Below are 57,671 nucleotides of genomic sequence, written 5' to 3'. Positions count from 1 at the left end.
ATTCTCGGCATGCGCGTATTGCTGTTCGAACAAAGCCAGCCCGGTGAATTCAACCCGTTGATGGCCTGGCCGGATAATGCCCTGGCCACCACCAGCACCCACGACCTGCCGCCGCTCAAAGGCTGGTGGCAGACCAACGAGATGGGCTGGAGCCGCCGCCTGGAGCTGATCGACGAGCCTACCGAGCAGGAATGGCGTAACACCCGGGTCAAGGAAAAAACCGGGCTGGAGCGCATCTTGCGGGAAGACCCGCAGAACTTCAGCGATGAACGCACGGACAGCGACGAAGCCGATCGCATTATCGACGCCAGCGTGCGCTTCATTGGCCATACCCGTGCCCCGCTGGTGCTGCTGCCAATCGAAGACGCCCTGGGCCTGGTGGAACAGCCGAACCTGCCTGGCACTATTGACGAACACCCTAACTGGCGCCGCCGCCTGACCGGCACTGGGGCCCCATTGCTTGACCAGCCCGACCCTGCGCGGCGGCTGGAACTCCTGGCGGTAGCGCGCCGACAAGCTTATGAGCGTGATCGATGAAACCATTTACTTCCAGCATCCGGCTGCAGTTTCACAAAGACTTCACCCTAGATGACGCTGTTGCCTTGGTCCCCTACTTCGAGCGCCTGGGCATCAGCCATGTCTACGCGTCCCCGGTGCTTACCGCCCGTGCAGGCTCAATGCATGGTTACGATGTGGTCGACCCTACTCGGATCAACCCTGAGCTTGGCGGCGAGCCTGCACTGCGGCGCCTGATCGCCGCGCTACGCGAACGCGACATGGGCTTCATTCTGGACATCGTGTCCAACCACATGGCAGTGGGTGGCGCCAGTAACCCGTGGTGGCTGGACCTGCTGGAGTGGGGCCGTCGTAGCCCCTACGCGAATTTCTTCGATATCCAATGGCACTCGCCAGACCCACTGATGGAAGGCCAATTGCTAATCCCGTTCCTGGGCAGCGATTACGGTAGCGCCTTGAAGAACGGCGACCTGCCCCTGCGCTTCGACAGCGAAACCGGCAGCTTCTATGTAGAGCACTACGAGCACCGTTTCCCGGTAAGCCCGCCGGATTACGCTAGCATCCTAAGTATTGCCGTAGACAACCGTCTTGAAGCACTCGGCGAACGCTTCGGCGACCTGGCCCATGAAGCGGACCCCTATGCCGCGGCACCTGCGCTGCGCCAGGAACTGGCTAACCTGGCCGCCGAGGGCGGTGCGTTCCGCGCCTTGGAAACGGTACTTAAGATGTACGACTCGGCCACTCCGGAAGGTTTCGAGCGCTTACACCGGTTGCTGGAACGCCAGCACTACCGCTTGGCCAGTTGGCGCACCGCAGCCGATGACATCAACTGGCGCCGCTTCTTCGATATCAACGAGCTGGGCGGCCTTCGGGTTGAGCGTGGCGATGTGTTCGAAGCCACCCATGCCAAGATCTTCCAACTGGTCGAAGAGGGCCTGGTGGATGGCCTGCGGATCGACCACGTTGACGGTCTGGCTAACCCTCGCGCTTATTGCCGCAGGCTGCGCCGCCGTGTGGAGCGGTTGCTGCCCAACCGCCCGGCTGGAACGGCGGTGGAACATTTCCCGATTTATGTAGAGAAAATCCTTGGCAACGGTGAACAGCTGCACAAGGATTGGCAGGTAGACGGCACTACCGGTTACGAATTCATGAACCAAGTGTCACTGCTGCAGCATGACCCTCGGGGTTATCAGCAATTAAGCGACCTTTGGGTGAAAATGAGCGGCCGCACCGCGGACTTCATGGAAGAGGTACGCGCCGGCCGGCAGTTCGTGCTTCACGGCACTTTGGCGGGTGATTTCGAGTCCGTGGCCCAGGCGCTACTGCAGGTGGCCCGTGCCGACGTGATGAGCCGCGACTTCACCTTGGGTAGCATCCGCCGAGCCTTGGAAGCACTGGTTGTTCATTACACTGTGTACCGCACCTACATCACCCCGTGTGGGCGGCGTGAACAGGATGAGCCCTTCTTCCAACAGGCGGTGGAAGGTGCGCGCGCCAGCATGAACGAAGGCGACCTGCCAGTGTTGGACTTCTTGGTCAAATGGCTGGGCGGCGAGCCTTGGCGTAGCCTGCCCGTTGGCCGCCGTCGTCGCGCACTGCGCCACGCCTGCGTCCGCTTCCAGCAGCTGAGTTCACCTACGGCAGCCAAAGCCATGGAAGACACCGCCTTCTACCGTAGCGCGATGCTATTGTCCCGCAACGATGTGGGCTTTGACCCAGAAGTGTTCAGCGCACCTGTTGAGGCCTTCCACGACGCCAGCCAAGTGCGCGCCAAGCATTTCCCACGTAACCTGTTAACCACTGCCACCCACGACCACAAACGTGGTGAAGACACCCGTGCCAGGCTTGCGGTGATCAGTGAGCGCGGTACGTGGTACAGCGCGCTGGTCAACCATTGGCATGCCATGGCCAGTAACCTGCATGGTGAATACGCAGACGGCCCTGCGCCCTCCGGCGGCGACGAGGCCATGCTTTATCAGGCCCTGCTGGGTAGCTGGCCATTGGACCTGAAGGCTGATGATCAATCCGCGCTTGAGGCCTATGCCGACCGTATGTGGCAATGGCAGCAAAAAGCCCTGCGTGAAGCCAAACTGGTCAGCAGCTGGAGCGCCCCTAACGAGGCCTATGAGAAAGCCTGCGAGCAATTTCTGCGGGACCTGCTCACGGCTGAAAGCGCCCTTGCGTTGCGTCAGTCTGTGGTAGCAGCGGTACAGGTGCTTGCACCGGCTGGCGCACTCAACAGCCTCGTACAAAGCCTGCTTAGAACCACTGCCCCGGGCATTCCGGACCTGTACCAAGGGACCGAGTTCTGGGACTTTAGCCTGGTCGACCCGGATAATCGCCGGCCTGTGGACTACACTGCTCGCAGCAAGGCACTGGCGCAGGAAGGTGCGGTACCTGAGTTGCTTGGCCACTGGCAGGACGGCCAGGTCAAGCAGGGCCTGATCGCCGCGGTGTTGAACGCTAGAGCCAGGCAACCGGCGTTGTTCCTGGAGGGTGATTATATGCCTCTGGAAACCGGCGGCGAGCAGGCCCAACGGATCATTGCCTTTGCGCGTCATCACCAAGGCCGTTACGCGATCGTGATCGCACCACGGGTATGCAGCGAGTTGCTTACCGAAGGCGAGCTGTCGATCAGCGAAGAAAAATGGGGGGATACCTACGTTCGCCTGCCTGAAAACCTCTCGTCGCTTGAGTTCAGGGGACTTTTTGCCACTCAGGCAGTCACATTGAGCAAGGACCTACGGGTAAGCGAAGCGCTTAAGGCATTCCCGGTCAATCTCTATCTACAAAGTGACGCGTAATCAGGAGCATGGATATGAGTGTAAGCGATAAGCGCATTGAAGAGTTCGCCTATTACATCTGGGAGTCCGAAGGGCGCCCAGACGGCCAGGCGCAGCGGCACTGGGAAATGGCGACCAAGCTCGCCGAGGCTGAAGACAAGGCACCGGCCAGGCTGCCGAAGAACGCTCCCAAGAAGCCGGTAGACAGCGCCCAGGACAATGGCGCCGATGCGTCGAGCGACTCCGCCAAACCCAAGCCCAAGCCTGCTAAAGGCACCAGCAAGGCTGCCAGCGCCGCCGAGCCTGCCGCTAAAAGTACCGCTAAAACTGCTCCTGCCAAGGCAAGCACCAAAGCTGCGCCTAAAGCAGCAGCGGAGAAAAAGCCTCGGGCACCGAAAAAACCCGCGGCGCAGTAACCTGTTGCATGGCCCCACGCGCTGGGGCCATGCAACCTTGCCCCGACCCTGTCCAGCGGTCGCCCGGGCTGAACCATCACGCGGCTGTGCCGCCTCAGATATCACTCCCTTTTTATTAGCGTTTTACACGTGAAGGATGCCCCATGAGCCGGCAAAGTACACCCGAACCCGCAGACAAGCCCACTGCCAGTGGCTTTACTTCAACCATTGATGCATCGCGCATCCGTGAAGGCTTGCCCTTCCCGCTTGGCGCTACCTGGGATGGTTTGGGTGTGAATTTCGCACTGTTCTCAGCCAACGCCACTAAGGTGGAGCTGTGCCTGTTTGAGTTCGACGAAGAAAACGACGTACACCAGGAAGTGGCCCGTATCGAATTGCCCGAATACACCGACGAGGTGTATCACGGCTACCTGCCGGACGCGCACCCTGGGTTGATCTATGGCTATCGTGTATATGGCCCCTACGAGCCTGAGAATGGCCACCGTTTCAACCACAACAAATTACTGATCGACCCCTATGCCAAGCAATTGGTGGGCGAACTGCGGTGGTCTGAGGCGCTCTTCGGCTACACCCTTGGCCACCCTGACGGTGACCTGAGCTTCGACGAGCGCGACAGCGCGCCGTTCGTGCCCAAGTGCAAGGTTGTTGACCCCGCCTACACCTGGGGCCATGACCAACCGGTACGCGTGCCGTGGGACAAGACCGTGATCTACGAGGCCCACGTACGTGGCCTGACCATGCGTCACCCCTCGGTGGCCGAGCCGCTGCGTGGGACCTTCGCCGGCCTGGGTAACCCAGACGTGATGGACCATATGAAGAAGCTGGGCGTTACCTCGGTCGAGCTGCTGCCCATCCATGGTTTCGTCAATGACCAGCACCTGCTGGACAAAGGCCTGAACAACTATTGGGGCTACAACAGCATCGCGTTCTTCGCCCCCCACGCCCGTTACCTGGCCAGCGGCAAGATCGCAGAATTCAAGGAAATGGTCGCCCACCTGCACGATGCAGGCTTGGAAGTGATCCTTGACGTGGTGTACAACCACACCGCGGAAGGCAACGAGCGGGGCCCTACCCTGTCCATGCGCGGTATCGACAACGCCTCGTACTACCGCTTGATGCCTGACAACAAGCGCTATTACATCAACGACTCCGGCACCGGTAACACTTTGGATTTGAGCCACCCCTGCGTATTGCAAATGGTGACCGATTCCTTGCGTTACTGGGCCAGCGAAATGCATGTCGACGGTTTCCGCTTTGACCTGGCAACCATCCTCGGTCGCTACCATGATGGCTTCAGTGAGCGCCACAGCTTCCTGGTCGCCTGTCGTCAAGACCCGGTATTGCGTTCGGTCAAACTGATCGCCGAGCCGTGGGACTGCGGCCCCGGTGGTTACCAGGTAGGCGGCTTCCCACCGGGCTGGGCCGAATGGAACGACCGTTTCCGCGATACCGTACGTTCATTCTGGAAAGGTGACGACGGCAAGCTGAGTGAATTCGCCGCGCGCATCACAGGCTCCGGTGAGATGTTCAACCAGCGTGGCCGTCGCCCCTTCAGCTCGGTGAACTTCATTACCGCGCACGATGGCTTCACCTTGCGGGACCTGGTGTCCTACAACGAGAAGCACAACGAAGAGAACGACGAGAACAACCAGGACGGTACCAGCAACAACATGTCTTGGAACCATGGGGTTGAGGGTGAGACCGATGATCGCGAGATCATGGAGCTGCGCCTGCGTCAGATGCGTAACTTCTTCGCCACGTTGCTGTTCTCCCAGGGCACTCCGATGATCGTTGCCGGTGACGAATTCGCTCGTACTCAGAACGGCAACAACAATGCCTATTGCCAAGACAGCGAAATCGGCTGGGTCAACTGGGAACTGGACGAAGACGGCGAGCAGTTGATGAAGTTTGTGCGTCGCTTGAACAAGCTGCGCCAAACCTACCCAATGCTGCGTCGTAATCGCTTCTTGGTGGGTACCTATAACGAAGAACTGGGTGTCAAGGACGTGACCTGGCTCGACCCTCAGGGCAACGAGATGTCACCGGAACAGTGGGAAGACAGCAACGGCCGCGCCTTGGCTATGTTGCTCGACGGCCGCGCGCAGCCTACCGGTATCCGCAAGCGTGGTGATGACGCGACCTTGCTGATCATCGTCAATGCCCACCACGACGTGGTCAACTTCGTGCTGCCAGAGGTGCCCCAGGGCAAACACTGGACGTGCCTGGTGGACACCAACCGGCCCAAGCTGCGTAACCAAGAAGCGCTGGATTCCGGTAGCGAGTACATGGTGACCGGCCGTTCGTTCCTGTTGTTCGAGCTGCAACGCGAAGACGACGAGTAATCTCCGCCGGCCCCTAGGGGCAAGCGCGATTACTGTAGGATCCAGCAGAGCTGGCGAACAGTGCAGGCGCGGACGTGTCGGCCCTATTCGCCAGCTTCGCTGGCTCCTACAAGCCACAGGCATGTACCCCTAGACACCCGGTCATGGAACCGCTTTTACAAAGCCTAGTCTCACCTTATGAACCCAACTGTATTCAGGAGCGACCGTGCACGCCGAACCTGCCGAGGGTGATAGCCCTCCACCTGGGGGCGCACCGGACGACCGTGAGGTCCACCGTATCAGGGTGCTTACCGTCAACACCCATAAGGGTTTCACCGCTTTCAACCGACGTTTTATCCTTCCTGAATTACGCGAAGCCGTGCGCAGCACCAGCGCGGATATCGTGTTTCTGCAAGAAGTACTGGGCGGGCATGACCGCCACGCCTCGCGCTTTGCCAACTGGCCACAGGTGTCGCAGTATGAGTTTCTGGCAGATAGCATGTGGCCGGAGTTTGCCTATGGCCGAAACGCGGTCTACCCCGACGGCCACCACGGCAACGCCTTGCTGTCCAAATACCCGATCCTGCATTACCGCAACCTGGACGTATCCATCACCGGCCCAGAGCGCCGGGGTTTTCTTCACTGCGTATTGCAAGTGCCAGGGCACGAGCATGGCGTACATGCGATTTGCGTGCACTTGTCACTGATGGAACACCACCGCCAGCAACAGCTCCAGTTGCTGCGCCAATTGCTAGACTCCCTGCCCCCTGAAGCGCCAGTGATCATCGCCGGGGACTTTAACGACTGGCAGCTCAAAGGCAACGCTACCCTCGCCTGCTATGGCGACCTTCACGAGGCCTTTGAACATAATCTTGGCCAGCTACCCCGTACCTATCCCGCGCGCTTCCCTTTGCTGCAACTGGACCGCGTTTACGTACGCAACGCCAGCAGCCATCATCCGCGGATCCTCGGTAACAAGCCGTGGACGCACCTCTCGGATCACTTGCCGCTCTCTGTGGAAATCCATTTATAAGGCACATGCAAACAGGGCGCCGGTATCGCTACCGGCGCCCTGTCAGTGGCAGGCTGTTGTGAAACTCAACCTTGGGCAGCTGATTCCAGCACGCGTTGCAGGCGCGCTTCTTTCACGTTTTCAGGTTGAAGAATCAACACACCCAAAGGCGGAAGGCTCAGGCTGATTGACTGCATTTGACCATGGCTTTCGATAGCCTCGCTCAGTACCCCCCCTCCATTGCCCACATTCGAGCCGCCATAGACGTCAGCGTCGCTATTGAACTCTTCGATCCAGAAGCCTTCAGCGGGCACACCAATACGGTAGCCCTCTCGCGGCACCGGCGTAAAGTTGGCAACCACCAATACAGGTTCCCCTTCACGGCTCCAGCGCAACCAGGCGAATACGCTGTTGACCGAGTCATCACCGATCACCCAATCGAAGCCCGCGGGTACGCAGTCTTGCTCATGCAGGGCGGGCTCTTCTCGGTAAAGGCGGTTAAGGTCTTTTACCAAGTCCTGCAAGCCACGGTGTTCAGAGTACTGCGTCAGGTACCAATCCAATTGATGATCATGGTTCCACTCGCGGAACTGACCGAACTCACACCCCATGAATAAAAGCTTCTTGCCGGGGTGGGTCCACATGAAGGCCAAATAGGCCCGCAGGTTGGCGAACTTTTGCCAGCGGTCACCGGGCATCTTGTCGATCAGCGAACGTTTGCCATGTACCACTTCATCATGGGAAATTGGCAGTACAAAGCGCTCGGAGAACGCATAGACCAAGCCAAAGCTCAGTTCGCTGTGATGGTGCTGGCGATGGATCGGGTCGTTCTGGATGTAATTGAGCGTGTCATGCATCCAACCCATGTTCCACTTGTAGTTAAAGCCCAGCCCGCCCTCCTGGGTAGTCTGGCTCACCCCGGGCCAAGAGGTGGATTCTTCGGCGATGACCAGCGCACCAGGGGTCTCATCCCGAACGACATCGTTAAGGTGGCGCAAAAACTCCACTGCCTCAATGTTCTCACGCCCGCCGTAACGGTTAGGGACCCACTCGCCGGCTTTGCGCGAATAATCCCGATACAGCATGGACGCTACTGCGTCTACACGCAGGCCGTCGATGTGGTAGTGCTTAAGCCAATGCAAAGCGGAAGCGATCATAAACCCGTGCACTTCGGTGCGGCCCAGGTTGTAGATCAACGTGTTCCAGTCCTGATGGAAGCCTTCCAACGGGTTGTCGTATTCGTAAAGCGCGGTGCCATCGAAACGGGCCAGGCCATGGGTATCCGTTGGGAAGTGAGCCGGTACCCAGTCCAGCAGCACACCAATACCCGCCTGGTGGCAGGCGTCGACGAAGGCGGCGAATTCGTCCGGCTCGCCAAAGCGGGCCGAAGGCGCAAACTGAGACAGTGGCTGATAGCCCCAGGAACCCCCAAAGGGGTGCTCCATTACCGGCATCAGCTCAATATGGGTAAAGCCCATTTCCTGAATGTAAGGAATCAGGCGATCAGCCAGCTCAGCCCAGCTAAAGTGACGGCTGAAGTCGCCGGCTTCGTCGGTCTCCACCATCCAAGAGCCGGCATGCAGCTCGTAGATCGACAGCGGCTTGTCCAAGCCGGTGTTGACTTTCCGGTGCTCCATCCAAGCCTGATCGCTCCACTGGTGGGACAGGCGGTTGGCCACGCGAGAGCCAGTGGCGGGTGGCAACTCGGTCCAGCGGGCAAGGGGATCGGCTTTAAGCGGCAGCACGCCGTGCTGGCCCAGCACCTCGTACTTGTACACTTCGCCCACGTTCAGGCCTGGGATAAAGATCTCCCACACTCCACTTGGGGAGCGCATCCGCATGGGGTGCCGGCGGCCATCCCAACCATTGAAGTGACCGACCACGGACACCCGGCAGGCATTGGGCGCCCATACCGAGAAGCGCACCCCTTCCACGCCGCCTACGTTGATCACCTGCGAACCCATGGCGTCACTGAGGTTACGGTGGTTACCCTCGGCAAACAGATAAAGGTCCATTTCCCCCAACTGCTGGCCAAAGCTGTAAGGGTCATAGGTGATTTGCACACCAGTGGCCCAATGGATCTTCAAACGATACCCACGAACCTGTTCCAAATGCCCTGCAAAAAAACCGGGGACCGACGGGTGTTCGCTCAAGTGCGCGATGATCGCGTCGTCGTCCTGCTCATCGACCAAGTCAACCCGCATGGCGTGGGGCAGGTAAGCGCGTACAACCCGCCTACCCGCGCTATCGTCGTGCGCGCCTAGAACGGCAAAGGGATCATGATGTTCGGCACGTACCAGTGCCTGAATGTCCGTTTCTGACGGAAAACCCTGGGCTAAGCCCTGTGCTTGTTGCCCAATCATGTATTGTCTCCGTTGGTAGCCAATAGCCCAAATAGGCCATGCAAGGGCACGGCCAACCAGGTTGGACGGTTTTCGGCTTCGTAAGCGATCTCGTAGGCAGCCTTTTCCAGGCTGAACAACTCCAGCGCGGCCTGCTCCCCTTCTGGGTTTTTCCAGGCATGCGGGAGGGAGGCGCTGGCGCTGCCATAGGCCTGGATAAAGGCTTGCCGGGCTTCGGTAAGGTAACGGTCGGCCACGCGCTGGCGGGCCTGCCCGGTTGCATCGGAAGAGTCCACCGGCTGAGCGCTGCGCACGGCCATGGCCGCGGCATAATCGAAGGAGCGCAACACGCCGCTTACATCCTTGTAGGGGCTGTATTTGCCGCGACGCTCTTCCAAGGGCCGTGCGGGCTCGCCCTCGAAGTCGATCAGATAAGCATCGCCTTGAACGACCAGAACCTGACCCAGGTGAAGGTCGCCATGCACACGCATCACCAGGCCGCCAACGGCCGCGCCGCACAGCCGTGACACTTCGTCCAGCAGGTACTGGCGCTGGCCCAGGAGTTCATCGACCTTAGGTTTAGCGTCATCCGTGAAGCTGTCCTTGTGCTGTTCGAGGAGGTGCAACGCGCGTTCGACCTGCGCGGTGACACTTTTGCTCCACGCCTGGGCGTCTTTTTCATCGCTGACCCTAGAGGCGAAGTCCGCGTTGGACGTATCACCCGCCAAGGCCACGTGCATTTCACCCAAGCGCTGGCCTAGCATGCCAGCAAAGGCCTTGAGTTCTTCCAAGGCATTGTAGTGCTGGGCCTGCTCGGAGCGGGTCGCGTCCAGTTCGTCGCGAATCGCCCGCTCCAGGTTGTTCTGGGTCCATTCCCAAGCATCACCCTGGTTGTTCAAATAGCCCTGGGCAATCATCAGCAAGTGCGGGGTGCCGCTTTCATCGACGCGTACCACCGAGCCCATCAAGGGCGAGATGTTCTGATAGCCCGCTTCGGTCAAGAAGGCCCCCATTTCCAACTCGGGGTGGGTGCCGCCGCTGACCTTGCGGATCATCTTAAGCACCATGCTGCCTTCGATCACCACCGAACTATTAGACTGCTCCGCCGACAGGTAACGAATAGCGGCTTCGTCCGGCAAGTTGAGCGCTTCCATCTGGGCGGTATGGGTAAAGCGCAACTCGCCCTCGGCCTTGCGTTCTCCCTCCCCACACGCCAGCACCTGATTAGCTTTCAGGCCTTTGACGATGTTGCGGATAAAGCTCTCCATCACAAAGGCGTCGGTGATCAAGCCTACCTTGTTGTTACGACGAACCCGTGACAGCGCAAGCTGTTGTGGCAAGGCGCTGCTGATCAGTTCTTCTGGCAGGAAGCCGAAGGGGAACTGGTAACGGCTGGTAACACCCCCGCTGGTGACTTCCAACTCAGTGAGCAACACCGGGGTTGGCAAGGCACTGAAACGCGCGCCGTAGGCCAGGCGGATGCTGTCGATCGCCGCGCCTTTGCCAGCAAACCAGCGGCGCTTGGGCAGGTACTGAGGCAGGGTGTTCTGTTCCAGGGTGTCGCGAGCCGGGCCTTCGAGCAGCTCTTCCATACGTTTTTTCAGCACCAGGGTTTCGAGATCGGGCATAGGTTGTGCGGCCTCCACGTGCCAACTGGGCATTTGGCTCTCTGGGGCAAGCAGGAACCAATAAAACGCATAAGGGGGCAAGGTCAGCAGGAATGGCAGCTGACCGATAGGGGGAAAAGCGCTACCGCCGAGCATTTCCACCGGCACCATACCGGCGTATGGCGAGAGGTCCAGTTCCGCGGCCTGAGCGGCCCTGGAAACGTTCGCTACGCACAAAATATTTTCAGTACGGCCTTCAGCATCGGTGTATTGACGCAGGTAAGCCAGAATACGGCGGTTGGCTGGGGTGAGCATTTTTAGCGAGCCACGGCCAAAGGCCTGCTGCTGCTTGCGCACCGCCAGCAGACGGCGGGTCCAATTCAACAACGAGTGTGGGTCGCCGGCCTGGGTTTCGACGTTTACCGATTGATACCCGTAGAGCGGGTCCTGGATCGGCGGTAATACCAGGCTTGCAGGGTTGGCCCGGGAGAAACCGCCATTACGGTCCACCGACCATTGCATGGGCGTACGCACCCCGTCGCGGTCACCCAGGTAGATGTTATCGCCCATGCCGATTTCATCCCCGTAATACAGGGTAGGCGTGCCAGGCATGGACAGCAGCAGGCTGTTAAGCAGTTCTATGCGGCGCCGGTCCCGCTCGAGCAATGGCGCCAGGCGCCGGCGAATGCCAAGATTGATTCGCGCGCGGCGATCTGCGGCATAGTGATTCCACAGGTAGTCCCGCTCACGGTCAGTGACCATTTCCAGCGTCAACTCATCGTGGTTGCGCAGGAAGATCGCCCACTGGCAATTAGGTGGGATCTCTGGCGTTTGCCGCAAAATATCGGTAATGGGGAAGCGATCTTCCTGGGCCAACGCCATGTACATGCGCGGCATCAGTGGGAAGTGAAACGCCATATGGCATTCATCCCCGCTGTCACCCTGGCGGTCGCCGAAGTACAGCTGGGTATCTTCCGGCCACTGATTGGCTTCGGCCAACAGCATGCGGTCGGGGTAGTTGGCGTCGATTTCTGCCCGAATGGCCTTGAGCACCTGGTGGGTCTCGGCCAGGTTTTCATTATTGGTGCCGTCGCGCTCAATCAGGTAGGGGATGGCATCCAAGCGCAGGCCATCGATGCCCAGATCCAGCCAGTAACGCATTACATCTATAACCGCCTTCATAACCTGGGGGTTATCGAAGTTCAGGTCAGGCTGGTGGGAATAGAACCGGTGCCAGAAGTACTGGCCCGCCACCGGGTCCCAAGTCCAGTTGGACTTTTCCGTATCCAGGAAGATGATCCGCGTGCCGTCGTATTTCTTGTCATCATCGGACCATACATAAAAGTCACGTGCCTTGGAGCCAGGCTTGGCTCGACGGGCACGCTGGAACCACGGGTGTTGGTCCGAGGTGTGGTTGATGACAAGTTCGGTAATGATCCGCAGGTTTCGTTTGTGCGCTTCGGCAATAAAGCGGCGCACGTCCGCCATAGTGCCGTAGTCAGGATGCACAGCCTTGTATTCGGAAATGTCGTAGCCGTCGTCGCGTCGGGGCGAAGGGTAAAACGGCAGCAGCCAAATGGTATTGACCCCTAGTTCGGCAATGTAGTCGAGCCGGGAGATCAGCCCTGGGAAATCGCCAATGCCATCATTGTTCGAATCCTGGAAGGACTTTATATGCACTTGGTAAATCACCGCATCCTTGTACCAGAGCGGGTCATTCAAAAAGGCTTCGCGGGGGTTCTTGGCCATTTAAGGTCTTCCATCAAAGTGAAGGCTTTTCCATGCGCCAGATACCGAAGGGCATATGTGGCTCCAGGCGAGTCCATTGGGTCTTGCCATGCCAGGTCCAACGGTGCCCGGTCATCAGGTCTTCGCCATTGACCGAAGCATTGTCATCCAGGCCCAATTCCCACAGCGGCAACTCGAAGGTCGCTTCCTGGGTGTTGTCAGGGTCCAGGTTGATCGCAATCAGGATAAAATTCTGCTTATCCGGGGTGCGCTTGCCGAAGTACAGAATGTTGTCATTGTAAGCATTGTAGAACTCTACGCCCAAATGGCTCTGCAAGGCGGGGTTCTGTCGGCGAATACGGTTGAGCTGGGCAATTTCGGCAATAATGTTTCCCGGCTGGGTGAAGTCCCGTACGCGAATCTCATATTTTTCAGAGTTCAAGTACTCTTCCTTGCCAGGAATCGGCGCCGACTCGCACAGTTCGAACCCTGAGTACATCCCCCACAACCCCGAGCCCATGGTCGCCAGGGCCGCACGGATCAAGAACCCAGGGCGCCCGCTGTCATGTAGGAAGAATGGGTTGATGTCTGGCGTATTGACGAAGAAGTTAGGCCGGTAGCACAACGACCATGGCGGCTGGTTCAGTTCGGTGAAATACTTTTGCAGTTCGGCCTTGGTATTACGCCAGGTAAAGTAGGTATAGCTCTGGCTGTAACCCACCTTGCCCAGGCGCGCCATCATCGCAGGCTTGGTAAAGGCCTCGGCCAGGAACATGACCTCCGGGTCGCGGCTACGGATTTCTTCGATCATCCACTGCCAGAACGGCAGGGGCTTGGTGTGCGGGTTGTCCACACGGAAGATTTTCACCCCTTCCTGTACCCAGCCCCACACCACTTCGCACAATTCCAGCCACAGCGAAGGCACAGCATCCGCGGCATAGAAGTCCACGTTAACAATGTCTTGGTATTTCTTCGGCGGGTTTTCCGCATAGCGGATGGTGCCGTCTGGCCGCCAGGAGAACCAGCCAGGGTGCTGTTGCAGCCACGGGTGGTCTTGGGAACACTGGATAGCGAAGTCCAGGGCGATTTCCAGGCCATGGTCGGCCGCCGCTTTCACCAGGCGGCGGAAATCCTCGCGGTCACCCAACTGTGGGTGGATGGCGTCGTGGCCACCGTCCTGGCTACCGATCGCATAGGGGCTGCCCACGTCATCGGGCCCTGCATCGAGGGAGTTGTTGCGGCCTTTGCGGTGTGATCGGCCGATAGGGTGAATGGGCGTGAAATACAGCACGTCGAAACCCATGTCGCGAATCATCGGCAGGCGGCCGTGTACATCGTTGAAGGTGCCGTGGCGGGTGGGGTCGTCAGTGATCGAGCGCGGGAACAGTTCATACCAACTGGCGAACTCGGCAAGTTTGCGCTCTACCTCTACCGGGTACTCAGGGCTGCGGCTCAGGAACGGACGGTTATCCGCCTCATGCATCGCCTGGGCAGTGTGAGGCTCAAGAAGCAAGGCGACTTTCTGGTTAGTGTCCAGCTCGCCGAGACGGTCGTGCACGGTCTGCAGGCGACTACGCAGGTCACCTTCGCTACGCTCAATGGCATGGGCCAGGTGCAACCTGCCCTCTTCCAGTTCCAGCTCGATGTTCACGCCAGCGCCGTATTTCTTTTCCAGCTCGTAGCGGTAGCTGGCGTACTCGTCACGCCAAGCCTCAATTATAAAGCTATGGCGCGCCACTTCATCGAACGCCACTTCAGCCTGCCAACTGTCATTGCCCAACTCGACCATAGGCGTGCCGTGCCACTGGTCGCTGCCAACCTTATGCCAGCGCAGCATTACCGCGAGTTTGTCGTGACCATCGGTGAATACTTTGGCGTCCACGGTAATTGCGCGGCCCGGCAAGGACTTCACCGGCCAGGCGCCGCCGTCCAGTACCGGGGATACATCTTCGATAGCGACCCGCGCCAGCGATGTGGCTTGCGAGACGCTCAAGCGGTGTTCCAAGTGCTCCTCGTGGGGGGCGCCTGGTCTCGATTCAAAGGTTTGTTCCACCGTCATTGACCTTCGCTCCCTACGCCTTATGGCGCTGTGCAGTGACTCGTACCTTGCCGAAGCCGGACGGCCTCGACCTTTGAATACGGAGGCTGAGCGAAAATGAAAGTTCAAGCGGTGTGCGCCTGTCGCCTTGTCTAGGATGGCAGGGTGCGTTTACCAGGCTGGCGTGGTCTTCTTTAAGCCTATCCTTAAAAGGAGCATGACCATGAGCTTACCGATCCCAGAGCCACTGGACATTCCCGACCCGAATATCGACGACCCTGCTCTGCCTTCGTCGGTGCCCGTGGAGGACCCTGATATAACACCGCCACCACCGGGCACGGACCCAACCATTGGCGATCCGCCTGACCACTCGCCGCCAGAGCGCGCCTGACGCTGGCGTAAGCAGCGATACCTCTAGCATGATGATGATAAATGCACGAACCAAGGAGTTTGGATCCGGTCTTACAAGGGCGGGTAGCTCCTTGGCGAAAACGCACGCCAACGCTGCGCCGATGCCCGTTGTAGCGCGCACCTTCCCATGTAAGGATGGCGCCACCCAGCAACACGCGTGCGCCGCGGGCTCGCCTCAACAATAAGCAGGGACTTCGCTAATGTCTGTACAGGCTCTATCCGCCAATGGCCAGGATGCCACCGCTCACACTGATCTGGTGCTCAGTGAGGTTCGTAACCATGTGGGTTACCTTACCCTCAATCGCCCCTCTGGGATCAACGCGCTGAACCTGTGTATGGTTCGAGCACTGAGTGCGCGGCTCGCGGAGTGGGCGCAGGACGATGCTATTTATGTGGTGGTGCTGCAAGGCGCGGGCAGCAAGGGCTTTTGCGCCGGTGGCGACGTACGGGCGCTGTGCCAGAGCTATCAGCGTAACGAAGGGCTGCACGAGGCGTTTTTCACGGAGGAATACGCCTTGGACCTGGCCCTTCACCAATTCCGCAAGCCCATAGTGGCATTGATGGACGGCTTTACCTTGGGTGGCGGCATGGGCCTGGCGCAAGCCGCTGAGCTACGGATAGTGACCGAACGTAGCTGGCTAGCGATGCCGGAAACAGCCATCGGGTTCTTCCCCGATGTAGGCGCCAGTTATTTTCTCTCGCGCTTGCCAGGCGCGATTGGTTTGTACCTAGGCATCACCGGCACGCGAATTCAGGCCGCTGATGCTCTGTATTGCGGCCTGGCGGACTGGTTCGTCGAACATGATCGCCTGGCGCAGTTCGAGGAGCGGCTGGATAAAACCCAGTGGTCTGCAATGCCCCTCAAAGACGTACAGAACATACTCGCGCGGCTGGGTGTTCAGGTGCTGCCCACTCCACCAATGGATCGGTTGCGCCCGGCCATCGATCATTTTTTCAACCAGCCGGAGGTCCCCAGTATCATCGAGCAACTGCGCCAGGTGAACGTAGCGGACAGCCGGGACTGGGCGTTGCGTACCGCGGACGACATGGCCCAGCGCTCCCCCCTGGCCATGGCAGTAACCCGAGAGATGCTGGTGTTTGGGCGCCAGTTGACGTTAGAGAGTTGCTTTCATATGGAACTGCACTTGGCCAGGCAATGGTTCGAACAAGGCGACTTACTCGAAGGCGTGCGTGCGTTGTTGATTGAAAAAGATAAACGGCCTACCTGGAAGCCAGCGCCGGGCCCACGACAATTACAAGAACTATTTGAGGGCCTGTAACCCGTAAGGGCACTAGGCTTGCCAGGGAGTGATGGATGCAAGACCTTGAGCTGAACGAAGAACACATCATGTTCCGTGACATGGCCCGCCAGTTTGCCCAGGGCCAGATCGCTCCCCATGCCCAGGCTTGGGAAAAAGCCGGCTGGATCGATGATCAAGTCGTCGCGCAGATGGGTGAGCTTGGGTTGCTGGGCATGGTCGTACCCGAGCAATGGGGCGGCAGTTACCTGGACTATGTGGCCTATGCGCTGGCGGTCGAAGAAATTTCCGCCGCCGATGGCGCGGTGGGCGCCATGATGAGCGTGCACAACTCCGTGGGTTGCGGGCCGATTCTCAAGTTCGGCACGCCCGCGCAGCAAGATACCTGGCTACCGCGCCTTGCCTCTGGTCAAGCCATCGGCTGCTTCTGCCTGACTGAACCCCATGCAGGCTCGGAAGCCCACAACCTGCGTACGCGGGCCGAGCGGCAAGGGGATGAGTGGGTCATCAACGGCGCCAAGCAATTCGTCACCAATGGCCGGCGTGCTGAGTTGGCGATCGTGTTCGCGGTCACTGATCCGCAACTGGGCAAAAAAGGTTTGTCGGCCTTTCTGGTACCTACAGCCACGCCAGGCTTCGTGGTGGACCGGAGCGAACATAAGATGGGTATTCGCGCCTCTGACACCTGCGCTATCACCCTAAGCAACTGCCGAGTGCCAGCAGAGAACCTACTGGGCGACATAGGTAAGGGCTTGAACATTGCCTTGTCCAACCTTGAAGGTGGCCGTATCGGCATTGGTGCTCAAGCAGTAGGCATTGCCCGAGCGGCCTTGGAAGCAGCCCTGCGCTATGGCCGTGAGCGTACACAGTTCGGTCAGGCTATCGTCGAGCACCAGAGCGTTGCCAACCTACTGGCGGACATGCACACCCGGGTCAATGCTGCACGGCTACTGGTGCTACATGCCGCGCGCCTGCGCACCGCCGGCCTGCCCTGCCTTTCCGAGGCCTCCCAAGCCAAGCTGTTCGCCTCCGAGATGGCCGAGTGGGTCTGTTCCAAGGCGATTCAGGTTCATGGCGGTTACGGCTATCTGGAAGACTACCCAGTAGAGAAATACTACCGCGACGCCCGGATTACCCAGATCTACGAAGGCTCCAGCGAGATCCAGCGGCTGGTAATCGCCAGAGAAATGGTCCGAAACGGCTTGTAGGAGCGAGCAAGGCTCGCGAACCAGGGATGCCCAAGTTCGCCCGCTTTGATGGGCTCCTACAGTGTATGTGAGGCCCTCGGAGATCGCTCGTAGGAGCGAACCCTATTTTTGATGCAAAAACGCCGCTGACCCTAGGGGCAGCGGCGTTTTAGGCCATGCGTATCAGAACTTGCGATCAGTCACAGGCGCGTTCAACGGAGCGGTAGTTGCCGTCGTAACACCTTCGGCATGCTCGGTCGCTACATCCACATCGGTACGACGCACGGTGTCATGGATCGTCTCGGTGCGGTCGGTCGCTTCGGTACCTACACGTACTTCTTCAACCACTCGAGCGGTCTTGGCCACAACGGCCTCTTCGGCAGTCTCGGTGATCTCGATGCTGCCGTCCTTGAACGCGGCGAGGTCGGCTGCGGTCGCTTCGCGGTTCACAGCGGTGCGGTCGATCTTGGCATGTTCTTCATGCAGGCTGACCGATTCTTGCACTGGGCGCTCGGTTACATGGGTAACCACGCGCACTTTGCCCTTGGTGACTTTGCGCTTGCCAACCTTCAGCTCTTCTTCAATCACGGGAATAGCCGTAGCGTCGGTAACACTAGCGTCATAGCCGGACGTCAGCGGGGCGGTGGTCCCGGACGTAGCATGAACGCCCGCGCCATGATGATCGCCCGCCAGGTGAGTCACACCAGCAGCTACGCCAGCGCCATCGGTCCAAGTAGTAGAACGCTCATCAATATCGATAGCATTGCTGCTTTCCAGCACGTCTTGCACACGTTCCACTTCTTCATCGGTGGCAACGGTCACGGTCAGCAGGGTAGCACCACGCTTGTAGGCTTCTGGGTATGCCGACGCGTACTGGTGTGGCTTACCGTGGTCGTCTTCGCCAAACAGGGAGCCGAAGAAGTGGCTGATTTTCTCGCCGAAAGATTCACCATGGTGGCTGCTGCCATGGTAGTCGGTGCTATGGTCGGAAATCGCGCCCACGGTGGTCGTGGAACCAGCAACCGCTGCTTCTTGGGAAGACAATTTGATAGCGCTTTGGTCGATATTAATGCCCATCAATGCGTCTTTAGCACTTTGAGCTTCGGTCATCGAGTCGAAAGCGGCAACTAATGTATGGTTCATATATACCTCTCAAATCAAGCTTGGAGAAATTTTAAAAGGCGGGCTAAATATCACCCTGCTCTTCAGGAGTATTTTCAAGGCCAGTTCTACTGACCACCAACCGTTCCTTCTTAAGAGTCACAGGCTGGCTAAAAAGTTCTTCGTTTACAACTTGGCGAATATGCAGCTCTTCCTTGAGGATCAACCGCTTTTCAACGACCAGCACTTCTTCCAAAACCGGAATGATTGTAACGCCGTTTTCAATACGCACCTGTGGAGGCTGACTGGCATCGACTTCTTCGCCTATGGTTACCCGCTCTACTACGGCGTTTTCCGAGCGAAGGCTTTCGGTAACGATATAATCATGGGCCTCAACCGCTTTTTCGACCTTAACTGTTCCCGTGCGCACCGTGCGTTTGCTCACGCTCAACTGCTCTTCGATAACGGGTATTGGATCGTAAGCTTGCTTTGAATCAGGGGTGTCCATCATTACGCCTTTGAGAAGTGCATTCCTCTGCTGCTATTTACTGGAGTAAGCAAGAGCAGCTTGAGTTCAACCTAATGCCAACCGAGCGGCAATGACAGACGAACGGTTGTGTTCCCAACGAAAATTTCACAGCCTGACCAGTACTCAGCGCTGTTAACGCGACGCTAATTGGCCTTATCGATCAACGCCTGATACGCCAGAAGGGCTTGCCGGTTGGCCGCTTCATTGGCTTTGATCCGCGCCGCAGGCCCAACCAGGCTTAGGCCATATACCCCTTGGGCGGTATTGAGCACCACCGCCATGGCACCTACCCCAGGTAAGTGTTCTTCGTAATCGCAGGAGTACCCCTGCGCCCTGACCTCTTTTAGCTGCTTCAACAGGGCTTCAAGGCTTAGGGTGTTAGGTGTCAGTGGCTGCATCTTGCCGCTCAACAATTCGCGAACGCTCTGCTCCGGCATCTGCGCCAGAATCACCTTCCCGCAGGACGTGGCGTAAATGCTCAGCAAGCTGTCGACCCCGGGGGCGACACGTAGGGTTTGGCTAGACACCACCGAGTGCAGGATTACCAATTCCAGCCCGCTGGCGTGGGCCAATACGGCGGTCTCTCCGGTGCGCTGGGAAAGCGCCTCAAGGTAAGGCCTTACGCGCGCGGTGAGGTCCAGATGGCTGCGCGTGGCCAACCGCATAAGCGCAGGGCCCAGTCGTATGCCGGCCGCGCCGCCTGTTTCCAGCAACTGCTCAGAAGCCAGGGCGTCGACCAGGCGCTGCACTGTAGAGCGCGGCAAGTCTATGCGTTTGGCGATCACACCCAGGCTCAGCCCGAGAGGTTCAGCTTCCAGGCAGCGCAAAATCGCCGCCGCCCTTGAAATGACCTGAATACCGCCCCGTTCGGGATCACTTGCAGACATACCCATTGCTCCTTGTATCGCTGACCGGTACACTGTATCGAATTATTTCCTTCAGTTCCCGTTTTTTGTTTCAGGATATCCGTGCCCTCTTCTCCTGCTCCCCAGGCGCTACCCTTGCCCAAGCCCGCCCCCTTTACTGGGCGGCTTGCGCTGGGCTTGGTGGGCGTTTTGATCGCTGCGCTTACTTCGGGGATCAACGACCGCGTCACTGACATTGCCCTGGCAGACCTGCTGGGCGCCTTCGGCCTGGGGCATGATGAAGGTAGCTGGTTTACCTCCGCCTATGCGGCAGCGGAAGTCTGCGCCATGTTGCTGGCCCCTTGGTTCGCGGTGACGTTTTCCCTGCGACGTTTCGCGGTGGTGGCCACGGTTGCGTTTGGGGTATTAGGGGTGCTGGCGCCGCTGGCTCCCAACTTCCCCAGCCTTATTGCGCTACGCATACTGCAAGGGCTGGCCGGTGGCGCCCTGCCGCCGCTGCTGATGACCGCAGCCCTGCGTTTCCTGCCTTGGCATATAAAGCTTTATGGCCTGTCGGCCTATGCGTTAACCGCGACCTTCGGGCCCAACCTGGCCCTGCCGCTGGCCGCGCTGTGGGCCGAGAACGCAGACTGGCGCCTGCTGATGTGGCAGATCATTCCGCCTTGCCTGGGCGGGGCCGCGCTGATCGCCTATGGCTTGCCCCAGGACCCTTTACGGTTGGAACGGCTACGCCAATTCGATTGGCGTGGGGCGCTGTTAGGCGCAACAGGGCTGAGCCTGTTGATCATCGGCCTGACCCAGGGCGAACGCCTGGACTGGTTCGCCTCGCCCCTGATCACTGGCCTATTGCTCGGGGCCGCGCTGTGCCTGCCACTGTTTGTGTTCAACGAATGGTTCCACCCGCTGCCGCTGTTCAAGTTGCAGCTGCTGGGCAGGCGTAACTTCGCCTTTGGCATTTCAACCTTGATGCTGTTTATGTTCCTGGGCTTAGCCGGCAGCGCAGTGCCCTCGGCGTATTTGGCCAGCGTGCAAGGCTATCGCCCCCTGCAAACCATGCCCCTGGCCTTGACTATTGCCCTACCGCAGCTGCTGGTCGCACCGCTGGTAGCCTGGGCCATCAACCGCAATTGGGTGGACGCGCGCTATGTGATCGCGGCAGGGTTAGGCTTGATGGCCCTCGCTACCCTTTTGGCTTCTCAGGTGACCAGCGCCTGGATACGCGATGACTTCTATGCCCTGCAGTGGCTGCATACCTTTGGCCAGCCTATGGTAGTGGTGCCGCTGTTGATGCTGGCCACCGGGGTAATACACCCCCTTGAAGGCCCTTTTGCCTCGGCCATGGTCAACAGCCTGCGGGGCCTGGCCTCGGTGATTGCCGGGGTGGCCCTGGAAAACTTCGTTACCCACCGCGAGCACCTACACTCCAACCACTTGCTCGACCAGGTGGCCAACCGCTTGCCCGGCCTGCCCGCCGACCAGGCCGAAGGCCTTGGCCAGCGCGTGCACGAGCAGGCACTGACCCTGACCTACGCCGATGCCTGGCTGGCATTGATCGCCGTGGCCGTGACCTTGGTAGTGATACTGCTGACCCTGCCTAAACGCGCCTATCCACCGCAACCCCCGGTACCCTCATGAAGCACAAAACCTCCTTTGCCCTGGCTGGCCTGGCCCTTATAGCCTGCGTGGCTTACGGCGGCTGGCGCCTGGCCGCCACCGGCGCCGTGGAGCGCACGGACGATGCCTATATCCGTGCCGACTCCGTACTGGTGGCCCCGCGCCTGGCAGGGCAGATCGTTGAAGTGGCCGTGGACGACAATCAGAAGGTCAAAGCCGGGCAACTGCTAGCACGGCTGGACGACAGTGCATTTCTCGCGGCTCAGGCGGCGGCCCAGGCCAACGTGGCAGGCGCCGAGGCGCAACTGCATAACCTCCAGGCCAGCATCGAGCGCCAGGCGGCTCTGATTACCCAGGCTGGGGCAACCCTGCGCGCTACCGAGGCCTCGCTCAAATACGCTCAGGCCAACGCCCAGCGCTACTTGAACCTTTCCAATAGCGGCGCCGGCACCCAGCAAGAGCGCCAGCGCTCCGAAGCCGACCTGCTGGGCGCCCAGGCCGGGCGTGATCGCGATGCCGCCGCACAGGTTGCCGCCGCGCGCAGCCTGGACGTGCTCAAGGCCCAGCGGGACATGGCCCAGGCAACCCTGGACAAAGCCCGCGCGGACCTGCGCCAGGCGGACCTGAACCTAAGCTGGACCCGCATCCTCGCACCCCAGGACGGCATGATCGGCCAGCGCTCGGCTCGGGTTGGCGCCTATGTGGCCCTGGGCACCCCGCTGATGGCCGTGGTGCCCGTAGAACAGGTGTATGTGGTGGCCAACTTCCGGGAAACCCAGTTGGCCCATATGCACGCCAACCAACCGGTGAGCATCAAGGCGGACAGCCACCCCGACCTGCCCTTGCATGGCCATCTGGAAAGCCTGGCACCCGCCACGGGCCTGAGCTTCTCGGCGATTTCGCCAGACAACGCCACGGGCAACTTCACTAAAGTAGTGCAACGCATTCCGGTAAAGATCCGCTTCGATGACAGCCCCCAGGCGCTGGAACGCTTGCGGGTAGGCATGTCAGTGGTGGTGGATGTGGACATCAGCGAGGGTGATCGATGAAACCCCATGGCTTGCGTCTAGGAAACGTGACGGCAGTATTGCTCGCGTCCTTGGCCGGTTGCACCCTGGGGCCTGCCTACCAGGCGCCGCAGCCGGCCCTCCCCGCGCAGTGGCCAGGGGCGTCTGTGGGAAGCGCCGCCCGCTACAGCTGGCAGGACCTGGGCGACCCGCAACTGGCCAGCTTGGTTAAGCGAGCGGTAAGCGGCAACCTGGACGTACAACTGGCTGCCAACCGCCTCGAGCAAAGCCGCGTGCTCCAAGGCATCACCCGGGGCGAGCGCCTGCCTGGAGTGTCTGCCCAGGGGGGCTATAACCGGGAGCGCAATAGCGCAGACGGCTTGAATGACCCTTCCGGGCGTGGCGGGCAGGCGCCGTTCGAACTCTGGACCCTGGCCGCGGATGCCAGTTGGGAAGTCGACCTCTGGGGGCGGGTGCGGCGGCAAGTGGAAGCCGCCGAGGCGCAAGTGAAGATCAGCCAGGCCGAGCGTGACGGCCTGCTGGTCAGCCTGGCCGCCGAAACCGCCAGTGATTACCTTCAGTTACGCGGCGTGCAGGCGCAGTGGCAAGTGACTCGGCAGAACCTGGAGATCGCCCAACAAAGCCAGCAATTGACCCAGACCCGATTCGATAACGGTGTGACCACCCAATTGGACGTGGCCAACGCTGCGGCCCAGGTGGCGACTGTGCGTGCGCGCCTGCCGATGCTGGAGGCCGAGCAGGCTCGGCTGATCAACGCCCTAAGCGCCTTATTGGGGCTACCACCCCAGGCGTTGAGCGGTGAGCTGAACGAACCCCGCCCGCTGCCTACCCTGGAGGCGGCCATTCCCATGGGCGTGCCGTCACAACTGGCCCAGCGGCGGCCTGATATCCAGCAGGTTGAGGCAGCGCTGCACCAGGCAGTAGCGGCCACCGGCGCAGCCCAGGCTGACTTTTACCCACGCCTGACCTTGGGCGCCAGCCTGGGTAGCGAGGCCTTAAGCGGTAGCGACCTCGGGGCGTGGGGCGCGCGGGAATGGTCTTATGGGCCAAGCCTGTACCTGCCTGTCTTCCAGGGTGGCCGGCTGACCGGCACCTTGGCCCTGCGTGAACATCAGCAACAGGCAGCAGCCATCGACTACCAACGCACGGTGTTGAAGGCCTGGCATGAGGTTGACGATGCGCTGAGTGATTATGCCGCTGAGCGCCGTCACCAGCAGGCGCTGGCCGAGGCGGTGGCGCAGAACGACCGCGCCTTGGGCGTAGCCCGGCAGCGCTACCGCGAAGGCGCTATCGACTTTCTCAACGTGCTCAATGTGCAACGGGCGCTGTTGGATACTCAAAACGCACAGGTTTCCAGCGCCACCCAGGCAGCGCTGGACCGGGTGCGCTTGTACAAAGCCCTAGGAGGCGACTGGCCCGCTGCCACGGAATAACCTTCGCCATCGTACAATTAGGGCAGGCCGTTCGTCGCCCGTATGGCACCTAAAGCGCAGCGTTGCGCCCAAGCTAAGGTAATCCCCACCTTTGCGGAGATTTACCATGAGCATGAAAACACTTACCGGCCTGGTTCTGGCCAGCTTGCTGGGCGCCAGCTCGGTTGCGGCCCTGGCAGCGGATTCGACCAACACCACGGCACCTACCAGTGGCAATAACACCAACCCCTCCTCTACAGGCGGCGGCAATGGCAACAGCACCGGTGGCATGGGTTCAAGCACCCCAGGCACCCCAGGCGTGAGCAACGGCACCATGGGCAATGGCACCGGTGGCGGCGGCGCGAGTGACGGCGGCGGCGGCGGTGGCGGCTCAAGTGGCGGCGGCAGCGGCGCGGGTGGCTCGGGCGGCGGTTCCGGCGGTGGTGGCAGCGGCGGCGGTAGCTAATCGCCTTACGCTGGCCGAAGCCGGTGTGCTGCATTAAGCAGACGCCGGCTTTTTTGTGCGCGCGTGTTTCTGGGCCCCGGGGCTTACTGAGGCGGCAGGTGTTCGGCAGTCCAACCACCGCCCAGCGCGACAATCAGGTTTACGCTGGCCAGCAGGCGATTTTGCAGCAGGTCAAGCGCGCTACGTTCATTGTTCAAGGCCGTGGCCTGTACCGTGACCACGTCCAGGTAGCCGATAAGGCCGGCCTTGTACTGATTGGTGGTCAAGCGCAACGAGTCCCTTGCCGCAGCCAGGGCCTGGTCGCGCAGTACCGCCTCCTGGTCGTAGACCTTCAACTGGCTGAGGTAGTCTTCTACCTCGCGCATGCCGTCCAATACCGTTTGCCGGTACTGGGCGACGGTTTGGTCATAGGCCGCACGGCTGCGTTGCACCTCGGCGGAGCGGGCACCCCCATCGAATAGGGTCAACGCCAGTTGTGGGCCAACGGACCAGTAGCGGTTAGGCAGGCTCAGCCAGTTCGCCGACGTGCTGGAGCTATAGCCGCCCGCCAGGCTAAGGGTGAAATCCGGGTAATAGGCGGCGGTGGCCACCCCGATCTGGGCATTGGCGGCCATCACCGACCGCTCCGCCGAGGCGATATCGGGCCGGCGCTCCAACCATTGCGAAGGCACGCCTAGGGGAATGTCGGGCAGCCTTGGCACATCCTGCCGTTCGGCCAGGCTGAACGCCGCTGGCGGCTGGCCCATCAGCACCGCAATGGCGTTCTCCAACTGGGCCCGCTGCCATTGCAGGTCTACCTGTTCGGCCTGGGTACTTTTAAGTTGGGTCTGGGCCAAGGCAATGGCGTCGCTCCCCGCCACGCCTGCGCGGTACTGGTTTTCAGTCAGGGTAAGGGACCGCTGATAGGTTTCCACCGTGGCCTGCAAAAGGCGCTTTTGCTCGTCCAGCACCCGTAGCTGCAGGTAATTTTGTACCAGCTGGCTTTGCAGGCTCAAGCGCATGGCCGCCAGCTCCGCGAAGCTCGCCCCGGCGCTAGCGGTATCGGCTTCAAGGCCTCGGCGCAACTTACCCCAGAGGTCCGCTTCCCAGCTCACCCCTAACTGCGTGTTATAGGTATCGCGAATGCCACTGCTGGTACTACTCAGGCTCGAACCACTGCTGCCACGGCCCTGGGCGGCACGGGTTTTGTCCACGGTCAGGCCGATGGTGGGATAGAACGCCGCGCGGGCGCTACGCACCAGCGCTTGGGCCTGGCGGTATTGGGCTTCGTATTGGGCAACGGTCTGGTTGCCGTTGTTCAAGTTGGCCACCAGTGCGTTGAGCTCAGGGTCGCCGTAGACCTCCCACCAATTACCACGGGCCACGTCATCGGCGGGAGTAGCCTGGCGCCAGCCTTCGGCCTGCTTGAACTGTGTTGGGGTAGCCACTGCCGGGCGCTGGTAGTCGGGCCCCACGGCGCAACCTGCCAGCCCAGCGGCACAACAGGCCAGGGCCAACAAGCGCAAGGAACTGGCCCACGGGGCGGAACGTAGCACGGCGGTCATAACGGGTTTTCCAAGGCAGCGTCGGTGCGTATGCCGCGCCAGCGGCTGTAGCGGTGGCGCAAGCGGTCAAGGGCGAGGTACACCACTGGGGTGGTGTATAGGGTCAAAACCTGGCTCAACAGCAGCCCGCCAATGATGGCCACGCCCAAAGGGCGGCGCATTTCGGCCCCGTCACCACTGCCCATTAGCAGCGGCAAGGCGCCCAGCACCGCGGCCAAGGTGGTCATCAGGATGGGCCGCAAACGCAGCAGGCACGCCTGGCGGATGGATTCCAGCGGCGGCAGCTGCTCTTCGCGCTCCAGCTGCAAGGCCAGGTCAATCATCAAAATGGCGTTTTTCTTCACCACGCCAATCAACAGGAACAGCCCCAGCAGGGAAATAAGGCTGAACTCGCCACCGGTCAGGTAAATGGCCAGCAAGGCCCCTACCCCGGCCGAGGGCAAGGTGGACAAAATGGTCAGCGGGTGAATGTAACTTTCGTACAAAATACCGAGGATCAGGTACACCGCCATCAGCGCCCCGAGGATCATCCAAGGCTGGCTCTTTTGCGAGTCCATAAAGGCATTGGCGTTGCCTCCTGCCTTGACGATCACCTCATCCGGCACGCCTAGCCCGGCCAAGCCGCGCTCGATAGCCGCGGTGGCGCGGTCCAGGGATACGTTGGCGGCCAGGTCGAAGGAGATAGACTCGGACGCGAACTGCCCTTCATGGCTTACGCTGTCATCGGCCAGGCTGTTTTCGTAGCGCGCTACTGCGGCCAGGGGTACCCGCTTGCCGCTGTTGGTGATCACTTGCACCTGGTCGAGGGTGACCGGGTCTTGGGCATAGCGCGGGTCGATTTCCATGACCACCCGGTACTGGTTGAGGGTGTCGTAGATGGTTGAGATCTGCCGCTGGCTGTAGGCATTGTTAAGCACCGTCATCACGGTGTTCATGTCCACGCCCAGGCGTTTGGCCTGGTCTCGATCCACCACCAGCGTTACCTGAGCGGTACCGGCGCCGTCCCGGGCGTCGATGGCGGTCAGCTCTGGCAGTGAGCGGAACAGCGTGACAACCTTAGGGAACCATTCCCGTAGCGCCGTAAGGTCACCGCTTTGAATGATGTACTGGTACTGGGAACTGGAATTATCCCGAGCGCCGCCGAATTGCAGGTCTTGATCGGCAAACAATATCAGCCGCCCGCCGGGTATTTTGGGGATGTTATGGCGCAGCCGCTCGATCACGTGCTGGGCCGAGACCTTGCGCTCGGCCAGGGGCTTGAGCCGCACCAGAATGGTCGCATTATTGGTGCCGTTGTTGCCGCCCAGGGTAGCGGCCACGCTGAGCACCGCCGGGTCGGCCAGGAGGGCGTCACGGTATTGATGCATCTTGGGCTGCATCACCGTAAAGGACAGGCCGTCATCCCCCCGGATATACCCCATCAGTTGGCCGGTGTCCTGCTGCGGCATAAAGGTTTTCGGCACCACTACATACAGCGCTACGTTGAGCACGATGGTCGCCAGCAAAGACACCAGGGTCAGCACGGGGTGACGCAACACCCACCCCAGGCTGCGACCGTAGCCTGCCATCAGCTTACCGTTGACCCTGTTGCTCCAGCGTTCCAGGCGGTTTTCTTCCCCCGGTGGACGGGGCTTTAGCCAACGGGCGCACAGCATGGGCGTGAGGGTAAGGGACACCACCAGGGAGACCACCACGGCCGCGGCCAGGGTGATGGAGAACTCTCGGAACAGGTTCTCGACGATACCGCCCATGTACAGGATGGACAGAAACACCGCTACCAGGGAGGTGTTCATGGCCAACAAGGTAAAGCCCACTTCACGGGCTCCTTTGTAGGCCGCCCGCAGCGGCTCCATGCCTTGGTCGATATGCCGGGAAATGTTCTCCAACACCACGATGGCGTCGTCCACCACCAGCCCGGTGGCTAAAATCAGCGCCATCAGTGAAAGGTTATTGAGGGAGAACCCGTACAGGTACATCACCGCGAAGGTGCCGATCAGCGATACCGGCACCGCCAAGGTGGGAATCAGCGCGGCGCGGCCATTGGCCAGGAACAGAAACACCACCAGCACCACCAGCACCACGGCAATGAGCAAGGTGCGCTCGGCCTCATGGAGCGTGGCCTTGATCACGGTGGTACGGTCCATGGCCACGTCTAGCGAAACGTTAGCGGGCAGCAGCGAACGCAGGGCCGGCAGATGGCCTTTGATGGCCTCCACGGTTTCGAGGATATTGGCCCCAGCCTGGCGGTTGATCACCAGCAATACCGCATCCTTTCGGTTGTAGAAGCCGCTGTTGTAACGGTCCTCTACGCCATCGGTCACCCGCGCCACATCCCCTAGCCTGAGAATGGCCCCGTCCTGCTGGCGGATTACCAAGGGCCGGTAGTCGCTGGCCCGCTCCAACTGGTCGTTGGCCTGCACCTGCCAGGCCCGGCTGGCATCTTCCACGAAACCCTTGGGCTGGCGCACGTTGGCGCTGTCGATCGCCGCGCGCACGTCATCCAGGGCAATGCCATATTGGTTCAACTGGGCCGGTTCCAGTTCGATGCGTACCGCTGGCAACGAACTGCCGCCAATCTGCACCTCGCCCACGCCACTGACCTGGGCCAGGGTAGGCGACAGTATGGTGGAAGCCAGGTCGTACAGGCGCCCTTTGCTCAGGGAGGCCGAGGTCAGCGCCAGCACCATGACCGGCGCCTGGGACGGGTTGATCTTTCTGTAGGTGGGCATGCTTTTCATGCCGCTGGGCAGCAGGTTGCGTGAAGCGTTGATGGCCGCCTGCACGTCCCGCGCCGCACCGTTGATATCCCGCCCCTGCTCGAATTGCAGAATCACCCGAGTCGAACCCTGGCTGGAACGGCTGTTCATGCTGGTTACCCCAGAGATCGCCCCGAAGGCACGCTCCAGCGGCGTGGCCACGGACGAGGCCATCACCTCGGGGCTGGCGCCGGCCAGGTTGGCGCTGACCACGATGACCGGGAAGTCCATTTGCGGCAGAGGCGCCACCGCCAATTGGCCGAAGCTCACCCCGCCCAGCAAGATGATCGCCAGGCTTAGCAAGAAGGTGGCCACCGGCCTGCGGATAAAGGGGCCAGAGAGGTTCACACCGGGGCCTGCGCTGGGCGAGTACGAGTAAAGCGGCGGCTGGCGCGGTCGAACCAGAGGTAGATCACCGGCGTGGTAAACAAGGTCAGCAATTGGCTGACCAGCAAGCCGCCCACCATCACCAGGCCCAGCGGCTGACGCAGCTCGGCACCAGAACCGGTAGCGAACATCAAAGGCAAGGCGCCAAAGAGCGCGGCCAGTGTGGTCATCAGGATGGGCCGGAAGCGCAGCAGAGCCGCCTCGAAGATCGCGTCCTGAGGCGCCATGCCCCGGCTGCGCTCAGCCTCCAAGGCAAAGTCGATCATCATGATGGCGTTCTTTTTAACGATGCCGATCAGCAAAATGATGCCGATGATCGCGATCATGCCAAGGTCGTTGCCGCTTAGCAGCAACGCCAGCAGCGCTCCCACCGCCGCGGATGGCAGGGTCGACAAAATAGTGATGGGGTGGATGTAACTTTCGTACAACACCCCCAATACGATGTACATGGTCACCACCGCCGCCAGCACCAGCAGCAGGGTGCTGGACAGGGACGCCTGAAAGGCCGCTGCCGCTCCCTGGAACTGGGTTTGCACGCCCAAGGGCATGCCGATGTCCCGCTGGGCCTGTTCAATCACCTCTACCGCTTCGCCCAGGGCCACCCCCTTGGCCAGGTTGAAGGAGAGCGTGACCGCGGGGAATTGGCCCAGGTGAGAGATAGCCAGTTGCGCCTGCCGCTGCTCGATCCGCGCCAGGCTCGTTAGCCTAACCTGAGCACCACTGGTGATAGTGCTGGTAGTGCCATTGGCCTCGGAGCCGGTGCCGCTGGCGGTATCGCTGCCATTGTTGGCGCTGGCGCTGGCGGTGCTGCCCGAGGCTTTCACATACAGCTGCTCCAGCGCTTCGGGGCCTACCCGGCCGCCATCGGCTGATTGCAGCACCACCCTGTACTGGTTGGCCTGGGTGTAAATGGTGGAGATCTGCCGCTGGCCAAAGGCGTCATACAGCGCGTTAGTGATGTCCGATACCTGCACGCCCAGGCGCATGGCCGCGTCCCGGTCGATGTCCAGGTACACTTGCAGGCCTTTGTCTTGCAGGTCACTGGCCACGTCTCGCAGCTCAGGACGCTGGCGTAGCGCATCGACCAGCTTGCCGGTCCATTCGCTGAGCAGCTCAGGGTCTGGCGAGGCCATGCTGAACTGAAATTGGGTACGGCTGACTCGATCCTCAATGGTCAGGTCTTGCACCGGCTGCATAAACAGCCGCAGGCCTACCAAGGTGTCCACTTCCGGCTGCAAGCGGGCAATCACCTCGGTAGCGTTCAGGCTGCGCTCACCGTGGGGCTTTAAGTTGATCAGCAGGCGCCCGCTATTAAGGGTGGCGTTGTCCCCGTCCACACCAATGTAGGACGACAGGCTTTCCACCGCCGGGTCCTTCAGGATGATCTCGGCCAAGGCCTGCTGGCGCTCACTCATGGCCTGAAAGGACACCGCCTGCGGTGCTTCGGATACGGCCTGGATGAAACCTGTGTCCTGCACCGGGAAGAACCCTTTGGGCACCAGCAGGTACAACACTACGGTCAGGGCCAAGGTGGCCACCGCTACCAGAAGCGTAAGGGGCTGATGCCGCAATACCCAGCCAAGGCCGGTGGAATAGCGTGCCACCAGCCAATCCAGCCAGGCGCCGCTGACGCGGTAGAACTTCGACTGCTCGGCCGGCTCAGGTTCGCGCTTGAGCATCCGCGCGCACATCATGGGTGTCAGGGTGAGCGACACCACCAGGGAAATCAAAATCGCCACCGCCAGGGTAATGGCAAACTCACGGAACAGCCGCCCTACTACATCGCCCATGAACAGCAGCGGGATCAGCACGGCAATCAGCGAGAACGTCAGCGAGAGCAACGTGAAGCCGATTTGCCGCGCCCCCTTGATGGCCGCCTGGAAGGGGGTTTCGCCTTCTTCGATATGCCGGGCGATGTTCTCCAGCATCACGATGGCGTCGTCCACCACGAAGCCGGTGGCGATGGTCAGGGCCATCAGCGTGAGGTTGTTCACCGAAAAGCCTGCCAGGTACATCACGCCGAAGGTGCCGATCAACGACAGCGGCACGGTGATGGACGGAATCAGGGTGGCGCTTAGCCTGCGCAGGAACAGGAAGGTCACCATCACCACCAAGGCAATGGCGAACAGCAATTCGATTTGCACGTCCCGCACCGAAGCGCGAATGGTCTGAGTACGGTCGCTTAACACGGTGACGTCCAGGCCCGCGGGCATGCTGGCGGTCAGGCCTGGCAGCACGGCTTTTACCCGGTCCACCACTTCGATGACGTTGGCACCGGGCTGGCGCTGGATGTTAAGCAGTACCGCCTGGTTGCGGTTGGCCCAGGCCGCCAGGCGCTCGTTTTCCGCCCCGTCGACGATTTGGGCCACATCCCGCAAGCGCAGCGGCGCGCCGTTTTTGTAGGCCAGGATGAGATTGGCGTACTCCTCCGGGGAGCGCAGCTGATCGTTGGCGTCAAGCATGGACACCCGGGTAGGGCCGTCAAAGTTGCCCTTGGGCTGGTTCACGTTGGAGGCGCCGATCAGGCTGCGCACATCCGCCAGGTTCAAACCAGCCGCCGCCAAGGCCTGTGGGTTAACCTTGATCCGCACGGCATGGCGCTGCCCGCCGGCGATACTCACCATGCCCACACCGCCGATCTGAGCGATCTTCTGGGCCATACGGGTATCGACCAGGTCGTTGACCTTGGGCAGCGGCAGGGTTTTGGAACGTATGGCGATGGTCAACACGGGGGTATCGGCCGGGTTTACCTTGTTATACACCGGCGGCGCGGGCAGGTCGTTGGGCAGCAGATTATTGGCGGCGTTGATGGCCGCCTGCACTTCCTGTTCAGCCACGTCCATGTCCAGGGCCAAGCTGAAACGCAGGGTAATCACCGAAGCGCCACCGGAACTGGTGGATGCCATTTGCTCAAGCCCCGGCATCTGCCCGAACTGCCGTTCCAAGGGGGCGGTGACCGCGCTGGTCATCACCTGTGGGCTGGCCCCTGGGTACAGGGTCATCACACGAATGGTCGGATAATCCACCTGGGGCAAGGCCGATACCGGCATGAGCCGCCAGCCGATCAGGCCGGCCAGCACGATCGCCAGCATGCTCAGGGTAGTGGCGACCGGCCGCAGGATGAACAAGCGAGAAAGGTTCATGCGCCGCCCTTGCCCTGCTCGCCTTTGCTCCCAGGGTCAGTCACGCCGGGCTTGGCGCCGTGCAGTTGCTCGCCAGGGCTGGTGGGCAGTTCGCGGTTGTCTTTGACCACCTCCACCTCGCCACCGTCGCGCAAACGGTCGGTGCCTTCGAGCACGATACGGTCACCGGCGGCCAGGCCGCTTTCGATCACCGTGGAGGTGCCATTGCTGGCACCTACCTTCAATTGCCGCACCCGTACTTTAGTCTCGCCTTCCACTACATAAACAAAGGTGCCATCGGTACCGAACTGGATGGCCGCGCTGGGCGCCAATACCACTTGGCGCAAGGTATCCACCAGCAGCCGCACGTTGACGAACTGATTAGGGAACAGCCGCTCCTGCTGGTTATCGAAGCGGGCCTTGAACTTGAGGGTGCCGGTACTGGTGTCGATCTGGTTATCCGGGCTTGCCAGCACGCCGCTTGCCACCTGCTGGCGGTCGGCGCGGTCCCAGGCCTCCACAATCAGTGCCTGGCCGTTGCGGTAACGCCCCAGCACCGGGTCGATCTGGGTTTCCGGCAAGGTGAAGGCCACGCTGATCGGCTGCATCTGGGTGACCACGGCCACGGCGGTGCTGTCGTTGGCCGCCAGCAGGTTGCCAGCGTCCAGTTGGCGCAGGCCCACGCGCCCGGCGATCGGGGCTCGAATCTCGGTGAATTGCACATTGAGCTTGGCGTCCTCGACCGCGGCGGTGTTGGTTTTCACCGTTGCCTGATACTGGGCAACCAGCGCTTCTTGGGTATCCAGGGTTTGCCGGGCAATGCTGTCCTGGGCGAACAGGTCACGGTAGCGCTTGAGGTCCACCTGGGCGTTCTTGAGCTGGGCCATGTTCTCGCCCAGGGTGCCCTCGGCCTGTTGCAACGCGATGCGATAGCTGCGCGGGTCGATCTGGGCCAGCAGGTCACCGGCTTTCACCGCTTGGCCTTCCTGGAAGTTGACTTTCACCAGCTCGCCGGCCACGCGGGTGCGTACGTTCACCGTATTGAGCGCGGTAACCGTGCCAAGGGCTTTGAGGTAAACGGGGAAATCCCCCAGGGTGACAGTACCTACCCGCACCGGCGTAGCGCCGGCGGCCTCGCCAAAGGGCCCAGGCCTGCGCCCTTGAGCCTGCCCTTGACCAGGGGCAGCGGCGCTCGATGAAGCAGCGTGGCGGTGGTTCCAATACCAGAACGCTGCACCTGCTACCAGCAGCAATAACAGGGCCATCAAGCCAAAACGGCGTGAACGGGAACGGGGACTACGGGGGCTATCGACCATGGTACGGCTCAGCTTTCCTTCAGGACGCTGAACGATAAGCACTGCAGGGCGTTTCGCAAAGCGCCTTTACCGCTCTTTTACGTATCAGCAACAACAGGTAATGAATACGTGGGCAGACATAGACAGCAGCGCAGCGGGAGGCCGCGCTGCCTTTAGATTACTTCAAGACTGCCAGGGCGGCCTCGTAGTTCGGCTCCTGGCCGATCTCCGGTACCAGTTCGCTGTACAGCACCTTGTCTTGCTCGTCCAGCACTACCACAGCGCGCGCGGTCAGGCCTTTGAGTGGGCCTTCAGCGATAGCTACGCCGTAGCGCTCGAGGAACTCACGGCCGCGCTGGGTGGAGAGGTTGACGACATGCTCCAGCCCCTCGGCGCCGCAGAAGCGCTTCTGGGCAAAGGGCAGGTCCGCCGAAATGCACAGCACGGTGGTGTTTTCCAGCTCATTGGCCTGGGCGTTGAAGGTCCGCACCGAGGTTGCGCAGGTGGGCGTGTCCACACTTGGGAAAATATTGAGCACCTTGCGCTTGCCCGCGAAATCGCTGAGGGACTTGTCACTCAGGTCGCCTGCCACCAGGGTGAACGCCGGGGCCTGACTGCCAGGCTGGGGAAGCTGGCCATCCACACGTACAGGGTTGCCTTTAAGGGTCACTTGAGCCATGAAAGAACGCCTTTCGTTGGGTTTGAGGGAAGCGGCGAGTTAAGCATGAATGGGCCAGGGCCTGCCATATAAGTCACGGATCAATACCGCCAACACACGCAACGACCGAGCATTGATCGGCGACCACTGGCGCAGTGACCCAACCGAACACCCCGCCATCAAGGCTGTCTATCAAGCCATCGCAACAAGCAATTAGACGGCATTGCAGGGAACACTTACCTTGCTGGTGCAAGGAGTGCTGAAACATTCGTCCTGGCGTACCCTTACCGGGCACGGCCAGGCGCCCTGCAAGCACTTTGCATTCATTCAAGCGAGGCACAGATGTCACCGCGGCACCTTACCGACAGCTTTGCCCGACGGGTCGACTACTTGCGTATGTCGGTCACGGACCGCTGCGATTTTCGCTGCGTGTACTGCATGGCCGAGGACATGGAGTTCCTGCCCCGTCAACGTATTCTCACCCTTGAAGAACTTACGGAAATCGCCCGGGCCTTCGTGGCGCTGGGCACGCGCAAGATTCGCCTGACCGGCGGCGAGCCCCTGGTGCGCGCCGGGATCGTCGAGCTGTGCGCCAAGATCGCCGCCCTGCCCGGCCTGCAAGAACTGTGCATGACTAGCAATGGCTCTCAGTTGGGCCGACTGGCCGCGCCACTGCGTGATGCAGGCCTCAGCCGCCTGAACATCAGCCTGGACAGCCTGGACCCAGAGCGCTTCCGCCAGCTTACCCGCACCGGTGACTTGAATCAGGTGATCGCCGGTATCGATGCCGCCAACGCGGCCGGCTTTAGCCGCACCAAGCTCAACTGCGTTGTGATGAAGGGCCGCAACGATCACGAGATCAACGACCTCGTGGGCTTTGCCATCGACCGTGGGCTGGACATCAGTTTCATCGAAGAGATGCCCCTGGGGGTGATCACCGAGCACAGCCGCGCCGAGGCGTTCTATTCCAGCGACCAGGTGCGTGAGCGCATCGCTGAGCGTTACACCCTGGTACCGGCCACCGACACCACCCATGGCCCGTCTCGCTACTGGCGCCTGGCAGAGGCCCCGCAAACACGCATCGGGTTTATTTCGCCCCATAGCCATAACTTCTGCGCCACCTGCAACCGGGTGCGCCTGACCGTTGAAGGCCGGTTGTTATTGTGCCTGGGCAACGAGCATGCCGTAGACCTTAAATCCGTGCTGCGAGCCAACCCTGGCCACCCTGAGCGGCTGGAAAACGCCATCGTTGACGCCATGGCCCTCAAGCCGCTGCGCCATGACTTCACCCTGAACGACGACGTGCAGGTGGTACGCTTTATGAATATGACCGGCGGCTGATGGGGCGAGCGGGGCCCTGACGCACTGCCAAGCGCAACGGATGTGCTTTCCCCTCGCCTATGCATTAAAATACTGGCCCCGCTCGCCATGGCACCCGCCGCCGGCCACCCAGGAACCCACCGATGGAACATCGTGAAGCGCTGACCGCGCTGCGCAGCTTTCTCTCTACCCAGATCCTTGGCCAGGACAAACTGATCGATCGTCTGCTGATCGCGCTGCTTGCTGACGGCCATATGTTGGTGGAAGGCGCGCCGGGCCTTGCGAAAACCAAAGCCATCAAGGAACTGGCCGAGGGCGTGGAGGCCGAGTTCCACCGCATTCAGTTCACCCCGGACCTGCTCCCCGCCGACATCACCGGCACCGAGATCTATCGCCCGGAAACCGGCAGCTTCGTCTTCCAGCAGGGGCCGATCTTCCACAACCTGGTACTGGCGGACGAAATCAATCGGGCCCCGGCCAAGGTGCAGTCGGCCTTGCTCGAGGCCATGGCCGAGCGCCAGGTGAGTGTGGGCCGCAGTACCTATGACCTGTCCCCGCTATTTCTGGTGATGGCCACGCAGAACCCCATCGAGCAGGAAGGCACCTACCCCTTGCCCGAGGCCCAGTTGGACCGCTTTCTGATGCACGTGAAGATTGGTTTCCCGGAGGCGTCCGTGGAGCGGCGCATTCTGCAGCAGGCCCGGGGCGAGGCGCTCAACGGGGAAACCAAGCCCGAGCGGCGGGTAAGCCAGCAGGCGATCTTTGCCGCGCGCAAGGAAATTTTGGGCCTGTACATGGCCGACGCGGTTGAGGAATACCTGGTGCAGCTGGTGATGGCCACACGCACCCCGAGCAAATACGACAGTGAACTGGCTGAGTGGCTGGCCTATGGCGCCAGCCCACGGGGGTCGATTTCCTTGGACCGCTGTGCACGGGCCCATGCCTGGCTGGCCGGGCGGGACTTCGTAAGCCCCGAGGACATCCAGGCGATGATCTTCGACGTGTTGCGCCACCGCATTATCCTGTCCTTCGAGGCCGAGGCCGCCGGGGTCGATCAAGACCGGGTGATCCAGCGCATTCTCGACGTGGTCGCCGTGGCCTGAGCCAGCCCTGATGATCAGACCCGCCGCCGCCAGCGTCAGTGTCAGCCTCGCGCAACTTATCGAGATGCGTCACCGCGTGCGCGAAGTGCAATTGTTTTCCCGGCCCGGCCAGCGCAGCCCGCTGATCGGCCTGCACCACTCCAAGCTGCGCGGGCGGGGCGTGGACTTCGACCAGGTGCGGGTGTACCAGGCCGGCGACGACGTGCGCAACATCGACTGGCGGGTCACGGCCCGTACCCAGGAACCCCATACCAAGCTGTTCCATGAAGAGCGCGAACGGCCGATCTTCATTTTGGTGGAGCAGAGCCGCCAGCTGTTCTTCGGCTCGGCCCTGGCGTTCAAGTCCACCCTGGCTGCCCAAGTGGCCGCGCTGTTCGGTTGGGCCACCCTTGAGCACAACGACCGCATCGGCGGCTTGGTCTACGGGGACCAAGAACACTACGAGATCAAACCTCGGCGCAGCAAACAGAGCCTGTTGCAACTGCTCAACCGCCTGGCCAAGGTCAATGCCGCCCTCAACACCGACAGCCTGCCTGCGCCAGACCCTCTGGGCAGCGCCTTGCGCAGGGCTCGAGAAGTGCTGCGCCCGGGTAGCCTGGCCATCATCATTTGCGATGAGCGCGCCCTGGGCGATGGCACCGAGCAGCAACTGAGCCTGCTGGCCCGCCATTGTGACCTATTGCTGCTGCCCATCAGCGACCCCATGGACCATGCCCTGCCTGTTGCCGGCGTGCTGCGTTTTGGCCTTGGGGCGGGGTCACTGGAAATCGACACCAGCGACGCCGAACTGCGCCGGGGATACAAAGCCCTGGCCGATGCCCGCAAGGCCCACTGGGAACGCCTGGCGCATAAACTGGGTGTTCTGGTGCTGCCACTGAGCACACGCGCGGACGTCGTCGACCAATTGCGCGAATACACCAGCAATCGGCCCAAACCCGGCGCCAAGGCAAGCCCCGCGCCTGTATCGAGCCCCACCCCATGAGTGCTCTGCCCGGCCTGCAGCCGCTGATCGAGCCCGCGCCCATCAGCCTTTGGCCCTTGGCCCCCGGTTGGTGGCTGCTAGGCGGGTTGCTGTTGATCATAGCGGTAGCCGCCCTTTGGGCATGGGAGCGGCGGCCCGCCCCTGAGCCTGAACCGGAAGTCGCGCCCCCTGGCGAAGGTGAGCACGCCATCGACCCCGTTCGCGCTGAAGCCCTGGCGGAACTGGCGCTCATGCCCCGGCCTTACGACGGCGCGCCCGCTGGCGCCTGGCTGCAACAACTCAATGCGTTGCTCAAGCGCATTTGCCGCAACCACTACCCCAATGCCCACAGCCATACCCTCAATGGCAGAAAGTGGCTGGCGTTTTTGGATAACCGCTGCCCGGCCGCGGGCCTGACCCGCTGGATGATCCTGGTAGAAGGGGTGTACCGCCCCGAGTGCAAGCTCGACGACAAAGCCATCAACGGGCTCTATCAGGCAGTGGACACCTGGATACGCAAGCATGCTTGACTTCGCCTGGCCGCTGATCGTCATGCTGCTGCCCTTGCCGTGGCTTATGCGCAAGGTATTGCCGCCGGCCAGCGGCACTGAACAGGCATTGCAAGTAGGTTTTCTGGACGAGCTGGCCACCCTGAGCCGCCGCCGGGTGAGCCTGGGGCTACCCGGCTGGCGCCAACAAGCACCCTACGCCTTGATATGGCTGCTGCTGGTGTTTGCTTGCGCCCGCCCGCAATGGTTGGGCCCACCCCTGCCCTTGCCCGCCAGTGGCCGGGACTTGCTGGTGGCGGTAGACGTATCAGGGTCGATGGATTACCCGGACATGCAGTGGCAAGGCGAGAATGTCAGCCGCTTGACCCTGGTCAAGCACCTACTGGGAGACTTTCTGGAAAACCGCGAGGGGGACCGGGTGGGCTTGATCCTCTTCGGCAGCCGCGCCTACGTACAGGCCCCACTGACCTTTGATCGGCGCACGGTGCGTAGCTGGCTGGACGATGCCCAGGTTGGCATTGCCGGGCAATCCACCGCCATCGGCGATGCCATTGGCCTGGCGGTCAAGCGTCTACGCCTACGCCCGGCCGACAGCCGGGTGCTGATCCTGGTGACCGATGGGGCCAACAATGGCGGCCAGATCCAGCCGCTGGTGGCGGCACGTTTGGCGGCGATCGAACACGTGCGCATCCATACCATCGGCATCGGCGCCGACCCTCGGGCTTCCATCGCCAATGCCGCCCAGGGCCCAGGCCCGGTAAGCGACCTGGACGAAACGGCTCTCAAGGCCATCGCCAGCGCTACGGCGGGCGAGTATTTCCGTGCTCGGAACGGTAAGGACCTTCAGCGCATTGGCCAGGCCCTGGACCGGCTAGAGCCGGTGAACCAGGCGCCCACCCGGGTTCACCCCGTGCGGGAGCTATACCACTGGCCGCTGGCCGCGGCGGTGCTGGTCACCGCGCTGCTGGTCGCCAAACGCCTGCTGCCCATGGCCCGGCGCCTGGCGCGTAGCAGCAAGCTGGGCGCCTGGGCAGTGGCCATGGGCGCTCGGCTGGGCCAGCGAGGCAGGCGCCCATGAGCGAACTATGGCCCCACTGGGCACGCCTGGGTTGGTTTGCTGCCTGGCCGGTAATGGTTTGCCTGTGCTGGGCGCTATGGCTGCGCCGGCGGCGTACTGGGCGCTGGCAGGCATTGCTGCCTCGCGGCTTTCACGCCACCTTGCTGCGTGGCGGGCAAGGGCGGGCCGAGCACTGGCCGCGGTTGCTGCTGGGCGCGGCGGCGCTGCTGGCAGGCTTGGCCTTGGCAGGGCCCGGTTGGCAGCGGGACCAGCAGGTAGCCCCGCGCCCTGACGACCCGCTGGTGATCATGTTGCAACTGACACCCAGCATGCTGGCCAGAGACGTTTCGCCCGACCGCTTGAGCCAGGCCCGACGCAAAATCCTCGACCTGCTGCAACGCCGTGGCGATGCGCCAACCGCCATCGTCGTGTACGCGGGCAGCGCCCATACCCTGGTGCCGCTGTCCGACGACCAGGCTACCATCAGCAACCTGCTGGCTGCGCTCAAACCTTCATTGATGCCGGAGCCTGGGCAACGGGCAGACCTGGCCATGCGTCAGGCCCTGAGCTTGCTGGCCCAGGCCGGGCAAGGCCCGGGGCGTTTGCTGTTGATCACTTCGGCGGTCGAAGACGCCGAACGAGATGGGCTGATGCATTGGCTGGGCCGACACGGCCCGCCGCTATCGATACTAGGGGTAGGCAGCGCCGAGGGTGCGCCCGTTACCCTGGAAGACGGTGAACTACTCAAGGGGCCGAACGGCGCTATCGAGGTACCACGGCTGGACGCCAACGGCCTTGATCGCCTGGCCAGCCAGGCCCGGGGCCGCTATCAGACCGCTGCGTTAGGCAACCATGACCTGCGCGCCCTGGGGCTGCTGGACACTGCGCGTGGCGCGTTCGCCAGCGATGCCAGCCAAGCCCCACCCATGGACCGCTGGGCCGATCAAGGCTATTGGCTGCTATTGCCACTGCTGGCCATCGCCGCCCTGGCCGGCCGCCGTGGCTGGTTGCTGTGCCTGCCACTGCTGCTGGCACTGGGCGGGCTACCTCGGTCGGCCTATGCCTTCGAGGCGGCAGACCTGTGGTGGCGCCCGGACCAACAGGGCCAACGCCTGCTGGTCGAAGGCAAGCCAGCCTTGGCCGCGCAACACTTTGCCCATTACCAGTGGCAGGGCATTGCGCTGTACCGGGCGGGCCAATACGCCGAGGCCGCCAAACGCTTCGCCCAAGGCGATAGCGCCGCCGACCATTACAATCGTGGCAACGCGCTGGCCCAAAGCGGCGCCCTGGAGCCTGCGATACAGGCCTACGAGCAAGCGCTGGAGCGTGACCCTGGCCTGGGCGTGGCCCAGCATAACCGCGCCTTGGTGCAAGGCCTGCTGGAGGCGCGTAACGCCGAGCAAGTGGCCACGGCGAACCCTGCCACCGGCGAGGCGGCACCACAGCGGCTCCCCGAAAGTGAGCACCCTGGCGATAGCCAACAGCCGGATGCCACTGGCGCGCCCTCTGCCGATAACGGCCCAGGAGGCGCGGCCGCGGCTGGCATGGCCCCTACCCCAACGGCCCAAGGCACGGGTGACGGCGCCGCAGACACACCCCCTAGCGATGCGGGCGGGGCCACCGAACTCAACGAGCCGCCAGACGACGAACAACGGGACTCGCTGGAGCAATGGCTGCGACAGATCCCGGACGATCCGTCAGAATTGCTGCGTCGCAAATTTTTGTATGAACAGCTGCAACGGCAGGAACCCACCCCATGACTCGGCGCTTCGCCTTTTTACTCTGCGGCGTGATCGCCCTGCTGCCACTGCCAGCGGCCGCGGCCTCGCTGTTGGCCAGTGTCGACCGTACACGCCTGGCGGTGGGCGAAACCTTTGAGCTGACCTTGCAAACCAGTGATGTGACCCTGTTTGGCCGGCCCGACACTGCCCCCCTGCAGGCGCGGTTCGAGGTAGGCGACGTGCGCCAGGTCAACCAATTGGCCAGCCTGGCCAATGATCAAGGGCCCAGCACGCGCTGGATCATCACCCTGACCGCGCGGGAAAGCGGCACCCTTACCTTGCCAGCGCTGAGCGTAGGCGCGCTGCGTAGCCAACCCATCAGCGTGCAGGTGCTTAACGCGGACACCCCCGCTCAAGCGGCCCAGGCACCGGTCTTTATCGAAGCGGCGCTCGACCAGCAAGAGGTCTACGTACAGGCGCAGTTGGTGCTAACCGTGCGGGTGTACCACTCGGTGGCGCTCTATGACGACAGCAGCTTCTCCACGCCAACCATCGCCGATGCCCGGGTGGCGGCCCTGGGTAGCCGCCGCACCTACGAAAAAGTCATCAATGGCGTGCGCCATGGGGTGATCGAAACCCGCTACATGCTCTATCCCCAGCGCAGCGGCGAATTGGCCCTCCCTGCCTTGATATTCACGGCGACCACCGTGGAAAATGACGACACCGGCAAACCCCGCGCCGGAAAGCAGGTGCGGGTCAGCTCTGCCCGTATGCGCGTACAGGTGCTGGCCAAGCCGGCGCTTTATCCGGCGAGCGCCACCTGGCTCCCTGCTCGGGGCTTGAGCCTTACGGAAAGCTGGAACCCTTCTCCCGATCAAGCGCGAGTGGGCGACTCGCTCACCCGTACTCTCACCCTCAAGGCCGAGGGGCTGTCCAGCGCACAGTTGCCACCCTTGCCCAACGGCAGCCTAAGCAGCGTGCGGCGTTACCCCGACCAGCCACAGCTAAGCGATCAAAGCGCCGAGCGCGGGTTGGTGGGCAGCCGCCAGGAACGGGAAGCGCTGGTGCCTGTACGGGCGGGCAGCATCGAATTGCCGGCGGTGGACGTGGTGTGGTGGAACACCCTCGAAGACCACCTGGAACACACCAGCCTGCCCGCGCGCACCTTGCAGGTCAGCGAGCGCCCGGACGCCCCGGCAGACCCTGCCCCAGCGCCCGTGGCCCTTGCGCCGCGCCTGGTATGGCCCTGGCAGGCGGCCACCGCCGTGCTGCTCTGTACTACCCTACTGGGCTTTGGCCTGTGGTGGCGCGCCCGCTCTCGCCCCGCGGTGGCCAGGGTCGCCATGGCCGGGCCAGGCTCTCGTGGGCTGCTCGACGACCTCAAGCGCGCCTGCCAGAACAACGACCCCCAGGCCACTCGCCAGGCCCTGGATGCCTGGGCCCGACAGCAACCGGAAACCCTTGCGCAACTGGCCGCCCGCTACCCGGCGTTGTCCGACGCCTTGGACGCGCTCAACGGCGCGCTCTACAGCGAAGCCGGCCGCTATTGGCAAGGCGCGCCGCTCTGGGCCGTGGTGAGCAGTATTCCTACCCACGGGCACACCGACCGTGACGCGGAGGAAAACCTCCCTCCGCTTTACCCTAAATAGGACCGAGGCCCCCATGCGCTTACTGCACACCTCTGATTGGCACTTGGGCCAAAGCCTGCACGGCCAGGACCGGGACTACGAGCACCAGGCCTTCCTTACCTGGCTGCTGGCCCGCATCCTGGCGCTGCGGCCCGACGCCTTGCTGATAGCCGGCGATATCTTCGACACGGTCAACCCGCCCCTCAAGGCTCAGGAGCGGCTGTACGACTTTATCGTCAACGCTCACGAAGCCTTGCCCACACTTACCCTTGTAATGATTGCCGGCAACCATGATTCCGGCTCACGGATCGAGCTGCCCGCCCCGCTTATGCGCAGGCTGCGTACCCACGCGTTGGGTCGGGTGCTATGGCTTAACGATGGCGAGCTGGACAGCGAGCGCCTGCTGATCCCCCTGAGCGACGCCAGCGGCGCAACCGCTGCCTGGTGCCTGGCTTTGCCGTTTTTGCGCCCGGCGGAGGTTACCGGGCCGCACCTGGGCGACAACTACCTTAGCGGGATCGGCGAGGTGCATAAGCGCCTGATCGCCGCCGCCAATCAGCGCCGCCAGCCCGGCCAGCCACTGATTGCCATCAGCCATGCCCATATGGCAGGCGGCGCGGTGTCTCTGGATTCGGAGCGCAGCCTGGTGATCGGTACTGCCGAAGCGCTGCCAGCCAGCCTGTTCGACGACAGCGTGGCCTACGTAGCCCTGGGGCACCTACACAAGCCCCAGCAGGTCAATGGCGAGCAACGCATACGCTATAGCGGCTCGCCCATTCCGCTGTCGTTCTCCGAAGTGGACTACCCCCACCAGATTCTCCAGGTGGACTTCACTGGCGATCAGCTGCAAGCGGTGCAAAGCCACCGCGTACCGCGCGCCGTGGACTTGCTGCGAGTAGGCCCGGCACGGCTCGACGAGGTGCTGGCGCGGTTGACCGCCCTGCCTGCTCCGGACCTGCTGGCCAGCGTGGTGCAGCACCCATGGCTGGAAGTGCGAGTGGTGCTTGATGAGCCTCAGCCTGAATTGCGCACCCAGATAGAACAGGCACTGGCCGGCAAGGCTGCCCGCCTGGTGCGCATTGCGGTGGAGTATCAGGGGCGCGACGCCAACCAGGAAGGCCCGGCGCTGGAACAGCTTGAGCAACTGAGCCCCGAGCAAGTGTTCAGCCGGGCTTGGCAAGAGCAATACGGCAGCGCCGTGGATGCCGACACCCTTGAAGACTTTCTGCTGCTGTTGCAGGAAGAGCAGCAGGAGCCTCAGCCATGAAAATCCTCGCCATTCGCCTGAAGAACCTGGCCTCTCTGGCCGGGCCCGTGGTGTTGGACTTCACCGCCGAACCTTTGGCCAGTGCCGGCCTATTCGCTATCACGGGGCCCACCGGAGCGGGCAAAAGCACCTTGCTCGATGCCCTGTGCCTGGCCCTGTTCGGCGCGGTGCCCAGGCTTGGCTCCACTGGCCGTGACGCCAAGGTGCCCGATGGCGAACACGAGATCGCCACTGGCGACCCTCGCAACCTGCTGCGCAGAGGCGCGGGCATGGGCTATGCCGAGGTGGATTTCATCGGCGTGGACGGCGTTCGTTACCGCGCCCGCTGGGAAGCCAACAGGGCCCGGGATAAAGCCGGCGGCAAATTGCAGCCCAGCCGCCAAACCCTGCAAGACGTGGACAGCGAACGCCTGCTGGCAACCCAAAAAGGCGAGTATCGGCCCCTGCTTGAAGCCCGCCTGGGGTTGAACTTCGAGCAGTTCACCCGTGCGGTGCTGTTGGCCCAAAGCGAGTTCAGTGCCTTCCTCAAGGCCGATGACAACGAGCGCAGCGAGCTGCTGGAAAAACTTACGGACACCGCCCTGTACAGCCGCCTGGGCCGCCGCGCCTACGATAAAGCCCGCGGCGCTCGCCAGCAGCTCGAAGCCCTGCAGGCCCAAGAGGGCGCGTTCGCTGCCCTGGACGACAACGCCCGCCTCGCCCTGGATAGCACCCTGGGCACCGCTCGCCAGGCATTGACTACCGCCCAGGCCCAGCGCCGTGCGCTGGAAAGCCAGCAGCAGCATCAGCGCGATGGCCTTCGCCTGGCCAGCGAAGCCCAAGCCGCGGAGCAAGCATTGACCGCTGCCGACCAGCAGTGGCAACAGCTAGAAAGCCAGCGCCACGACCTGACCCACCTGGAGGCGCTGGCGCCCCAACGCCCGTTGCTGGAACGGCAAAAGCGCCTGAGCGAACAACTGCGTACGCTCACCCTTAGCCTGGCCGAGGCCAGCGCTGACGTCGCCGCCAGGCAGCAGGCGGCCGGAGGGGCACAGAGGGGCCTGGATGCCGCCCAGGCAACCCTTGAAACCGCCAGCACGGCCCAGGCCACTGAAGCGCCAGCGCTGCGCCTGGCCTTCGAGCAGCACAGCGCGCTGCGTCATCTGGAGCAGCAACTCGCCCCCTTGCAGGCCCGCCAGGCCCAGGCCGAACAGCAGTACAGCGAAGCAGAGCAAGGCCTGGCGCAGTTGACCCAGGCCCAGCAGGAAAGCACCGAAGTGGCCCGGGCCATCGAAGCCCGCCTCGAAACCAGCGCCCCCCTTGCCCGCCTGGCCAATGCCTGGGAGGCCTACCAGCCCCGCTTGCAGCAGTTGGTCAAAGGCGCGGCCCGCAAGGCACAGTTGGCCAACGAGCTACCGGCCTTGCGCCAAGCCGCCGACACCGCGCGTGAGCGCCAGGCCAGCGTACAAGCCGGGCTGGACGAGCTTAATGGCACCCTGGGCGACACGAAGGACCTGGGCGAACGCCTACAACTGCTGAGTGGGTTGATCCGTGATAACCGGGGCGCCTTGGAAGGCCTTGGCGCACTGGAAGAGCACTGGCGCCGCTGGGCCGAGCTGGAGGAGCGGCATAGCGAACTCAACGCTCAACGACAGGCGCTGGCCGAACAGCGCCAGGCACGGACCACCGAGGGCAAATCGGTGAGCGCCGAATACCAAGCCGCCAGCCAGGCCTTGGATGTCACGGTGCAAGTGCTCGAACGCCAGCACCTGGCTCGGCTGCGCGCAGGCTTGGTGCCTGGCCAAGCCTGTAGCGTGTGTGGCAGCCTCGACCACCCGGCGCATCGCCAAGGGGTTGATACCAGCGCCATAGCCCAGGCCCTTGAAACCCAGGACCTTGAGGAAATCGAAGCCGCCCAGGCCAAGGTCCAAGGGCTGTCCAACCGCCTGGCCGAGCTGCGGGCAGAAGTGGCCGCGGTGATCGAACAGCAGAAGCAGCTCAGGACCCAACAGCAGCGCCTGGACGCGCAACAGCTGGCCGCCCTGGAAGCCCTCAAAACCCTACCGCGCCACGATGAACTGCTGGCCACGCCCGCACCGCGCCGCCAGGCTTGGCTGAGCGAGGCCCTGGGCAGGTTGCGCCAGCAAATCCAGGACGATGACGCCCAGCTCAAAACGTTGCTGGGGGCCCAGGCGCAAACCACCGCGCAGTTGGAGCAGGCTCGCCAGGCCCGCCAGGCCCTGGACGAAAGTGCCCGCGCCCTGCACTACCACCAAGAGCAACTACAAGGTGAAGAGCAGCGTTTCGATGAAGAGCTTCACGCCTTCGCCACCCTGCTACCGGAGGACCGGCTCCACAGCTTGCGTACCGCGCCTGGGCACGCATTGGCGGACCTCTCCAGCGCCCTGGATCAACGTCTGCGCCTGCTGGAACAACAGCAGGCCCAGGCGCGGGCCCAGGAGCACCGCCAGCAGCAGGTCCAGATCGCCGAGGCTCAACTCAAGGGCTTGGCCCAGCAGCGGGAGGGGTTGTGGGCCGACGTGCACGCCTTGGGCCAGCAGCGCGAACACGCCAAGGCAACGTTGGCAGAGCACTTGGATGGCAGGGCCAGCGCGGATGCCTGGCAGGCTCAGCTGGAGCGGGCTGTAGCCACTGCGCGCACAGGCCACGCCGAGGCAAGCACGCAACTGCAACAGGCCCTGAGCAACGCTCAGGCCGCTCGCTCGCGCCACCAGGCCCTGCTCGACCAGCAGCAGAGCGCACAGGCAGAGCTTGCCGAACTGGAACCCGCCCTGCTGAGTTGGCGTCAGGCTCACCCGCAACTGAGCAATGGCGAGCTGGAACGTTTGCTGGCCCTAAGCGACAGCGCGGTGAGTGCCTTGCGCGGCCAGATCGCTCAAGCGCATACCCGGCGCGAACAAGCCGAGGTGCTGCTACGCGAACGCCAACAGCAGCTTCAGGCCCATCAAACACAGCCCGGCACCCACGACCTTAGCCCCGAGGCGCTGACCGAGGCACTGGCGCAAGCCAACGCTGAGTGCGAACGCCTGGAACAGGCCTGCGCCGAAGCCCGCGCCGCTCAACTTGAAGACGACCGTCGACGCCAGGCGCGCGAGGCCCTGGCCGCGCAATTGGCTCAGGCCCACGCCGAGCATCGCCGCTGGGGGCGGCTCTCGGCCTTGATCGGCTCGGCTGAAGGCGACCGCTTACGCAAGATCGCACAGGCTTACAATCTGGATTTGCTGATACGCCACGCCAACGCCCAGCTAGTGCAGCTGGTGCGCCGTTACCGGCTCAAGCGTGGGGGTAGCGCCCTGGGGTTGCTGGTGGTGGATACGGAAATGGGCGACGAAGTGCGTTCAGTGCATTCGCTCAGCGGCGGTGAGACCTTCCTGATGTCCCTGGCCTTGGCGCTGGGCCTTGCCTCGATGGCGTCCAGCACCTTGCGTATCGAGTCGTTGTTTATCGACGAAGGCTTCGGCAGCCTGGACCCAGAATCCCTGCAACTGGCCATGGACGCCTTGGATAACCTCCAGGCTCAAGGCCGCAAGGTGGCGGTGATCTCCCATGTACAGGAAATGCACGAACGTATTCCGGTGCAGATTCAGGTCAAGCGGCAGGGCAATGGCTTGAGCGAGGTGACGGTGGTGCCCTAGCGGCTAAAACGGCACCTATCCCGTGTAGGCGCTAGCGCCAGCTAGCGAAGAGACGGCACAATAAATGCCGCAGTGTTCGCCAGCTCCGGTGGCTCCTACAGCAGATGAAAGATCACATTTTAGGCGCCAGAAACTTCAAATCCGCCGGTGACTCCTGCTTGTAGCGTTGGACCGTACGGCCCAGCAGGCCAGTGTTCGGGTCGCGCTCGATGACCACGATTTCATTGCTCTTCTGGTTGGCCACCAACATAAAGCGGCCCGTTGGGTCGAGGGTGAACTCCCGTGGGTGATCCCCATCCACCGAGCGGCGCTGTACCGGTTTGAGGCCGCCTTCAGAGTCCACGGCGTAGACCACCAGCTCATTGACCGAGCCCCGGTTGGCGACATACAGGAACCGGCCATCTGCCGAAGCGTGTAAGCCGCCCGCCGCGCCCTTCACAGGTTTTTCCCCAGGGGCCAGGTCCTGCAGGTTAGTGCGAACCAGAGTGCCTGCCTGCCAGCGTAGGCTGGCGACCTGGGCTGGCATCTCCAGGGTCAGCCAGGCATGTTCGCCGCTGGCGTCGAACAGCAAATGCCGTGGGCCGCTACCTGGGGGCAGGTCTACCGACGCGGGGCTGGCCGGGGCCAAGGGCACCTTGGCGTTGGGCTGATAACCGTAGATCATCACTTTGTCCGCGCCCAGGTCGCACACGTACAGATAACCCCGGTTGCTGACCGCCGAGTGCACATGGCCGCTGGCCTGGCGCTCTGGGTCCACCTTGCTCGGGGTGTGGCGCTTTTCTTGGGCCACCTCGCCCAGGGCGCCCTCTTCGCTCACCGGCACCGCCGCCAGGCTGCCGCCGGGCTGTGGGTTCACTGCATAGTTGGCCACGAATAAAAAGCGCTCGTCCTCGCTCAGGCTGGAGTGGGTAGGTTCATGGCTTTTGGTTTCTACCTGGTTGATCAGAGTCAGCTCATGGCTGGCCGGATCGATGCGGTAGCTGCTCACGCGGCCGACTTCATCTTTTTGCCCTGGGCCATTTTCGTTAACCACGAACAGCCGGGTCTGGGCTTTATTCAGGGTCAGCCAGGAAGGGTTATGGGCTTTGATCACCTGAGCCGGAGTGGACGAAAGCTGCCCGGTCTGGCTGTCAAAGCGCAGCCGGTACAGGCCTTCACTTTGGGCTTGGGTATAGGTGCCCACCAGCACATCATAGCTAGCGGCCGAGGCTAGGGTGGAGCCGACAGCGGCGGCTCCGGCAAGGGTTAGGGACATCAGTACTCGCAGCATCAATAATCTCCAAGGTGCAGACCGTCGCCGCGCGCAAAAGTTGAAGCCCAGACGACCTACTGCTTTATACGTGGTCTTCGTCTTCTTCGGCAGAAAAGGCGTCGAGCAAGCGTAATCGATGCTCGGTATCGGCTGCTTGAATGTTCCATTCATCAGGGATAGCCAGGGGCGTGGCGGCAGCCACTTGATCTGGGGTAAAGGCCCAGCGGCGTTCCCTGCTGCCGTCCATGCAGGTGATGGTCAACCCACCCTCTTCATCAAGTTCGAGGTCGAATGCGTAAAGGTCATCGATCATCACCATGTCAGTGACCTCAAGGGCTTGAACCAATGGGTGGGTCATGGGCGGCTCCAGAATAAGAAAACGCCCATTGTACTGGGCGCTGCCCGTGCGCGCTTGTTAAAGCACCCCGACCCCACCCGGTTGAAACACCGCTTCGGCCGGGCTGATGCCGTTGACCAAGGGCTCGCCAAAGGCCTCAAGGCTCACCTCGAAGCGGTCGCCAGGCCTGGCTTGAATGCCATCGGCGAAGGACAAGGTGGCGGTGCCGAAAAAATGCACGTGCACATCCCCGGGGCGCAGGAACTGGGCGTATTTGAAGTGGTGGTATTCGAGGTTCTCGAAGCTATGGCACATGTTGGCCGCGCCGCTCAAGAATTCCTTCTCCCACAGTACTTGCCCGTTCCGGTGGATACGGCTGGTGCCGGCCAGGTGTTCAGGCAGCGCCCCGACCCGCAACTCTGGGCCGAAGGCACAGGCGCGCAGCTTGGAGTGGGCCAGGTACAGGTAATTCTTGCGTTCCATTACATGATCGGAGAACTCGTTACCCAGGGCATAGCCCAGGCGATAGGGCCGGTGGTCCGGGCCGATCACATACAGCCCGGCCAACTCAGGCTCTTCGCCCGCGTCCTCGGCGAAGGGTGGCAAGGGCAAGGCCGCGCCAGGGCGCACAATGATCCCGCCGTCGCCCTTATAGAACCACTCTGGCTGAACGCCCGCCTCGCCTGCCGGCGGCTTGCCCCCTTCCACGCCCCACTTGAAGATCTTCATGCTATCGGTGATCGCCGCGTCGTCGTTGGCCTGCTGGTGCATCTTGTCTCGGGTCGCGGCGCTGCCCAGGTGAGTCAGGCCGGTACCGGTCACCAGTACATGGGCCGGGTCCGGGTGGTCCAGCGGTGAAAGAATGCGCTGCTCGTCGAGCAACAGCCGGTAGCTCAAGCGCTCGCCACGGCCGTATTGCGCCGCCGCCGCCTGGCTGGCCAGGTCACGACCCTGGGCGATGGCGTCCAGGGCCAGTTCGCGGGTACTGCCCACGCCCTCCAATACCTGCACTTGGTCGCCGTTTACCAGGCCAACACGACGCGCACCATCGGCGGTTTGTAATTGTACTAAGCGCATAAGGGTCTCCTAAGGATTAAGGGCGAGCGCTGGCAGCGAAGGCTTGCGCAGGCAGCGCGTGACGCCGCTCCAGCACGCGATAAACAATAAAGGTCAGTACCAGGCCGAACAGCAGCACGCCGGTAAGGAAGTACAGCCCACTGGCCAGCTCGCCCGTGGCCTGCTTGAGCGCCCCCACCACAAACGGCCCCAGGTAACCGCCCAGGTTGCCTACCGAGTTGATCAGCGCAATGCCCGCCGCCGCGCTGGCGCCAGCGAAGAAGCGCCCTGGCAGCGTCCAGAACACCGCCGTGCAGGAGAACAACGCGAAGGCCACCAGGCACAGGGCGGCCAGTTGCAGCATGGGCGCGGCGAACCAGGCGGCGCCGAACATGCCGGCGGCGCCCAACACATAGAGCACTGCCAAATGGCCATAACGGTCGTTGAGCCGATCGGAACTGCGAGGCACGATCAACAGCCCAAGGATGCCGAAGCCATAAGGCACCGCCGACACGAACCCAGTCGTCAGGTCGCTGCCGCCAAACTGTTTGATCAGGGTCGGCAGCCACAACCCCAGCCCGTAGATGCTCAGAGTGACCGGCAGGTAAAACAACGCCAGCAGCAGCACTCGACCATCCTTAAGCGCCTTGAGCGGGTTGCCATGGCGGGTTTGCCCATAGTCACGCAGGTCTTTTTCCAACTCTACGGTAAGCCAGGCCTGTTCTTCGGCGCTGAGCCACTTCACTTGACCAGGGCCGTCGGGCAACCAGCGCAGCACCGGCCAGGTCAGTAGCACCGCGGGGGTACCAATGACGATAAACAGCCATTGCCAACCGTGCAGCCCCAGTATCCCCTCCATGCCCAGTAGGCCGCCGGACACCGGGCCGGTAATCATCATGGCGATAGGTTGGGAAAGGATAAACAAGCCCAGGATCTTGCCCCGGTGGCGTACCGGGAACCATTGGGTGATGTAATACAGCACGCCTGGAAAGAAGCCTGCCTCGGCCGCGCCTAGCAAAAAGCGCATCACATAGAAACTGTAGGGCCCCTGAATGAACGCCATGCCAATGGTAATGGCGCCCCAGGTGATCATGATCCTGGCGAACCAACGGCGCGCGCCAAAGCGCTCGAGCATCAGGTTACTGGGGATTTCAAGAAGGAAGTAGCCAATGAAAAACAGCCCGGCGCCCAGGCCATAGGCCGCGTCGCCAATGCCGATGTCCGCGCCCATATGAAGCTTGGCGAAGCCCACCGCAGAGCGGTCCACGTAGGCAACCAGATAGAGCAATACGAGAAACGGAATCAATTTCCACGTAATGCGCCGAATAAGCCCAAGTTCCTGGCTCATGATGACGGTCTCCAGCTTGTTGTTGTTATGAACCTGTCTGGCATGCGGGCTAGCGGCACATAAAGGCCGAAACGCGCTCAGGGGTAAATCGACTATATAGTATTACTATTTAAGCAACAAGGCCTTCCAATATCCCGAGAAGCAGCCTATTTTAATGGCCAGCGATGCCATTAGTCTTACAATAAGAGAGCCTGACATGTCTGACAAAAAACCCTCCCTGCGCTCGGCCCAATGGTTCGGCACCAACGACAAAAATGGCTTTATGTACCGCAGCTGGATGAAAAACCAAGGCATCGCCGACCATCAATTCCACGGCAAGCCCATCATCGGTATTTGCAACACCTGGTCTGAACTCACCCCCTGCAACGCCCACTTCCGCCAGATCGCCGAACACGTCAAGCGTGGCGTGCTGGAGGCGGGAGGCTTTCCGGTGGAGTTCCCGGTGTTCTCCAATGGTGAATCCAACCTGCGCCCTACCGCCATGCTCACCCGCAACCTGGCCAGCATGGACGTAGAAGAAGCCATTCGCGGCAACCCGGTGGATGGCGTAGTGCTGCTCACCGGCTGCGACAAAACCACTCCAGCGCTGTTAATGGGCGCTGCCAGCTGCGATGTACCGGCCATCGTGGTGACCGGTGGGCCGATGCTTAACGGCAAGCACAACGGCCGTGACATAGGCGCGGGCACCATCGTGTGGCAGATGCACGAAGCCTATAAGGGTGGCCTGATCGGCTTGGACGAATTCCTCTCCGCCGAAGCCGGCATGTCCCGCTCCGCCGGTACCTGCAACACCATGGGCACGGCCTCGACCATGGCCTGCATGGCCGAATCCTTAGGCGTGTCCCTGCCCCACAACGCGGCCATCCCAGCGGTGGATTCACGCCGCTACGTGCTGGCGCATATGTCCGGCATGCGCGCGGTGGAAATGGTCAAGGAAGACCTGCGCCTGTCCAAGGTGCTTACCCGAGCGGCCTTCGAAAACGCCATTCGGGTGAACGCAGCCATCGGCGGTTCCACCAACGCGGTGATTCACCTTAAAGCCATTGCCGGGCGCATGGGCGTGGCCCTGGACCTGGACGACTGGACCCGCGTGGGCCGTGGCACCCCTACCCTAGTAGACCTGCAGCCCTCGGGGCGCTTCTTGATGGAAGAGTTCTATTACGCGGGCGGCCTACCTGCCGTGCTGCGCCGCCTGGGTGAGCACAACCTGCTGCCTAACCCAGAGGCGCTGACCGTCAACGGCAAAAGCTTGTGGGAGAATGTGAAGAACGCGCCCATCTATGGCAAGGATGAAGTGATCCGCGCCATCGACAACCCATTGGTGGCCGACGGTGGCATCTGCGTACTGCGCGGCAACCTCGCCCCCAACGGCGCGGTGCTCAAGCCCTCCGCCGCCACCCCCGCGCTGATGCAGCACCGAGGGCGGGCCGTGGTGTTCGAGAACTTCGAAGCGTACAAGGCGCGGATTAACGACCCGGCCCTGGACGTAGATGCCACGTCGATTCTGGTAATGAAAAACTGCGGGCCCAAGGGTTACCCCGGCATGGCTGAAGTGGGCAACATGGGCCTGCCCGCCAAGTTGCTGGCCCAGGGCGTGACGGACATGGTGCGCATTTCCGATGCCCGCATGAGCGGCACGGCCTATGGCACGGTGGTGCTGCACGTAGCCCCTGAAGCTGCTGCCGGTGGCCCGCTGGCCGCGGTGAAAGAAGGCGACGTTATCGAACTGGACTGTGCCAGCGGCCGCCTGCACTTGGATATCAGCGATGAAGAACTTCAAGCGCGCCTGGCGGACTGGCAGCCGGAAAAAAGCAATTTGATCCCTGGCGGGTATCGGCAGCTGTATATCGAGCATGTGATGCAGGCTGATCAGGGGTGTGACTTTGACTTCCTAGTGGGTTGCCGAGGGTCAGAGGTGCCGCGGCATTCGCATTGAGGCAGCACAGTTGCCGAAGGCCGATCGACCCCTCGGCAACTGCTCACCGCTAGCACCGAGGCGTCAGCCGATTTTCTGAGCGTAGTTCTTGCGAACGTGCTGGTTGATGTAGGTGGTTAAGCCTTTGCCCCGCTTGGCAAGGCGCTGCATTTCCCGCACGGCTGCGGAGCCTGGCCGCTGGGCGTCGTACACGTACAGCGTAGGACGGTCGACGAAGCGTAGGGTAATACTGTCTCCATCGATAAGGTAGGCCACCACGCCGCTACTCCCCTTTGGGCCACCGTAGGGGTGCATAGCCCCTACCTGCTCCGCTGTAGGCCCAGCCCCAGGTGCGGGTTCCGCCCGTGGGCGGGTGCCCTCCTCGGCATCCTTGATGGCGCGGTTTACTTTTTTTAGCCAACTGGGAAAGCTTTCCTTTTTTCTGTGAGGATTTTTCTTTCTAGTGAACTGCTCCTGCTGGCTAAGGTAGCCTTTTTCCCAATCCACGCGGTTGATGTTTGGCATTTTCTCAAGATATCTGCTAGTTGCTTTCAAGCCACTGCCTCGATTCGACCACATCGCCAACTCGGCGATAAAGCCGAGATTCGGGTCTTCCCTGCTTAGTTCACCCGGGCCATTAGGGTTCTTTTCAGCAGCCTTCATCGCTCGCTCGACTTCTATCATAACCTCGTCCAGCCGTTCTTGGTCGGCTTGGTCAATCAATACATAATGTCGCATGAGCGCTGCATCAATTAAATCCTGATCAGGTGTATTTTTAAGCGATCCCGGGTTATTCAGGGCGGCGCTGTAAATAGCATCTGCCTTGACTTTGGTCAGGTGCTGAGCAGCTACGTCAGCATCCAAAATCTTTCGAAAATACGTTTGCGCCCTTATGTTTTCGCTGGATTTTCGCGTATCGTGTTGCATACTTCCAAACGCCAAACCGCTATTTCCGGTGGAAAAACTTGATTTGTACGGATTGGTTCGTGCGACCTCTCCACTCTTCACCGCTAGGAATACGTATTTCTTCAGAAATTCTGCCGTAGGTGCTGTTCTTACTTTATTTGATTGCCCTTCGGTTTTCTCGCTCATATATAACTTCCTTGATAGGTACAAACAGACTGACAGGCCTGCTTAACCCTAGTGTGCGCGCCTGGTTGCCTACCATTCAGGCTGAAAAAATTCCTATTGCAGCGTACCCGCCAAAATTTTTTTGTAACTGATAGCAGCTATATTTCTTTTTATTAATGCTTGAAGCTCCTGTTACCTTGGTACACATAGTGTCGCAAAGTCAGCAAGATTAAGTCTTTGCTGTAAACAATAACCGTGCTTAAATATTTACCATCACCTACCTGAAATACATCAATGAAAAGACTTTCCTATATCCTTGGTGTCATGCTTTCAACATCAACCATAGTTGATAAAAGTGAGGCATCAGCTTTTTATAAAAAGCGTGGCTACTCGCTTGAAAAGCTTACCGAATCAAGTAAAAAGCAAGCTTTTGATCAATTAAGATCAATAAATTTATTTCAGCATATGCGAGGTCCCGAAAAGAAATGCACAACCGTTTATAGTCTGTCTAACCCTGAGGGGCAGAGGGTGGGCTACGGTGCAATCTGCGTAACAAATAACAGGTATCGGAGGGATTTTTTCTGCTGGGATGCTTCTGGGGAGCACTTCGGCTATGCGCCCAATGGTTACGATGCCGGCCCCGATTGGATCGCCGACAGCATCCTCCATGGTTGCGGTGGAGAATTGGTGATTGAAGCTGGTAATCGCAAGCAAGGTGCGGAGGTCGATACGAGCCCCCCAAGGGATGTATGGAAGCTATCGCCGCTTGGCTGGGGGAAGCGACGACCGGTTATGACCATGCTGAAAACTGATATTGAATACTATGGCTTTAGCATCCCTCTAGCTTATTGCGAAAACACACGTTATATAAGCCTTGGCTGGGACAGAAACACCCACTACGCGACCATCTGCGAAGTTGACGAGACAGGAAAAGAAGCCTTGATATGCTTCGATAACCTGGAAGGACATTTTGCACTTTTCACCCGTTATCAGGACACATCCGAGTGGGTTATAAACACCATTTACAGGCATTGCTGGGCAGAGTATGACTCACTTGTTATTTTCTAAATAGCTTTACCTGACATGAGTGTAATTTCTGCTAACACACAGCAACAGCGAAGTTTCGAGCCTTGAGCCTGTCGAAAGCAGTGTGCGCTAGGCGCTTGGCTTGGATGCTATTGATAAGCTGGTGCCGTGCGTCGCATTTTGGATAGCTCGGTTGCTTTCGCTTGATACACACATAGTGTCGCAAACACAGCAACCTCAAATCTTTCCTTGTACTGAAGCGCTATGCTTAAATTTTTACCACCATACCCCCTCCAAAGCGCCGCCATGAAAAGAATTTCGCACGCCCTAATTGCCATTTTTTCGATATCAGTCATTGCCAGTGAACATGAAGGGCTTGCCTATTATTACCAACTCAACTACAACCTAAACAAAGTCCCAGAAAAAGACAGGCCAGAGGCATTAGAAGCTCTTGGTTCGATCAGGGAATTCCGACGCATTCAGGGCCTTACCGAAAGTTGTGAAACTGTTTATCACTTGACTGACAATACCGAGCAAACTGTGGGCTATGGTTCCATTTGTAAAACCGCCAAAAAAAACCTCAAAGGGTTTTTTTGCTGGGATATGGCAGGCCAGCACTTTGGCTATGCCATTAAGCCCCAGAGCGCAAGTGTTGACTGGATAGGTGACAGCATTCTCCACGGCTGCGGCGGTGCACTGGTGCCAATACCGGATTATAGAGACAAGATCGACGACTTTGAACTGGTTCCTAGCACGGATGGCTGGGCTCTGCCGGAAGTTGGCTGGGGGGAAACACGCCCAGTTAGAGCTATGCTGGATTCGGACTTGGAACGCTTAGGCTTCGACATAGATCCGAGCTGCGAAAAAATCCGCCTGCTTAGCCTTGGCCCGGAGGGGAATGACTATTATGGAGCAACCTGTAAAATCGACAATGCTGGTAACCAAGCGGTAATCTGCTTTGGCAACCCTGAAGAGTCCTTTGGACTCTTCACGCGTTACCGGGATAACTCCAAGTGGACCGAACTTACCCTCTATAGATTTTGTTGGGCCGAATAGGTATCCCCCGCTTGCGCCTGCAAACCGCAAACCACACTAACACTATGAAACTTTAAACATGAAATTAGCCTTTTGCTTTTTCACCGCCCTGCTCGCCCCATCAGCCATGGCCGGGTTTCTTGACGAAAAACCATCCTACCCGCAGGCCGGCTATTCCTTAGAAAAAGTCCCGCAAACACATAGGTCAACGGTGCTAGCTACGCTGAGCTCAAATCAAGAGTTCAAACGTATGCATGGCCTCTGGCGAAGTTGTGAAACCATTTACCACTTGACCGACTCAACAGAGCAAAGTGTCGGTTATGGCTCGATCTGTAAAACCAGCCATGAAAACCTCAAAGGCTTTTTTTGTTGGGATGCCACCGGCCAACATTTTGCCTATGCACGAAAGCCATACGGGGCCGAAAGTGCATGGATAGGTGACAGCATCCTTTATGGGTGTGGAGGGATGTTGGTGCGTGATGCGAATTATGCTGCTGGTGACGCTAACCCTTTGGACGAATGGATCATGCCGGAGCTTGCGCTGGGCAAAAAGCGGCCAGTTTTAAGCATGTTGAAATCAGACATCGAACATCTTGGCTTCGATATACCTTTAGGCACCTGCGATAAAATACGTGTGCGCTGGCTGGGAAGAGAGAAGAACACTGCCTACGGCACTATTTGCGAAATCGACGACAGCGGTAAGAAAGCGCTGATCTGTTTCGATCATTTTATCGGGCACTTTGGCTTGTTTACCCGTTATCACGATGCGTCGAATTGGGTGGAACATACTATCTATCGGTTTTGTTGGGGAGGTTAATTGACCATCCCGGCTGAGACATGATTAGCCATGGTTAGTTTCCCATGGCGCATCCCTATACTCTGCCTTTAAGCCTTTTTGTCTGCGCTTAAAAGATCCGGATACCAGAACCCTGCATCATACGCGATAGTTACTAAGTGTAGTGGTCAACAATTCCCGGACACAGAATTAAGTTTTTCTTCTGCTACAGCCGGCGGTACGAAGCCGTTGTGCTG

The 57,671-nt window shown here is 61.1% G+C and carries 41 protein-coding genes (1 of these 41 running past the window's edge); 25 read left to right on the top strand and 16 right to left on the bottom strand.

What is annotated here, in order from left to right; genetic code table 11:
- From malQ to ACWKV4_RS17120, 5 genes are all read left to right on the top strand, one after another.
- Positions 1–537, top strand: the final stretch of a protein-coding gene (gene malQ, locus ACWKV4_RS17140) for a 4-alpha-glucanotransferase (protein ID WP_483833299.1). 1,551 nt of this gene lie to the left of the window's left edge; the window shows 537 of its 2,088 coding nt (coding positions 1,552–2,088); the start codon falls outside the window, past its left edge; it ends in the stop codon at positions 535–537.
- On the top strand, positions 534–3,320 hold the full coding sequence (locus ACWKV4_RS17135; protein WP_483833298.1) for a malto-oligosyltrehalose synthase: 2,787 nt from the start codon (positions 534–536) through the stop codon (positions 3,318–3,320). The genes malQ and ACWKV4_RS17135 overlap by 4 nt, the downstream gene beginning before the upstream one ends.
- Positions 3,321–3,334: 14 nt before the next feature.
- Entirely contained in the window at positions 3,335–3,715 is a 381-nt protein-coding gene (locus tag ACWKV4_RS17130) for a DUF2934 domain-containing protein (RefSeq protein ID WP_483833297.1), read from the top strand.
- 143 nt (positions 3,716–3,858) lie between these two features.
- The gene (gene glgX / locus ACWKV4_RS17125) at positions 3,859–6,057 is read left to right on the top strand and encodes a glycogen debranching protein GlgX (RefSeq protein ID WP_483833296.1); all 2,199 of its coding nucleotides are present in this window, start codon (positions 3,859–3,861) and stop codon (positions 6,055–6,057) included.
- Positions 6,058–6,334: 277 nt separating this feature from the next.
- Positions 6,335–7,069: an endonuclease/exonuclease/phosphatase family protein gene (locus ACWKV4_RS17120; RefSeq protein WP_483833326.1), complete on the top strand. Its 735-nt coding sequence runs from the start codon at positions 6,335–6,337 to the stop codon at positions 7,067–7,069.
- 65 nt (positions 7,070–7,134) lie between these two features.
- On the opposite strand, the gene glgB is transcribed toward ACWKV4_RS17120, so the two are convergent.
- From glgB to ACWKV4_RS17105, 3 genes are read right to left on the bottom strand one after another with little or no spacing between them, the layout of a single operon-like run.
- Positions 7,135–9,411 (bottom strand): 1,4-alpha-glucan branching protein GlgB, encoded by a 2,277-nt coding sequence (gene glgB, locus ACWKV4_RS17115; RefSeq protein WP_483833295.1) that lies wholly within the window; start codon positions 9,409–9,411, stop codon positions 7,135–7,137.
- Positions 9,408–12,746: a maltose alpha-D-glucosyltransferase gene (treS, locus tag ACWKV4_RS17110; RefSeq protein ID WP_483833294.1), complete on the bottom strand. Its 3,339-nt coding sequence runs from the start codon at positions 12,744–12,746 to the stop codon at positions 9,408–9,410. The genes glgB and treS overlap by 4 nt, the downstream gene beginning before the upstream one ends.
- Before the next feature lie 13 nt (positions 12,747–12,759).
- Positions 12,760–14,784, bottom strand: a complete 2,025-nt coding sequence (locus ACWKV4_RS17105; RefSeq protein WP_483833293.1) for an alpha-1,4-glucan--maltose-1-phosphate maltosyltransferase — start codon at positions 14,782–14,784, stop codon at positions 12,760–12,762.
- A gap of 202 nt (positions 14,785–14,986) precedes the next feature.
- Here ACWKV4_RS17105 and ACWKV4_RS17100 point away from each other — a divergent pair, with 202 nt between their 5' ends.
- The 3 genes from ACWKV4_RS17100 to ACWKV4_RS17090 all read left to right on the top strand — a co-directional run bounded on the left by ACWKV4_RS17100 (position 14,987) and on the right by ACWKV4_RS17090 (position 17,641).
- A complete protein-coding gene (locus ACWKV4_RS17100; RefSeq protein ID WP_483833292.1) occupies positions 14,987–15,154 on the top strand; it encodes a hypothetical protein in 168 nt (55 codons plus the stop codon).
- A 220-nt stretch (positions 15,155–15,374) separates the two neighbouring features.
- Complete coding sequence (locus tag ACWKV4_RS17095; protein ID WP_483833291.1) at positions 15,375–16,454, top strand: enoyl-CoA hydratase/isomerase family protein; 1,080 nt, start codon at positions 15,375–15,377, stop codon at positions 16,452–16,454.
- Positions 16,455–16,489: 35 nt separating this feature from the next.
- On the top strand, positions 16,490–17,641 hold the full coding sequence (locus ACWKV4_RS17090) for an acyl-CoA dehydrogenase family protein (protein WP_483833290.1): 1,152 nt from the start codon (positions 16,490–16,492) through the stop codon (positions 17,639–17,641).
- Positions 17,642–17,803: 162 nt separating this feature from the next.
- Here the strand turns inward: ACWKV4_RS17090 and ACWKV4_RS17085 are convergent, their stop codons facing one another.
- From ACWKV4_RS17085 to ACWKV4_RS17075, 3 genes are all read right to left on the bottom strand, one after another.
- On the bottom strand, positions 17,804–18,763 hold the full coding sequence (locus ACWKV4_RS17085) for a YsnF/AvaK domain-containing protein (protein ID WP_483833289.1): 960 nt from the start codon (positions 18,761–18,763) through the stop codon (positions 17,804–17,806).
- 43 nt (positions 18,764–18,806) lie between these two features.
- On the bottom strand, positions 18,807–19,229 hold the full coding sequence (locus ACWKV4_RS17080) for a YsnF/AvaK domain-containing protein (RefSeq protein WP_483833288.1): 423 nt from the start codon (positions 19,227–19,229) through the stop codon (positions 18,807–18,809).
- 164 nt (positions 19,230–19,393) lie between these two features.
- Positions 19,394–20,137: an IclR family transcriptional regulator gene (locus ACWKV4_RS17075; RefSeq protein WP_483833287.1), complete on the bottom strand. Its 744-nt coding sequence runs from the start codon at positions 20,135–20,137 to the stop codon at positions 19,394–19,396.
- A 75-nt stretch (positions 20,138–20,212) separates the two neighbouring features.
- Between ACWKV4_RS17075 and ACWKV4_RS17070 the strand changes: the two genes are divergently transcribed.
- The 4 genes from ACWKV4_RS17070 to ACWKV4_RS17055 all read left to right on the top strand — a co-directional run bounded on the left by ACWKV4_RS17070 (position 20,213) and on the right by ACWKV4_RS17055 (position 24,636).
- Entirely contained in the window at positions 20,213–21,751 is a 1,539-nt protein-coding gene (locus ACWKV4_RS17070) for an MFS transporter (protein ID WP_483833325.1), read from the top strand.
- A complete protein-coding gene (locus ACWKV4_RS17065; protein WP_483833286.1) occupies positions 21,748–22,779 on the top strand; it encodes an HlyD family secretion protein in 1,032 nt (343 codons plus the stop codon). Before ACWKV4_RS17070 ends, ACWKV4_RS17065 begins: the two co-directional genes overlap by 4 nt.
- Positions 22,776–24,191 (top strand): efflux transporter outer membrane subunit, encoded by a 1,416-nt coding sequence (locus ACWKV4_RS17060; protein ID WP_483833285.1) that lies wholly within the window; start codon positions 22,776–22,778, stop codon positions 24,189–24,191. Before ACWKV4_RS17065 ends, ACWKV4_RS17060 begins: the two co-directional genes overlap by 4 nt.
- Before the next feature lie 106 nt (positions 24,192–24,297).
- The gene (locus ACWKV4_RS17055) at positions 24,298–24,636 is read left to right on the top strand and encodes a hypothetical protein (protein WP_483833284.1); all 339 of its coding nucleotides are present in this window, start codon (positions 24,298–24,300) and stop codon (positions 24,634–24,636) included.
- Positions 24,637–24,719: 83 nt separating this feature from the next.
- Here ACWKV4_RS17055 and ACWKV4_RS17050 read toward each other — a convergent pair whose 3' ends face one another.
- The 5 genes from ACWKV4_RS17050 to tpx all read right to left on the bottom strand — a co-directional run bounded on the left by ACWKV4_RS17050 (position 24,720) and on the right by tpx (position 34,419).
- Positions 24,720–26,180: an efflux transporter outer membrane subunit gene (locus ACWKV4_RS17050; protein WP_483833283.1), complete on the bottom strand. Its 1,461-nt coding sequence runs from the start codon at positions 26,178–26,180 to the stop codon at positions 24,720–24,722.
- A complete protein-coding gene (locus tag ACWKV4_RS17045) occupies positions 26,177–29,284 on the bottom strand; it encodes an efflux RND transporter permease subunit (RefSeq protein WP_483833282.1) in 3,108 nt (1,035 codons plus the stop codon). The genes ACWKV4_RS17050 and ACWKV4_RS17045 overlap by 4 nt, the downstream gene beginning before the upstream one ends.
- Entirely contained in the window at positions 29,281–32,466 is a 3,186-nt protein-coding gene (locus ACWKV4_RS17040) for an efflux RND transporter permease subunit (protein ID WP_483833281.1), read from the bottom strand. The genes ACWKV4_RS17045 and ACWKV4_RS17040 overlap by 4 nt, the downstream gene beginning before the upstream one ends.
- Complete coding sequence (locus ACWKV4_RS17035; protein ID WP_483833280.1) at positions 32,463–33,761, bottom strand: MdtA/MuxA family multidrug efflux RND transporter periplasmic adaptor subunit; 1,299 nt, start codon at positions 33,759–33,761, stop codon at positions 32,463–32,465. Before ACWKV4_RS17035 ends, ACWKV4_RS17040 begins: the two co-directional genes overlap by 4 nt.
- Before the next feature lie 157 nt (positions 33,762–33,918).
- The gene (gene tpx / locus ACWKV4_RS17030) at positions 33,919–34,419 is read right to left on the bottom strand and encodes a thiol peroxidase (RefSeq protein ID WP_483833279.1); all 501 of its coding nucleotides are present in this window, start codon (positions 34,417–34,419) and stop codon (positions 33,919–33,921) included.
- Between the two features lie 321 nt (positions 34,420–34,740).
- Here tpx and moaA point away from each other — a divergent pair, with 321 nt between their 5' ends.
- From moaA to ACWKV4_RS16985, 9 genes are all read left to right on the top strand, one after another.
- The gene (moaA, locus tag ACWKV4_RS17025) at positions 34,741–35,739 is read left to right on the top strand and encodes a GTP 3',8-cyclase MoaA (protein ID WP_483833278.1); all 999 of its coding nucleotides are present in this window, start codon (positions 34,741–34,743) and stop codon (positions 35,737–35,739) included.
- 122 nt (positions 35,740–35,861) lie between these two features.
- On the top strand, positions 35,862–36,821 hold the full coding sequence (locus ACWKV4_RS17020) for an AAA family ATPase (protein WP_483833277.1): 960 nt from the start codon (positions 35,862–35,864) through the stop codon (positions 36,819–36,821).
- Between the two features lie 10 nt (positions 36,822–36,831).
- Complete coding sequence (locus ACWKV4_RS17015) at positions 36,832–37,803, top strand: DUF58 domain-containing protein (protein WP_483833276.1); 972 nt, start codon at positions 36,832–36,834, stop codon at positions 37,801–37,803.
- Positions 37,800–38,312: a DUF4381 domain-containing protein gene (locus ACWKV4_RS17010; protein ID WP_483833275.1), complete on the top strand. Its 513-nt coding sequence runs from the start codon at positions 37,800–37,802 to the stop codon at positions 38,310–38,312. The genes ACWKV4_RS17015 and ACWKV4_RS17010 overlap by 4 nt, the downstream gene beginning before the upstream one ends.
- Positions 38,305–39,369: a vWA domain-containing protein gene (locus ACWKV4_RS17005; protein ID WP_483833274.1), complete on the top strand. Its 1,065-nt coding sequence runs from the start codon at positions 38,305–38,307 to the stop codon at positions 39,367–39,369. The genes ACWKV4_RS17010 and ACWKV4_RS17005 overlap by 8 nt, the downstream gene beginning before the upstream one ends.
- A complete protein-coding gene (locus ACWKV4_RS17000; protein ID WP_483833273.1) occupies positions 39,366–41,108 on the top strand; it encodes a VWA domain-containing protein in 1,743 nt (580 codons plus the stop codon). The genes ACWKV4_RS17005 and ACWKV4_RS17000 overlap by 4 nt, the downstream gene beginning before the upstream one ends.
- Positions 41,105–42,718: a BatD family protein gene (locus ACWKV4_RS16995; RefSeq protein ID WP_483833272.1), complete on the top strand. Its 1,614-nt coding sequence runs from the start codon at positions 41,105–41,107 to the stop codon at positions 42,716–42,718. The genes ACWKV4_RS17000 and ACWKV4_RS16995 overlap by 4 nt, the downstream gene beginning before the upstream one ends.
- Before the next feature lie 13 nt (positions 42,719–42,731).
- Positions 42,732–43,964 carry an exonuclease SbcCD subunit D C-terminal domain-containing protein gene (locus tag ACWKV4_RS16990; protein WP_483833271.1) on the top strand — a complete coding sequence of 411 codons (1,233 nt, stop codon included), beginning with the start codon at positions 42,732–42,734 and terminating at the stop codon, positions 43,962–43,964.
- Positions 43,961–47,599 (top strand): AAA family ATPase, encoded by a 3,639-nt coding sequence (locus tag ACWKV4_RS16985; RefSeq protein ID WP_483833270.1) that lies wholly within the window; start codon positions 43,961–43,963, stop codon positions 47,597–47,599. Before ACWKV4_RS16990 ends, ACWKV4_RS16985 begins: the two co-directional genes overlap by 4 nt.
- A 112-nt stretch (positions 47,600–47,711) precedes the next feature.
- On the opposite strand, the gene ACWKV4_RS16980 is transcribed toward ACWKV4_RS16985, so the two are convergent.
- From ACWKV4_RS16980 to ACWKV4_RS16965, 4 genes are all read right to left on the bottom strand, one after another.
- Entirely contained in the window at positions 47,712–48,872 is a 1,161-nt protein-coding gene (locus ACWKV4_RS16980; RefSeq protein ID WP_483833269.1) for a lactonase family protein, read from the bottom strand.
- Positions 48,873–48,933: 61 nt separating this feature from the next.
- Complete coding sequence (locus ACWKV4_RS16975; RefSeq protein WP_483833268.1) at positions 48,934–49,209, bottom strand: DUF5629 family protein; 276 nt, start codon at positions 49,207–49,209, stop codon at positions 48,934–48,936.
- Between the two features lie 57 nt (positions 49,210–49,266).
- Entirely contained in the window at positions 49,267–50,265 is a 999-nt protein-coding gene (araD1, locus tag ACWKV4_RS16970) for an AraD1 family protein (RefSeq protein WP_483833267.1), read from the bottom strand.
- Between the two features lie 16 nt (positions 50,266–50,281).
- Positions 50,282–51,592 carry an MFS transporter gene (locus tag ACWKV4_RS16965; RefSeq protein WP_483833266.1) on the bottom strand — a complete coding sequence of 437 codons (1,311 nt, stop codon included), beginning with the start codon at positions 51,590–51,592 and terminating at the stop codon, positions 50,282–50,284.
- A 196-nt stretch (positions 51,593–51,788) separates the two neighbouring features.
- Here ACWKV4_RS16965 and ACWKV4_RS16960 point away from each other — a divergent pair, with 196 nt between their 5' ends.
- Complete coding sequence (locus ACWKV4_RS16960; RefSeq protein WP_483833265.1) at positions 51,789–53,528, top strand: IlvD/Edd family dehydratase; 1,740 nt, start codon at positions 51,789–51,791, stop codon at positions 53,526–53,528.
- Between the two features lie 63 nt (positions 53,529–53,591).
- Here the strand turns inward: ACWKV4_RS16960 and ACWKV4_RS16955 are convergent, their stop codons facing one another.
- Complete coding sequence (locus ACWKV4_RS16955) at positions 53,592–54,599, bottom strand: hypothetical protein (protein ID WP_483833264.1); 1,008 nt, start codon at positions 54,597–54,599, stop codon at positions 53,592–53,594.
- A gap of 273 nt (positions 54,600–54,872) precedes the next feature.
- On the opposite strand from ACWKV4_RS16955, the gene ACWKV4_RS16950 reads away from it, so the two are divergent.
- The 3 genes from ACWKV4_RS16950 (at position 54,873) to ACWKV4_RS16940 (ending at position 57,456) form a co-directional block, all read left to right on the top strand.
- On the top strand, positions 54,873–55,646 hold the full coding sequence (locus ACWKV4_RS16950) for a hypothetical protein (RefSeq protein WP_483833263.1): 774 nt from the start codon (positions 54,873–54,875) through the stop codon (positions 55,644–55,646).
- Positions 55,647–55,910: 264 nt separating this feature from the next.
- Positions 55,911–56,660, top strand: a complete 750-nt coding sequence (locus tag ACWKV4_RS16945) for a hypothetical protein (RefSeq protein ID WP_483833262.1) — start codon at positions 55,911–55,913, stop codon at positions 56,658–56,660.
- Positions 56,661–56,718: 58 nt separating this feature from the next.
- Entirely contained in the window at positions 56,719–57,456 is a 738-nt protein-coding gene (locus tag ACWKV4_RS16940) for a hypothetical protein (protein WP_483833261.1), read from the top strand.
- The last annotated feature ends 215 nt before the right edge of the window (positions 57,457–57,671 follow it).

The organism is Pseudomonas artemisiae, from assembly GCF_057128685.1.
This window is presented reverse-complemented; position numbering and strand designations above follow the sequence as displayed.

What these genes read in the sequence shown, in the direction of transcription:
- ACWKV4_RS17085 (WP_483833289.1), bottom strand. Translation starts at nt 18,763, where the DNA reads ATGAACCATACATTAGTTGCCGCTTTCGACTCGATGACCGAAGCTCAA.
- ACWKV4_RS16940 (WP_483833261.1), top strand. Translation starts at nt 56,719, where the DNA reads ATGAAATTAGCCTTTTGCTTTTTCACCGCCCTGCTCGCCCCATCAGCC.
- ACWKV4_RS16960 (WP_483833265.1), top strand. Translation starts at nt 51,789, where the DNA reads ATGTCTGACAAAAAACCCTCCCTGCGCTCGGCCCAATGGTTCGGCACC.
- ACWKV4_RS16975 (WP_483833268.1), bottom strand. Translation starts at nt 49,209, where the DNA reads ATGACCCACCCATTGGTTCAAGCCCTTGAGGTCACTGACATGGTGATG.
- ACWKV4_RS17055 (WP_483833284.1), top strand. Translation starts at nt 24,298, where the DNA reads ATGAGCATGAAAACACTTACCGGCCTGGTTCTGGCCAGCTTGCTGGGC.
- ACWKV4_RS16990 (WP_483833271.1), top strand. Translation starts at nt 42,732, where the DNA reads ATGCGCTTACTGCACACCTCTGATTGGCACTTGGGCCAAAGCCTGCAC.
- ACWKV4_RS17040 (WP_483833281.1), bottom strand. Translation starts at nt 32,466, where the DNA reads ATGAACCTTTCTCGCTTGTTCATCCTGCGGCCGGTCGCCACTACCCTG.
- ACWKV4_RS17060 (WP_483833285.1), top strand. Translation starts at nt 22,776, where the DNA reads ATGAAACCCCATGGCTTGCGTCTAGGAAACGTGACGGCAGTATTGCTC.
- ACWKV4_RS17000 (WP_483833273.1), top strand. Translation starts at nt 39,366, where the DNA reads ATGAGCGAACTATGGCCCCACTGGGCACGCCTGGGTTGGTTTGCTGCC.
- ACWKV4_RS17090 (WP_483833290.1), top strand. Translation starts at nt 16,490, where the DNA reads ATGCAAGACCTTGAGCTGAACGAAGAACACATCATGTTCCGTGACATG.
- ACWKV4_RS17015 (WP_483833276.1), top strand. Translation starts at nt 36,832, where the DNA reads ATGATCAGACCCGCCGCCGCCAGCGTCAGTGTCAGCCTCGCGCAACTT.
- ACWKV4_RS16950 (WP_483833263.1), top strand. Translation starts at nt 54,873, where the DNA reads ATGAAAAGACTTTCCTATATCCTTGGTGTCATGCTTTCAACATCAACC.
- ACWKV4_RS17035 (WP_483833280.1), bottom strand. Translation starts at nt 33,761, where the DNA reads ATGGTCGATAGCCCCCGTAGTCCCCGTTCCCGTTCACGCCGTTTTGGC.
- ACWKV4_RS17080 (WP_483833288.1), bottom strand. Translation starts at nt 19,229, where the DNA reads ATGGACACCCCTGATTCAAAGCAAGCTTACGATCCAATACCCGTTATC.
- ACWKV4_RS16995 (WP_483833272.1), top strand. Translation starts at nt 41,105, where the DNA reads ATGACTCGGCGCTTCGCCTTTTTACTCTGCGGCGTGATCGCCCTGCTG.
- moaA (WP_483833278.1), top strand. Translation starts at nt 34,741, where the DNA reads ATGTCACCGCGGCACCTTACCGACAGCTTTGCCCGACGGGTCGACTAC.
- ACWKV4_RS16965 (WP_483833266.1), bottom strand. Translation starts at nt 51,592, where the DNA reads ATGAGCCAGGAACTTGGGCTTATTCGGCGCATTACGTGGAAATTGATT.
- ACWKV4_RS17050 (WP_483833283.1), bottom strand. Translation starts at nt 26,180, where the DNA reads ATGACCGCCGTGCTACGTTCCGCCCCGTGGGCCAGTTCCTTGCGCTTG.
- treS (WP_483833294.1), bottom strand. Translation starts at nt 12,746, where the DNA reads ATGGCCAAGAACCCCCGCGAAGCCTTTTTGAATGACCCGCTCTGGTAC.
- ACWKV4_RS17095 (WP_483833291.1), top strand. Translation starts at nt 15,375, where the DNA reads ATGTCTGTACAGGCTCTATCCGCCAATGGCCAGGATGCCACCGCTCAC.
- ACWKV4_RS17005 (WP_483833274.1), top strand. Translation starts at nt 38,305, where the DNA reads ATGCTTGACTTCGCCTGGCCGCTGATCGTCATGCTGCTGCCCTTGCCG.
- ACWKV4_RS16945 (WP_483833262.1), top strand. Translation starts at nt 55,911, where the DNA reads ATGAAAAGAATTTCGCACGCCCTAATTGCCATTTTTTCGATATCAGTC.
- ACWKV4_RS16955 (WP_483833264.1), bottom strand. Translation starts at nt 54,599, where the DNA reads ATGAGCGAGAAAACCGAAGGGCAATCAAATAAAGTAAGAACAGCACCT.
- ACWKV4_RS16985 (WP_483833270.1), top strand. Translation starts at nt 43,961, where the DNA reads ATGAAAATCCTCGCCATTCGCCTGAAGAACCTGGCCTCTCTGGCCGGG.
- ACWKV4_RS17075 (WP_483833287.1), bottom strand. Translation starts at nt 20,137, where the DNA reads ATGTCTGCAAGTGATCCCGAACGGGGCGGTATTCAGGTCATTTCAAGG.
- ACWKV4_RS17105 (WP_483833293.1), bottom strand. Translation starts at nt 14,784, where the DNA reads ATGACGGTGGAACAAACCTTTGAATCGAGACCAGGCGCCCCCCACGAG.
- araD1 (WP_483833267.1), bottom strand. Translation starts at nt 50,265, where the DNA reads ATGCGCTTAGTACAATTACAAACCGCCGATGGTGCGCGTCGTGTTGGC.
- ACWKV4_RS17010 (WP_483833275.1), top strand. Translation starts at nt 37,800, where the DNA reads ATGAGTGCTCTGCCCGGCCTGCAGCCGCTGATCGAGCCCGCGCCCATC.
- ACWKV4_RS17135 (WP_483833298.1), top strand. Translation starts at nt 534, where the DNA reads ATGAAACCATTTACTTCCAGCATCCGGCTGCAGTTTCACAAAGACTTC.
- ACWKV4_RS17065 (WP_483833286.1), top strand. Translation starts at nt 21,748, where the DNA reads ATGAAGCACAAAACCTCCTTTGCCCTGGCTGGCCTGGCCCTTATAGCC.
- ACWKV4_RS17020 (WP_483833277.1), top strand. Translation starts at nt 35,862, where the DNA reads ATGGAACATCGTGAAGCGCTGACCGCGCTGCGCAGCTTTCTCTCTACC.
- ACWKV4_RS17100 (WP_483833292.1), top strand. Translation starts at nt 14,987, where the DNA reads ATGAGCTTACCGATCCCAGAGCCACTGGACATTCCCGACCCGAATATC.
- glgX (WP_483833296.1), top strand. Translation starts at nt 3,859, where the DNA reads ATGAGCCGGCAAAGTACACCCGAACCCGCAGACAAGCCCACTGCCAGT.
- tpx (WP_483833279.1), bottom strand. Translation starts at nt 34,419, where the DNA reads ATGGCTCAAGTGACCCTTAAAGGCAACCCTGTACGTGTGGATGGCCAG.
- ACWKV4_RS17130 (WP_483833297.1), top strand. Translation starts at nt 3,335, where the DNA reads ATGAGTGTAAGCGATAAGCGCATTGAAGAGTTCGCCTATTACATCTGG.
- glgB (WP_483833295.1), bottom strand. Translation starts at nt 9,411, where the DNA reads ATGATTGGGCAACAAGCACAGGGCTTAGCCCAGGGTTTTCCGTCAGAA.